We start from the raw sequence: 45,299 nt of genomic DNA, 5'->3' as shown, positions 1-45,299 counted from the left end.
TCCGGGGCTGGCGGTCCTCGCGCCGCTGACGCGGTGCCTTCTCTTCATTCGTCTGCCTTACGGACCGGTGCCGATGGAACATCCATGTTCCAGCGCCACCTTTCGCCCGCGTCCTGCGGGCTCTCCTGGCAGACTCACTCCGTTCAGCGCTGCGGATTGCCAGCCCCGGTACGCCCCCAGCCTGCTTTTCAGCCTATGTGCCCTTTTTAGGCTGAGGCTTTGAGGCCGCCACATCCGTTTCGGCTTACCAGCGCGGCACTGCAAACCACTTCACCAGCCAATCGGTTAACGCGCTGATTTTCGCCGACTGTAACTGGCTGGAGGGTTTCACCAGCCACACGCCATCCTCACCTGCGGGCTGCCAGTCTGTCATCACTGCGACTAACGAGCCTTCGGCCAGCTCTTTTTGCACCAGCCAATTCGCGGCCATTAATACACCCAAGCCTGCTTTAGCCGCCTCTTTCAGGGTATCGATATCATCACTTTCATAGCGGGTTTTCACGGGTACAGAGACCTGTTGTCCCTCCTTCACCAGCCGCCACTCTGGCCAGCTGTGCATCGGTGTAAAACCGAGGCAATCATGTTCACGCAGGTCCTGCGGTTTGAGTAAAGGCGGATGCTGCGCCAGATAATCGGGGGCAACGCACAGCACCCGACAGGTATCAGCCAGTTTACGCGCGATGAGGCGGCTATCGGCCATCACGCCAATGCGGATCGCCATATCAAAGTTATCACCCAGCAAATCGACATAGTGATCGCTGCAGTTTAACCACAGGCGAATATCCGGATAGGTTTGCAGAAATTCCGGTAACGCGGGAGAGACCCAGCAGCGGCCAAAAGCGGCGGGCATGGCAACACGGATCGTGCCTGCTGGCCGCACGGCCAGCCGACGCGCTTCTTCCTCGGCTTCGCGCAACAACTCATCGGCCAGTTCAATTTTTTGTCGATAGCGTTGCCCCTCTTCCGTGGGACGAATGCGTCGCGTGGTGCGCTCAATCAAGCGTATGCCCAGCCGTTTTTCCAGTGCCGCAATACGGCGTGAAACCACTGAAACATCGCGCCCCAACGCGCGCGCACCCGCACTAAAACTGCCTGCACGTACCACGGCCAGAAAGGCTTCGCGTTGGCGAAAATCGTCATCCTGCATTATTGCTTCCTGTGCAACGTTGATTTGGTTTTGGCAACGATTATAGCGCCTTTTTAACGCCACACTGGATGGACTTATTACACAGGAGATCACTATGCGAGCCATTCAACTTACTGCCCCATCCATCGACGCCCTGAATCTGACCGAACTGCCCTGCCCGCAGCCAGGCTATGGTGAAGTGCTGATCCGCCAGCATGCCGTAAGCCTCAACTATCTTGATTTAGCGCTGGCCACCGGACAGTTTGGCGATATCGCCAAGCCCATTATTCCCGGCGCAGACAGCGCGGGAGAGATCGTCGAATTAGGCGCAGGCGTGAGTGGTTGGCAAGTCGGACAACGCGTCGTGCCGGGCATGATGTACCGTTGGCATGCTGGGGCGATTCGCGCTGAACATCATCACGCGTTACGAGGCGTGACCAATCATGGCGGGCTGGCAGAATACGCCGTTGTTCCAGCCGATTCTTTGGTCGCTATCCCCGATTTCCTTAGTTGGCAGCAGGCCGCCACCTTACCGATCGCCGCCACCACGGCATGGAACGCGATCACTCGCGGTAAAGTCCAGCCTGGCAGCACTGTGCTGCTGCTCGGCACCGGCGGCGTCAGCCTGTTTGCCCTGCAATACGCGAAAGCGGCAGGTGCACGCGTGATTATGCTCTCCTCTTCCAATGAGAAACTGGCAAGAGTGAAAGCGCTGGGCGCCGATGAGAGGATTAACTACCGCGAAGAACCAGAATGGGATAAGCGCGTGCTGGCTTTAACACATGGCCATGGCGCAGATCTGGTGCTGGAATCGGTGGGCGCGGCAACCTTTGCAAAATCGATCGCCGCCGCAGCTTATAACGCCACGATATTTGTGATTGGCTTTGTGGGCGGCGCGGAATTAACCGTTCCTGTGCTGCCGATTATGCAGAAGATGTTGAATATCATCGGGAATAATACCGGATCGACCGCGGATCTGAGGACAGCAGTCAGAGCGGTTGAAACCGCCAGGATTGTACCTGAGATTGACCGTGTATTTGCGTTGGATAAGACGCAGGCAGCCTACCGCTACCTGCAATCTGCCGGCCATGTGGGGAAAGTGGTGATTGATTTGGATGTGAATGCTCATTAAACCTACGTTATGTTGAGCTACGCACTTCCTGTACCACTGGCGCAGCGCCTGCTGTTGGCTGCGCTGTTGGGGCGGGTTCTACGCCATATTTGCGCTGCAACCAATGCTGCACTTCATCCAGTAATTTCCCGTCTAACGTGTAGTAACGCAGATAGACAAAAACGGTGATGGCAAAGAACAGCAGCGGCGCTCCCACCATAATGACTTGCATGCCGAACAGCGTATTCGCAGTCTGGACCGCATTAGGAACATAACCCACCAGACCCAACATCGCGCCAATAAACAATCCAGCAAAGGCCGCACCCGCTTTTACCACCATGGTTTGTACCGAATAAGCGATACTTTCAATACGCACGCCCAACGCGTAATCGCCGTAATCTACGGTATCCGCCACCATAATCACCAACATCACCCAGAACAGCGCGTTGCCAATGTTCACCAACACACCAGAAAGGGAAATCAACACCGCGCTCTGTGGTGACCACAAGGCAATGGCCACCAGCATCATACAGCTCAGTACCGGCAACACCGACGCACTGAGCCACAGCACACGACGCGAGAAGATGCGTACTAAACGCGGGAACAGCACAATCGTCACCAGATTGGCGACCCCCGCAAACGCCATATACCACGGGAATAGATCTTCGCGATCAAACACATATTTGAAGTAATAAACGGCAAACGCATTAATGATGCTGTAAGCCAGATTCCACGCCAGCGCCATAATCAACAGCACAAACAGCGGCCGGTTGCGCGTAATCATGCGCAGCACCGCGCCAAGGCTGTGCTTCTCATCGTGAGCCGCTGCATTAGCGGATGAATAGCGCTCATGCACATTGAGCAGCGTTACCAGGGTGCAGACCAAGAAGAAGAACACGATGATGTAGGTGAAAAAGAGGAAGCCATCACCCTGATTGCCATTACCGAGCCAGCGAATGGCTGGCAGCCCAATCACGCCGGTTAAATAGCCTGCGCAGCTGGCGAAAAATCGTGGCCACGGGATAAGGGCTTCTCTTTCACGTTTATCCAGCGTGATGCACGGCACCAGCGACCAGAACGGCACATCCATAATGGTGTAGGTGAATCCCCACAGCAGATAAGTCAGCCATATCCACAGGATCTGTTCGGTACCGTGAAAGTGATGTGCACTAAACACCGCGATCAGCATCACTGAATTGACCAGGGTACCAACCAAAATCCACGGTTTGAATTTCCCCCAGCGCGTGCGGGTGCGCTCGACAATCCAACCCATGATGGGATCGGCCAACGCATCCAGGAAACGTGCGACCAGAAACAGGGTCGCCACCATGCCCATCGAAATACCGGCCACGTCGGTGTAGTAAAACATCAGGTACATATAAATGATGCCAATCGCAAAATCCTTGCCGAAGGCACCTATGCCATAGCTGATTTTCGTTTTCAGAGACACACTCATTGTTCACTCTCCTGCGGCGCGTGGCTGCAACCGACAGCCATGAAGCAGTTGTCAGCCAGCGCGAGTAATTTACCTGAAACACACTGGAAATCAGCTATATGACGGCAACCAATCGCCATGTGCAGCGATAAGCTCGTCACAAAGTCGAACCGTGTCGTCAATCGACAATTCAGCGGAAGTGTGCGGATCGAGCAGCGCGGCGTGATAGATATGCTCTTTTTTGCGCGTCACGGCGGCTTCAATGGTGAGTAACTGGGTGTTGATATTGGTGCGATTGAGCGCCGCGCATTGCGGCGGCAAATCGCCGACGTAGCACGGTGTAATGCCCTGCGCATCGACCAGACAGGGGACTTCCACGCAGGCTTCGCGCGGTAAATTGGTGATCAGACCGTTATTCAATACGTTGCCGCCAATTTTGTACGGCTTATCCAGCATCATGCTTTCAATAATGTATGACGCGTACTCAAGGCTGCGCGTGTGCGTCAGGTTTTCATTATTAGTGAGTTGCTCACGCTGCATATGCCAGCGGTCAATCTGCTCCACACATCGACGGGGATACTCATCCAACGGAATGTTAAAGCGTTCAATCAACTCGGGATAATGACGCTTGATCCAATACGGCATGTACTCTGCATTATGCTCAGAGGATTCTGTGACGTAATAACCAAACTGGTGCATGATCTCATGGCGCACCATGTCATCGTGCCTGGTGTTGAGCGCACGCGAACGACGGCGAATTTCAGGATACAAATCCTCGCCGTTACGGCGAATATCCAGCAGCCACGCCATGTGATTGATGCCTGCGATGTTAAACACGACATTATCGGTCGGCATATCAACGCTTTTCAGTAACGTTTCTGCGCAAACCTGCACGCTATGGCACAGACCGACGGTTTTCACACCAGTGTGTTGCAGCATCGCGCCTGTTAACGACGCCATCGGATTGGTGTAATTCAGCAGCCAGGCATTTGGACAGACCTGTTGCATGTCACGCGCCACATCAAACATCACTGGCAAGGTGCGCAGCGCCCGGAAGAGTCCGCCGATGCCAAGCGTGTCAGCAATGGTTTGGCGTAAACCAAACTTCTTAGGTATATCAAAATCAATCAACGTGCTCGGTTTGTAACCACCAACCTGAATGGCATTAATGACAAAGTCCGCCTTATTTAAGGCCGCACGACGTTGTTCCACACCGACATACTTTTCAATGCGCGCACGACCTGCGTTAATATTGACATTAATATTCGTCAGCATTTTGTAAGATTCATCAAGCCGCTGCGCGTCAATATCGTACAGTGCAATTTCGGTGTCAGAGATACTCCGCGTTGCTAATACATCGCCCAGCACATTTTTGGCAAAAACAGTGCTTCCCGCTCCAATGAACGTTATTTTCATCTCATCACCTTTATTAAGTCATTCTCGACTGAGTGACTTAAACATAATTGCGCTTAGCAGGAAGTGATATGTATAAATGTGACATCGCTATGGCAGAAAAAAACGACGCATAACAAAGTGTGATGTGCTTCTCACTATGCTTTCCCTTTGCTTTAAAGCCGCATCTGCCGTCTGGCTTGTGTGCTACAAAGGCATGTAAAACGTCAAGTTAACGGGTGCGATATGGAGAAATACTTACTGCCGGAACACATGCTGCATTTTGGACTTAATATTTATCAGTTCGGTCATGAAGCCTGCACCTCCTCACACCGTTTTGGTCCAGCGGTGCGGCAACATTATTTGCTGCATTATATTGTCAAAGGAAAAGGCAGCCTGACCTCGGAACAAGGCAGCTGGAACGTCACGGCGGGCGAAGCTTTTTTAATTTATCCACATCAAATTACCACTTACATCGCGGATAAAAAAACACCATGGGAATATATGTGGCTGGAAGTGGATGGTCTCATTGCCCAACGTACCTTTGAATTGTGTGGATTACGCCGCGAACACCCGCTATGGACCGCAAAAAATCCGCAGGACAGTGGCGAAATAAAACAAACCCTCGACTCATTAATTGCCGAAGACACCACGCGCCCGATTAAACTGGCTGGACTAACCTGCCTGTTATTTGATGCTTTAATCAGCCATGGCAAAGGCAATGTTGTTGCTTCGAATGGCGACAACAAGCATCTCGACCAGGCCACGACCTTTATCGAACGCAACTACCAAAATCCGATCAGCATCGGCGACATTGCCAACCATTGTCGTCTTGATCGCAGCTATCTCAGCCGACTGTTTCAGAAGGCATTCAGCATTGGCCCCAAACAATATTTGCTCAATGTGCGCATGAGTATGGCGAAGAACCTGCTGCAGGATGCGTCGTTACCCATCAAAGTCATCGCCTGTTCGGTCGGCTACAATGACCAACTGCACTTCTTTCGCGCCTTCAAACAGCACTTTGATCTGGCGCCGACAGAATGGCGTAAGCGCCATCCACCGAATAGTGAGTGTATTGAACTTTAAAACACAATTCTTAGCGGTGATGAGATCGGTGCAATTAAAACGACCAGCGCACGCCCGCGTTGTAGCGCCAGCCTTTCGCGCCGTTGCCGTCGATCTCTTTGCGGTAATCCGCTTCGGCGTACAGCGCCACATCCTTATTCACCGTTGCGGTGCCGCCCACGCCGACATCCCACATTTTGCCGAACTTGCCGCTGTCGAAGGTTTCACCGCCGCCAACATCCGCCGCGCCGATCTTCGCTTTTGCGGTGCCGCCCCAACCCTGCGTGTAATTTACGCGCAGATACGGCGTGTACTGATTCGCGCTGCCGTCCTGCCAGGTTTTATCCACGCGCGCGCCGACGCGGCCAATCGTCTGTCTGTAATCGTCGTAGGAAACGCGGGTGTTATCGCGGTCGGTGAAGCTGTCCATCTTCATTTGCAGCCAGGTGATCTGTGCCTGCGGTTCGATGCGCACGCCGCCGCCCAGTTCCAGCGGATAACCCGTCTCAACCGAAGCCGTCCAGCCGTTGCCTTTTGGTTTGGCGACATCTTTCTGCCGTGCAATGTCAGTCGCGCCGCGATGCCAGCCCCAGCTCAGCGAGCCATCCACGTAAAATCCGCTGTCGCGAAGCCATGTGCCGTACAGCGAAAGCGTGTCGCTGTCGAAGCTGGTCGAGCTGTAGCCATCTGCTGCGTGCGGGAGAATACGCGTGTTGCCGCGCGTATAGGCCACGCCGCCGCGCAGGCTGCTGTCCGCGCCATCCACGCGAATGACGTTGCCGCCGAGCTGCACCGCGCTGTAGTCGAGATCGAAGTCGTACCCGTAATGGCTGACGCTTTGACTGGTCTGGTATTTCAGGTTGGAGCCGATGTAGCGGATAAACATCTCGCCGCCAACCGCATCCGGATTTGCCTGCTGCTGGCGCAGTTCACCGAGGCGTTTATGCAGATCGTCGGTGATTGCCAGCGAGTAATAAGCCAGGCCAACCGGCGCAGAGATGTAGGACGGCACCTGCGGCGTGACCGCCAGACGCGCAACGCTTTGTGCGCTGCCTGCTGTCGGCTGGCACAGGCTGCTGTCTTCGCACACGAAGACGTTCGCCAGTCGATAATCCCACACGCTGCGGGCTGCGCCATTGCTGCCTGGTGCGAAGCTGTATAAACCGTATTGCCACGGCCCGGATGCGACATAGCCGCTTTTCAGCGCAAAGCTGTTGGCATTCGCGCTACCGGAAACCTGCGCCAGCGAGACGCCTTCGTTCGCAGTGATCGCGCCATCGCCGTTGCTGTCGAACAGCGGTGCTCCCGCGAGTTTTGCTTCAATCTGCGTCACGCCCGATGCCGCGCCATTCACCAGCACCACATCGCTGCTGGCCGCTGTGGCGTTCAGCTTGACGCTGCCGCCCACCGATACCAGTTCGCCGTCAATCGTCAGCGTATTCGCCGCCGTGTTGCCGCCGTTGGTGAGATCCAGGGTGCCCGCATTATTCACCACCAGTGAATCGCGGGTTCCGCCCTGCAACAGCGGATGCACGTTGTCACCCGCGTAGAGCGTACTTCCCGCATCCACGTTAATCGTGCTGTGCGCCAGTTTGAGGTTGTCGGTTAACGTCCATTGTGTGTTGTGGAAGTTCAGCGTGCTCCAGCCCGAACCCAGATTGGTCCCTTTTGCCGCATCATCGCTGGCGAACGAACCGCCGCGAGCCTTGAGTTCGCTGAGATTGAGCGTGCTGCCCGCGCCATTTTCCGTGGTGATGTGACGCGTATCAGCCAGACTCACCTTCTGCACCGTGGCCTGATTAGCTGCGCCGCTGCCCATCGTCAAACTGCCTTTGATGGTGCCGCCGGTGACAATCAGTTCATCGCGTCCGTTGCCGGTGTTCACATCGCCGACCACCGCACCATCCAACAGCGCAATGACGTCATCGGTCGCGCCGCCTGCCACGACAACCTGATCAGGGAACGGCGCATTAATGATGCCTTCATTGATAAACACCGTTTGCCCGCTGCGCAGATCGATCAGCGGCGCAACGCGACTTTGTGAGCTGATGGTGCCCAGGTTAATCACCTGGCTGGCGGTTTTGGTGACAATCGCCGAGCCGCCGTTCGCCGCCTGAATATCAATTAGGCCCTGAGAAATCACGTTGCCGCGGGTGTTGGCGATCACGCCATTGCCGGTTCCTGTTACCACAATCGAATATTCCGGCCCAATCACCAGATCGTTGCTGGTGGTTGAGCCATTGGCGTTTTCAAAGCGATAACCGGTGCCCGAACCGCTAACGTTAATTTGTGCACTGCCAGCGGAATTGAATGAGGTGGCCGAGCGAATGCCGTTACCGTTTGCGACCTCTAAACGCACGTTATCCAAATTGATGTTCGGTGTTTCGGCGCGGTTGTTGATCGCGCTGCCGCTGCCGTACGCGCCGATAGTGATGTTGTCAGCTTCGAACCCATCCGCGCCGACATCCAGCAACAAGCCGTCGGCGCTGCCGTTGGCCTGCATCTCGCTGTAGCCTTGGCCGTCGCCGTAGATTTTCATCCATGCGCCGCTGCCGACGCGCATTGCCGCAATGCCATCATCGACACGCAACGAGCTATCTACCGGCACATATTGACCGTAACCGCTGCTGACATCGATGCCGATGCCTGACGCAATGTGCATGCTGCCGCGATTAATGAAGTTACCGCCGTCATGCACGCGCGCGCCGATGCTGTTCGATCCGCTGAGATCCACCACGCCTTGATACTGGTTAAACTGGCGCGCACCCCCGCTGACATCAAACGCCGTCGCGTTTACGCCGTTGCCGCTGATGGTGGAGGCTGCGTAGATTTCCGTTTCGTCGCCGCTGGCAATCGCGGCAGTGGTATTTTCACCGCTGAGCGTAATGCCGCTGCTGATCACGCCCTCGGCGCGGTTGCTGGCATTCATTACGCTGGCACCTTTGCCGCTCGCGACATAATTGTCGGTGCTGGACACTTGCGTGCCTTCACCACTCAGCACAATGCCGCGACTATTTTCACCGCTGAGCATCACGTTGCCGGGTGCTTGCGTGTACAACCACGCGCCATTACTGATGTCATACAACGTGGAATTCGCGGTGCGCACATCCACATTGTTGCCGTTGCTGATTAATTGCGTGCCCTCATCGGCAGCGCGATAACCGGTTTGATTCGGGTCGTTGAAGGTGATGCGGCTGTCCGCGCCAAAGGTGATTCGACCGCCTAAGAATGCGTTGGCGCCCATCGCCTCTTCGCCATACAGATTGATGGTGCCGTTTTGGTAGATGCGCGCCAGGTAGTTGCTGGCCACCAGACCAACGGTGGTGTTCAACTCAAAACTGTCGCGGTTGTAGATGTTGATGGTGCCGCTGTTGGAGATTTCGGTCAGCGGGGCGCTATCGAGGCGACGCTGCAAACCATAGGCATACAGCGCTTGCCCGCGCAGCGTCATGTTGATGGTGCCGCTGTTGGTCACCTTCGCACCGTCCTCCGCGTAAATACCCGCGCTGTCCTCGCCGGTAAAAGTGATGTCGCCAGTGTTGGTGAGCTGACCTAAATTGCGGGCGATTAAGCCGATTTGGAATCTGCCGCTACCGTATATCTCAGCATGGTTGGTGAGATGCGTATCGGTATTGAATCCGTGTTCGAAATCAATGGCCACGCCTTGCAACGTGTAGGCTAAGCCATCAACTTCTGCTGCCAACACGCTAGAACCATCAAGGTTTAAGCGTGTCGCGGCATCAATCGTCCCTTGCGCGCCATGCGCAATTTTTAGCCCGGTGCCCCCGATGCCGCCGTTTTCCCCATTGCCAATATTTAGCGTTGCGCCGTTAGTATTAACCTGGGTTCCCACGCCGCTGCCATACACGCCCGTTGTCCCCCTTTCGTTCATGGAAAGGGTTAAACCGCGACCATCAAATTCCGCGCCATCCTCCACGCGGAAAATCGTGCCGTCGACAACCGATGTCGAGAAGCTGCCGTTTTTCGGCAGGTTGATTTTGGCGTTTTGGCCTTTGGTGTAGAAACTGATTTGCCGTTCCAACCCCCAGATATCGCGCGGTCCGGCAACCGGAATCGCGCTGGCGCTGACGTTCACCGTGGCGTTGCCTTCGGCGCGAATACCGATCGCACCGTTACCGCCAAGCTGAATCGGTCCGCTAACGTTGGCGACGGCCTTACCGCCCTCTTCGCCGATGACCCAAACGGCAGTGTTGTTATCGGTTGTGCCATATTGGCCAGTATCACTGAGGATGTTGATGGCACCGCGAGAATAAGCTTCAGCGCTTTCGCCCCCGTGGGCGATGACTTTGAGGCCGGTGCTGTTGTAGCCGTTGAGGTTGATGGTGCCCGCTTTGCCATTGCCGACATTGCCGCCGCTGCCGGAATCAACCACCAGCATGCCGATATTCTCGCGCGGTTGCCCTTCAACCGTGCCGTTCACATCGATGACACCGTTATTGCGCGCGATGGCACTTGAACCGTATTGAGCCAACATGCCAACGGCATTTTGCACCAGCGAGCCGATCACGATACGGCCATTGTTGACCACGCTGGAACCGAAAAACGCACTGATGCCAGTGACGCCACCACTGAGATTTACCGCCACATCGCTGGATGTATCTGTTTTGCGATTTTGCGGCGTGCGCCCGATGTAAATCGTGCCGTTTTTGGCATTCGTAAAATCGCCGGTGACACTCACGCCATCGGTGCCCCAACTGCCTACAGTTTCAGTGACACCGATATTAATGTTGCCGTGATTAGTCGCGCGCGCATCGTAGATCGAAATCGCCTGACCGGGGCCATCGCCGGGTTGGAAGTTGATTACGCCATAATTGCTAAAGCGGCTGCCGTCGCTGACAAGCACGCCGCTTTCCCCACTGCCGATAGTGCTGCTATCCACACCTTTGCCGTTAGCGTTGTTGAGGAACCCGGCATTGATCACACCGTTGTTACGGCCACGCGCGTTATTTATTAACTCTAAACCTGTGCCAGTACTGGCGAGCTTGCCATTAATCAACGCTTTCGCGCCACTGCTGGCGCGCATCACTGCGCTGTGGCTATCCAACACTTCCAGAGTTTTACCACGATTGATTTTGACGCTGGCATTCGGGCCATCGGCGCTCAACACCACCTGATCATAAATCTGTTGCGTCACTTCATCGTCAACGTTTTTAGCCCCCATGCGATACACCAACTGTGCGTCACGCAGGCTGAAGGCTTTGTGGAATTCGGCGTTGTAGTTATAGGTGCTGAGATTGGCGAGGGTAACCTGCTCGATAAGCCAGGCATTGTAGTTTCGTAAATCATTGATATTGTTGATTGTGAAAGACGTGATGCCACCATCCAGGGTGATAACGCTAATTTCACCGGCATAATCCACCACGCTTTCGGCAGTGTACACCAACTGATCGTCGCTAAAAGGGGGCGTAGCCGCGGTAAAAGTGATGCGATTATTCGCGTTCCAGTCGAGATGACCTTTATTGGTAGCGGTAAACAGTTGGCTTTGTTTGGCCGCCATCGACCAGCTATTAGTAGCGGAATTAGCCGCTGCGCCATGTACACCAATATCGATATTTAGCGTGCCATTGCTGACGGAACCGATGCGCGCATTAATATATTGTTTGTCGTTTACATCATAATAATCTGGCACTACGGTATCGAGGCCGACACTCGGTAAATCCACTAAATCAGCGGTGTTATAAACGTCGTACGTTGTATATGTCCAATCCTCGTAATTCGGTATTTGAATGGTGTAATTCTGCTGGCCTATTTGCAGACGCTGCTCGCCAATTAGGTTGTCATGAATTATTCGACCAATATTTTGTAATTCCTCAAACGTCACCGTGGTTGCGCCGCTTTCACCGGGCGCGAATTGTGGTAATCCGCGCAGCGTTTGCGTCGAACCATTACATAAGCAATAAGCCCCGACTTTATTGTCATTAATTTCAGGCGTATAAGGCTTTAACTCCGCCGCCCACGACAGTGAGATAGGGAACATCAAACCTTGCGCCGCCACAAGGCTCAGTAACACCGGATTTAATTTGTACACAAAGTATTCCTCAACAGAGAAAGACAACGCGCGCAACGGCGCTCCGCTGCGCTAGAAGTTAAGTCGCTGATATAATTTGTTTCAGAAATTTAATGTTTGGCATCTGGTGTAATGAGTATCTACGTAGTGCGCGGAAAACGTCTAGTTTGAGTTAAGGAATTGTGAGACCGAAAAAGAGATTTAGGAATTTGGCCAGGAAAAGTAAATATATAAATGGACCTCATTATAGAAATTGAGCTACTCCCTGATAATTCATACAGAAAGCTGTTAGCAATGTTCGCTCCTCGCTTATAGTTGCCTTCTAAACCCTACCTTTTGCCAGCTTTCCGCCAGGAGAACACCATCCCCCTTCTCTTCATTACCGAACGAAACAGATGACGGCCAGTCATGATGTTGAGTAAGGTAAGTGCAGATTTTAAAACCGACAAGCACATTGAAATCATTTAAATTAACCCCCTCTATATCCTGCTTACGAGTGTCGCATGCTGACCGGACTTAACCACATCACCCTTGCAGTCAGTGACCTGACAAATAGCCTGAATTTTTACACTGAGACGCTTGGCTTCGCCCCCAAGGCAAAATGGGATCATGGTGCTTATCTCGCACTGGGCGATCTCTGGTTGTGCCTGTCCGTCGATAGCGTAGCGGTAGGGGGTGACTACACCCACTATGCCTTCAGTATTTCAGGGGAAGCATTTGACGGATTTGCCGCGCGATTAAGAGCATCTGGTGTCAAGGAATGGAAGACCAACAAGAGCGAGGGAAAGTCTATATACCTTTTAGATCCCGATGGTCATAAGCTTGAGATTCACGATGGCGATCTTGAAAGCCGTTTGAGTGCCTGTCGAATTAAGCCGTATCAAGGCATGGTGTTCTTCGATTAGTCAGCTACACCGACCCGCTTTTGCGTTGAGGATGAATACATGAGCCCGTTTTATCAGCTTGATGCCACTCGCCTGCGTGGGCAGTTCATCTCCATGGCCGATTATGCGGGCAGTCCGTTCAGGCGTTTTGCACCGATAACCACCCCAGAGAAAATGGAAGCCGCTATCCTTGCTGCGCTGTAAGAGACTTCATCAGCCTTGTCCTCTGCTCCAGTACGCCATGAAACTGACGTTCTCACTGGCAACATGTCGCTCACTGACCAGATATCGCCGGATATGTTTTACAGCAGATGATTCCGCGGCTATCCAGCCATAAAACCGGCTGCCTTCCGCCTCAGCGCCATGCCATAAAACATCTTCTTCAACTTCCCTCCCCTCCTTCTGATCTGCACTCAGGGCGTAATCAGGGATATGCACATGCGCCTTAACCGCGTGCAATAATGCCGCGCCGTGGGACGTTTTTGTGGTGTCTCGCGGCAGCCAATACACTTCAGCAAACGCATATTCACGCCAGTCGAGGCAATCCTCTGTCAGCGGGACTTCCTGGAAAATCTGTAGCAAAGGCGGCACAGACATTTTTGCCGTCTGTTCAAGAATCCCTTTCACCGCTGGCAGAGCGGTCTCGTCCGCCACCACCAAGGCGCGCTCCACTCTGGAACCGGGTCTCCACTCATACCCGCCGCTGTCAGCAGTATGTTGTTTATTGGGAGCGACAATCTGTAGGGCATCTCCGGGCTTGGCGCTAATAACCCAAGCCGAAGCAGGCCCTTCTGTACCATGGACAACGAACTCAACCTCCATAAGACATTTGGCAGCATTGACGTGGCGAAGCGTGTAGGTCCGCATTGTCGGCCTTTGCTCGTGCGGAAGCGCTTTAATTTGCTCCCACCAGTCGCCGGTTGCCGTCAATGCAGAGGCTACGCCCTTGACCGACGGAAAGAGTATTTTGATCCGCTGATCGGGCCCATCCATCTTCATCCTGCCCACCTCTTCGCCGGTGAACACGCAACTCACCAGCGAAGGAGAAAGCCATCTCTTCTGTGAAAGAACAACATTGAATACCTGGTAACTGGGAATGGTCGCCATCTCTTTTCCTGATGCTTATCGCGCTCAACGCGAGTGATTGTCACCTGAGATCACCCAAGAATATTAAATTTTCATAATCATTGAAAACTGCGCCAGATGCCAAGGTCGTTGATGATCGTTATCCATGCATCTACTCCCCCGGAAATTCAGGCGTTTTAAGACGCACAAATTGTTATGAATCCGTCTGCTTTGTGCACCTGAGTGTGTGTAAATATTACAATTTTGGTTGTAAGTGTAAATGAAATGATTATCATCGCGATAATCATTCTCATAAATATGATGAGGATAGCTTACTTATCATAAGGTTTTAATATTCACCGAATCGGGTGGCTGTGACTGCGCTGTACCCATACCAGATAGCCCGAAGGTGAACACCGACTCTGTCTTGAACACTTCATCGGAAGAAAATAAAAAAATGAAACAGCCGTATCTCTGGTTATTAAAACCTTGCCTGCTCGCCATGCTCTCTTCAGGCGCCTGGGCTGAAGAGTCTAAAGACGATCAGATGGTGGTCTCCGCCAGCCGCACACACCGTAGCGTGGCGGAAATGGCGCAAACCACCTGGATTATTGAGCAGCAGGAAATCGAACAGCAGGTGCAGGGCGGTAAGGAGCTGAAGGAAGTCCTCGCACAGCTCATACCCGGCATGGACGTGAGCAGTCAGGGGCGTACCAACTACGGCATGAATATGAGGGGGCGCTCAATGATGGTGATGGTCGATGGCGTCCGCCTCAACTCATCACGCAGCGACAGCCGCCAGCTGGACGCTATCGATCCCTTCAACATTGAGCGCATTGAAGTCATTTCAGGGGCAACCTCACTCTACGGCGGCGGCAGTACCGGCGGTTTAATTAATATCGTCACCAAAAAAGGCCAGGCGGGCACCGAGGCTGAATTGCAGACTGGCCTCAAAAGCGGTTTTAACAGCCATAACGATCACGACGAAAATATCGCCGCTGCTGTCAGCGGCGGTAATGATAACGCCTCCGGACGTCTGTCGGTTGCTTATCAGCGTTATGGCGGCTGGTATGACGGTAAAGGCAATGAGGTGATCATTGATAATACCCAGACCGGACTGCAGTACTCCGACCGTCTGGATATCATGGGCACCGGGACGGTAAATATTGATGAGCATCAGCAACTGCAGCTCACCACGCAGTACTTCAAAAGCGAATCAGACGGTAAGCACGGGTTGTATCTGGGTGAGAATTTCTCGGCCGTAACCGGTTCTGCGACGGCTTACAACGCAGGCAATCTCAACTCTGACCGCCTGCCTGGCACCGAACGCCATCTGATTAATCTGCAGTATTCCAATACCGATTTTATCGGCCAGGACCTGGTGGCACAGATTTACTATCGTGACGAAAATCTCACCTTCTACCCCTTCCCTACCCTCAGCGGCAATCGCGTCACCAGCATTGGCGCTTCGCAGCAGAAAACGGATTTTTACGGCGGCAAGCTGACCATCAACAGTAAACCGACCGACGCCCTGACACTGACTTACGGCGTGGACGCTGAACACGAAACTTTTGATGCCAATCAGCAGTTCTTTGACCTGAACACCGCGGCACAAAGCGGCGGGATGACGCTGGAGAACGCCTATAATGTCGGTCGTTATCCTGGCTACAGCATCACCAACCTGGCACCGTTCCTGCAATCCAGTTACGACTTTGATGCCATCACATTAAACGGTGGCGTTCGTTATCAATACACCAAAAATAAGGTCGACGATTTTGTTGGCTATGCGCAGCAGCAGGCGATAGCGACAGGTCGCGCAACTTCTGCTGACGCGGTGCCCGGCGGTTCAACTGATTACAATAATCTGCTGTTTAATGCTGGGATTCTGGGCCGCATCACCGAACGTCAGCAGGTCTGGTTCAATTTCTCACAGGGCTTTGAAATCCCTGATCTGGCCAAATATTACGGTTCCGGCACTTATCAGTTGGCGAACGGGCATTACAACCTGACCAACAGCGTCAACGTTAATGATTCGAAGCTGGATGGGATTAAAGTTGATGCTTACGAGCTGGGCTGGCGCTTTACCGGTGATAATCTGCGCGCGCAGCTGGCGGCCTACTATTCGCTCTCGGATAAGACCATCAGCATCAACAAAACCGACATGACCATTAATCTGGAAGACGATAAGCGTCGGATTTATGGCGTAGAAGGTCAGGTCGATTACTTCTTCAGTGACAGCGAATGGAGCACGGGCTCAAACTTCAACATCATCAAATCAGAAACGCGCGTAGACGGTAAATGGGAAAAACTGACCATCGACAGCGCCAGTCCATCCAAAGTCAGCGCCTGGCTGAACTGGGCGCCAGGCGACTGGAACCTGCGCGTTCAGAGCACACAAACATTCGATGTCTCCGATGCAGATGGCAAGAAAATCGAGGGTTATAACACCGTCGATGTGCTGGGCAGCTACAGCCTGCCTGTGGGTAAACTCAGCTTCAGCGTAGAGAACCTGCTGGATAAGGATTACACCACGGTGTGGGGCCAGCGAGCGCCGGGCCTCTACAGCCCAACCTATGGCGATGCAGGACTCTACACCTACAAAGGCCGGGGTCGCACATTTGGTCTGAATTATTCGGTTGTGTTCTGAGGTTAGACAGGCGCCGACAGAGGAACCTGCTGCGGCCCTTCTACCCAACATAAATTCACTCAGGTTAAATTATCGGCATCTATAGCACTGGCTATCAAACTTAGCCATAGCTATAACATGTTGAATTTTAAGGTTTTTTATTCTTTTTTTTGTGGCAGGATAGCGACCTCTTAAAAAATTCACGCTTTCCCCCTTTGAAAGCGCACCCTGAGATTCGTTATGAGCTTCTACGCTGTCATCATTCTGGCCTTTGGCATGTCAATGGATGCCTTTGCCGCCGCCATCGGTAAAGGCGCCTCGCTGCACCGCCCACCTTTCAAAGAGGTGCTGCGCACCGGTCTGATTTTTGGCGTTATCGAAGCCATCACACCGGTTATCGGTTGGGGCATTGGTCTTGCCGCAAGCCAGTTCATCATGAACTGGGATCACTGGGTGGCATTTACGTTGCTGTTCGTGCTCGGCGCCCGAATGATTGTGGAAGGGATTCGTAAAGAAGCAGAAGAGCCCGCAGAGGCACCTCGTCGTCACGGCTTCTGGTTGCTGGTGACCACCGCAATTGCCACCAGCCTTGACGCGATGGCGGTGGGCGTGGGCCTGGCCTTCCTGCAGGTGAATATCGTGGTGACGGCACTGGCAATCGGTGCGGCAACTACCGTGATGGCTGCCAGCGGCATGCTGTTGGGCCGTTTTCTCGGCGCGAAAATTGGCAAGTGGGCTGAAATCCTCGGCGGCGTGGTGCTAATCGGCATCGGTAGTTCGATCCTCGTCGAGCACCTGGGTCTGCTTAACTAAGTACATTAATCCAGAACCTCTTAGCATTCCTTTGAAGGGCGCGGTTTTTCCGCGCCTTTTCTATGAGACGTTGGCCAACATCCCCCATAAGGGCCGACTGTAAGTTATCTCAATAACGTTATAAACAAGCTCACATCCCGCCACGGCAAGCAAAAAGAGCGATGACGTCATTGCTATTTTCCTGTTATGCCTGGCTGGCATCCATTTTTTCACGGTCAGGATGTAGACCGTCAGTATGGCAAAGTCGAAAATCATCCAGACCAGACTCAGCGTCAGAATACTGGTGGTGAAATCCTGCGTTACGGCAATGAACTGAGGAAAGAAAGAAACAAAAAAGAGGATGTCTTTCGGGTTAGACACTCCCGTAACAAAGCCGCGAAGAAAACTTCCCCGGCTCTGCGCACCTGTCCCGGTATCCGTTGTTCCTGCCTCGGGAGTGCTGAACAGACTGTGCAGTGCCGCATATCCGATATAAACACAACCCGCCAGTCCGAGAAAACTCAGCCAGGCCGGAGACAGAGAAATCACCCCCTTCAGCATCAGTGTGGCCACAGCGATAAGCATGAGGGAAGCCCCGTTTGTGCCAACAGCAGTGGCAAATGCGCTCCGGTATCCATAACGGGCAGCGGTGCCGGAGATGAGCGCCACAACCGGGCCGGGCGTGAGCAGCAACATCATTACTGAAATAATATAGGCGCTCAGGAGTGGCACATTCATTACGGTGTTTTTTCCTTAGGTATGTTGACGATCTAGACGGCACGCTTGCCCAGATTTAACCATTAACTTTTTCGGACAGGATTATTCACTCACGTAGAGCGGTTGAAAAACGGATAAAACTCACGCTTAATGTGAGTAAAACTCACATTGGAGTTTCTGATGTCATTACCCCCTCTTTATGCCCTGCGCGCTTTTGAAGCTGCCGCACGGCTGAATTCCTTCAGTAAAGCTGCAGATTTACTCAATATAACGCCGGGTGCGGTCAGCAGGCACATACGCACGCTTGAAGCGTGGTTTGACTGCGAGCTTTTCATGCGAAACGGGCCACGCGTTAAAGTGAGTGAGGCTGGACGTACTCTTGCGGGACAGCTTACCGAGGGGTTTATGAGCATAGAGCAGGCCTGTAATGCCTTTAAAAGTCATAGCCAGTTTCTGCGTCTCAAAGCCCCCTCAACGCTGACCATGCGATGGCTTCTTGACGTGCTCAACGATTTTCGCAAAAACCATCCGACCCCACAGATCGAGATAACCAGCGTCTGGATGGACACGGATGAGGTAGATTTCAGCCGCGAGCCCTACGACTGTGCAATTCTGCTCGGTAACGGTCATTTTGGTGAAGGGACAGAGAGCAGGCTGCTTTTCAGCGAGTGGCTGATACCCGTCTGTTCTCCTGCGATGCTTGTCAGCGCCCAAGAGTCTCTTCCTGACTGCGAGCTTATTCATCCGTCTCCGGACCGTCGTGACTGGCGGAGGTGGCTCAAGAAGACGGGGCGTTTTGCGGGACTGAACATCAGTGGAGGGAAGGTATTCGACACGCTGGAGCAGGGAAATCTTGCCGCCCTGAGCGGACACGGCGTTTCGGTCGGCGACCTGCTCCTGAGCACTGACGCGATAAGAAGTGGTTTGCTTTGCCTGCCTTTCCCGGAGGCAGTGGCAACCGGAGACGGATATTATCTGGTGTGGCCAGAAAATTCCGCCATAAAGCAAAACGTTGAAATGCTACTGAACTGGCTAACTCGTCATACTCCACTGTTTCAGGAGGAGAGCCTGATTTACCTTCAAGCCGGCGAAAAATAAATTTCATGAGCGAGGCTGGCTCAATGAACATTATTTGTTGTGGCGGTATTTCAGTTTTGACCTGTTCGAGGTTGAGCAATAAGCCATTTTCCATTTGTAGCAAGAAAACTGCAGACGTCCGCTTCGCTCATGGCTGCCCCACCCTAACGTCTTGATGGGCAGTTTCGTGCCAAGAGCGGACGTTGCTAACATTTACAAATCTGCGGGGAGCAGGTCTGTTCCCCGCAGATTTGTATCAGTGTTTATTCAGGTCGGGCTGAGAGCCTTCAAAGGACAGCGGCTCTTTTTCCCATCGGTTAATGACCAGTGGAGCTACAACGTTTCCCAACACGTTAAGGGTCGTCGTACCACTGTCGATAATACGGAATATTCCGGCTATCAGGGCAACAGCATCAAGGGGCAACCCCGCAGATGCCAAAGTGGCGGAGAGGATCAGAATGGCGAACCCGGGTACACCCGCAGCCCCTTTCGAGGTCAGCACCATCGTCACCACTAAAATGACCTGCTGCATCAGCGTCAGATCGATACCATAAAGCTGAGCGACGAATATGGTTGCCACGCCGAGAAATATCGAAGCGCCGTCAAGATTAAAAGCATAACCGACGGGCACCACAAAGCTGACGATCCGCCCCGGTACGCCATAGCGTTCGAGCTTGTACATCAGCTGGGGCATCACTGCTGCAGAAGCGGCGCTTGAAAATGCCAGCACCAGTTCCTGACGAAAATGCTTTATAAGCTTAAAGACGTTTTCACCAATTAGCGCACAGATTCCGCCCAGCACAATCAGGGCAAATAAAAGTAGTCCCAGATAGACAGTGCCAATTAGCTTAAGCAGCGGCAGAAGAGAGGCAAAACCGAACGTAGACACCGTGGCACCAATCATGCCGAACACGCCAACCGGCGCATAAGCCATGACGATCGACACGACCCTGAACATGCCATCGGATACGCTCTGCAGAACGCCAAGGATCGGTGCCGTTTTGTTTCGCGGGAGGCCATTAAGCGCCAGGCCGAACAGCACGGCAAAGAACAGAACTGACAGCAGTTTACCCTCAGAAAGCGCGACAAACAGGTTATCAGGCACGATATTCTGCAGAATAACCAGAGCACCGCGCGCTGGCTCCATCTTCATGTGCCCGTCGCCGTGCGCCATTCCCTGAATACTGGTGCCTTCGCCGGGGGAAATAAGGTTAGCCAGCACCAGTCCAAAGATGATGGCCACTCCCGTCACGGTAAAAAAATAGCCGAGCGCCTTCACGCCCATTCGACCAAACGACTTGTTGTCACCGCTTCCGGTTATGCCCAGAATCATGCAACAGAAAACAATCGGCACCACGACCATTTTCATCATCTTGATAAAGATGTCACCAAGCGGCTTGAGAATTTCATGGCTGACCCACTGCTGATATTCAGGGTGCGTGTTGAAGTACCATCCCACAATAATTCCAAGTACAAGCCCAATAACGATTTGCCAGACCAGTGTTATTTTTGTCATGACGCCCTCTGATTAAACAGGGCGACCCCTGCCGGAAATCGACGGGAGCCACAATTTGTATATTCGGGTGAAAAGTAGGCATGGCACGGCCTGAGACCGTGCTCGTGTGATTATTTTGCGAAGAGCTGACTCATATCTTTGAACGCTTTGAATTCAAGTGCATTACCGCAGGGATCGAACAGGAACATGGTGGCCTGCTCACCGACCTGCCCTTTAAAGCGAATATAAGGCTCAATGACAAACTTCGTGTTAAACGATTTGAGGCGCTCTGCCAGTGCCTCCCACTCATCCCATTTCAGGATGATGCCAAAATGCGGAACGGGCACGTCATGGCCATCAACAGAGTTTGAATGAACACTTTCCTGTGAGGCCGTTTTAGGATGCTCGTGAATGACCAACTGGTGACCATAGAAATCAAAATCCACCCATTGTTCACTAGATCGTCCCTCATTCAGACCAAAAACTTCACCATAAAAATGGCGCGTCGTTTTTAGATCGTATACAGGGATGGCCAGATGGAAGGGAGAAAGGCTCATGTGTGTATCCTCAAAATAATTATCGCCAACTGGCGAAGCGTGTTCGGGTTTAAGAGGGGCAACGTTTCACGCAGTGCCTGAGGACAGGCTTTCTTAATGTTTAACATTGCCGTCACAAATGAGCTTATGAATAATTTATATTGATTAAAAACAATATTAAAATATGAATAGTACAATTTATTTTTGTGATTAGGATGGGCCCATGATCCGTGAACTCAAAACATTTTTAATGGTGGCGAAAGAGGGAACCTTCGCTGCAGCGGGGGATAAAATCGGGCTGACACAGGCTGCCGTAAGCGCGCAAATGCAGCGGCTTGAGGCTGATTTAGGCTTCCCCCTCTTTGACCGGTCAGGAAGAAATGCCCGGCTGAATCAAAAGGGTCTGCAACTTGTCACTCAGGCGCAGGAGCTGCTGTCTCTTTATGATGGCCTCGGCGAGCGTCTGGATAGGACCGCTCTGGAGAGGACGGTTACGGTAGGGGCTATCGCTTCAGTACAGCGAACACTGCTACCCGACGCGCTGACGTCGTTCTTTAAACTGGGTTCAGCCTGCCGTGTACGCGTCATTCCGGGGCTGTCGATGGAACTGATAAATCTCGTTGATGCCGGCGAAATAGACATGGCAGCAATACTCAAACCGCCTTTTCCCCTGCCGCCGGGACTGAGGTGGAGCGCGCTGGCGCACGAACCGTTCCACCTTATTTTGCCGAAGAATGTTGCCGGCGACGATATCGCTGAGCTGCTGACCAGCCAGCCATTTATTCGTTACGATCGTTCCTCCTTCGGTGGGCGCCGGGTCGACCGTTTTCTGCGGGAAATGAATTTTGTGGTGAAGGAAATTTGTGAAGTAGACGAACTGGAAGCCATTTTCAAGCTGGTGAGCAACGGCGTGGGCGTCGCACTTCTGCCCCAGACCAGCGCCTGGCGCCGGTGGCCTGCAGCGGTGAGGACGTTAAGTCTGGGTAATAACGTTTTTTATCGTGACGTCGGACTGATTCACCGACCGCTGGACAAACTGGATGATGAGGTAAGGCGCATTTCGGAACACATTATTACGCTGGCCAGGCATGATCCGCGTGGCCAGAAGAGGGATTAGTTGTGACGGGTATTTCAGCCCTGCGGAGCGCCGGGTGTGTCTGAAGGGACATCCGGAACCTCGAGTACATCGCCAGTGGTGTAGAAATGTCCGCCGGCAATATAGTGTAGGCTTCGCCAGTCAGAAGTCGCGTGCTCAAACTGCCAGTGTCCATCCCTGAAAATGCGCGTATCAGCCCACGCAGCCTTTATCTCGCCAATGAACAAATCATAGGCCTGCTGGTTATGCTCTTCGGGTATAAGCTCACAGTAAAGCCATGCGGCGCACCCTTTAACCAGTGGCGCATCCACGTCGGGCAGGTTAAAAAGCGTCGCGCCTGAACGGACAAGTTTTTCCTTATCGCTGAACATGGATTGTGAGCCCAGTTGATGCACCAGCGAAGCCTGTGATGCGATCGGTACCTGAATCACAAAGTGACGGCTCTGTTCAATCAGTTTTCGCGTGAAGGTCGCCTTATCAAGGACAACGGTTAACCGGGCTGGCCCATAATCCAGCGCACACACCCATGACGCAGCCATTACATTTTTCGTTCCGTCATGCTGTGCCGAAACCAGCGTTGTCGGGCCATGATTGATCAGGCGATATGCCTTTGCAGGTTCAACAGGCTGGATGTAATCATTCATGTTCAGGCGGTCCTCTCAGGCTTCACTGTTGCTGCAGATAATCGGCCAGGCTTTTGTGACCTGACATGATGAGATCCATAACGACCTCTTCTATCTTCTGCGTTTCGTGGCGTGAACGGGCTTCAAAACTGGCCTGCCACACAATGACTGTTTCATTTTTTCCCGTCAGCGGGATCAGGCTTACCGTAGCAACATAATTGTCCACCTCCAGCGGAGATTCAATAAACCGGTATGAAAACGACAGGTTGTCTTCATCAAGCATAAGCAACTGTTCACGCAGAACATCGCCATTGCTCAGTACCAGACGGCGCTTACAGCCCGGAAGGCCATCGGGCTGGTTTTCTTCTATTTCACTACTGCTAATGGCCGGATGCCATTCACTGATGCGCCCGAACTGGCTGAGGGTTTGCCATACCCGGTGAGTATCTGTTTTAACAACAGCATTAAATTTTACTACTGACATCACTTTTTCCTTTTTAATAAATTCAGCGTTTACCCGTCATTTCTCCGGCAGTAACGATCTTCACGCCCTGCGGAGCGGAGAGGGTGGCCTCCAGCAGATGTTTAGCTATTTCAGCCGCAGGGTTGAGCTGCCATCGGCGCGGTAAAATGGGTGCGAAAAGGGTTAACGCCAGTTTCAGCGCCGTTTCAGCCGGGCGAACTTCCGTTCTTGCACCACCAATAACTCCCGGCCGGACGAGCGTCAGAGAAGTGAATTGCTCGCGTACCAGAGCCTCCTCGAGATCGCCTTTTACCCGGTTATAGAAAAAACGGGAGGACGGATCGGCTCCGGTTGCAGACGTCAGTGCAAATACAGTCGCGCCGTGCGTTCTGGCAAGCCTGGCTAACGTCAGCGGGTACTCGTAATCGACCTGACGGAAGGCCTCGTGGCTGCCGGCCTGTTTGATGGTGGTTCCGAGCGCGCATATAACGGCGTCCACATGCCACAACGGGTCATCCCGGTCAGGTGCATCAAAATCAATCAGCATATTGACCAGCTTTGACCGATTGGCTAAATACAGCGGCAGCGGTTTTCTTGTCGGAGCGATAACCTTACCCACGCCAGAGCTGGCCAGAGCCAGCTCCAGCACATGGCTTCCGACGAGTCCGGTTGCACCCAGCAGCAGCAGTTTTATTCCGGGATGAGATGATGGGCCACTCATGAAATATCAGCCTTCAAACTGATGATAAACTTTGGCAATTACCTGCCAGCGCCCATCGATTTTTATCAGGGTCAGATAGTCGTTGTAATCCGCCCCAATAGCATCCTGTTCCATATCGACCCTCACAACGGCTGTGGTCGGGGTAATAGCGAGCACATCCAGCCGGGTCATGATCTCAGGCGCGCTGCCATTTTCACGAACAAAATCGTAGAGGTTTTCAACCGGGCCGCCCAGCAGTTTGCCGTTGGTAAAACCATACATTACGGCGTCTTTATGGAAGGCTTCCGCCACCGTTTCAGCGTTACCGATCCGCAGCCCTTCAATATATTTGCCTGCAGTTTCAATGACGGCTTTATAATCTGCGGTGGGCACAGCTTTAATATTTTTGTTCATCTTCATTTCCTCTTTTACCAGCCCGCAGATATTGCTTGCGGGCTGTATCAGTGAGCTGACGGAATGGATATCAGGATGTGACGTGGGTATGGTAAATCTTGCTGACCACGGTCCACTGGCCGTTCACCTTCAGGAGGTTGAAAAAGTCGGTGAAGCGAAAGCCTGAAATGTCATCGGTATCAATGCGCGCGCTGGCTGCTGTCCCGACGATATCCACGCGAACGATAGCGGCCTTCGCCTCGGGGGAGGGGCGGAAGTCGCGATCAATAACGTCATACAGCCCCTGAATGGGGCCGCCAGTGAGGTTACCGTCGCCGTCAACGCCAAAAATGGTGGCCTGTTCATCAAAAGCGGGCTTCATGACCTCGCTTTTAGCCTGTTTACCGCCCTCGTTGTACTGATTAAGCACTGCAACAATGTCGTTATAATCCTGCACATAAGTTGTGTCGTTCATAGGTTTTTCTCCGTGTAAATACAGCGGGTATCCGTTCAGATACCCATCTTTTTTCTGATGCACCGTTGCAGCAGATAAAGGAGCACCATGCCCAGTGCCGCGAGAGCCGCGCCGGTTTGCACACTGGTGTCCTGCATAAATTCAAGCGGGGAAAAATCACCCCGGAATAATGCATTCACGTCTGATACGGCAGCTCCCGCGCCGGCATAGATAAAGGTTCCCGGAACGAGGCCAGGCACCGTTGCCGCCATATATTTTTTAAACGATATGCCGCTGGCACCAAGACCGTAATTAAGCGGCGCAAACGGCACGACCGAACTCAGGCGGAGCAGCAGAACCAGCACGGTGCCGTTGTGCTGCGCCAGTGTCTGGCCTCTCTTCAGGTAGCGACTCTTCGCAGCCGCCCGTGATGCGAACGGAAAGAGGCGACTTCTGGCCAGCCCAAAAGCCAGCGCTGAAGAGGTAATGCCTCCCAGCAGCGCCATCAGCGTTCCGCCCGTCACGCCAAACAGCAATCCTGATAGTGCCGTCAGAAGCGCAGCTGGAAGGAAAAGCAGCGTTCCAGTGACAAAAGCGATGAAAAAAATTCCGATACCCAGCGCGCCCGCGGACTGCAGGTAAAGACTGAGGCTTGCAACAGATTCAATCACACGTCCGCTCTCTTTTTGTAGTGCTCACTAAGTAATTCTATTATTGTATAGTGATCACTATGTAAAGTGTCAAGCGATCCATTGAGAGACCCGAAATGAAAACGTCAGGCGAAAATACAGCCATCAAAAAACCCAAGGGCAGACCGAGGAGTTTTAATCGTGATAAAGCGCTGATTAGCGCACTGGATATTTTCTGGCGAAAAGGCTACGAACCAGCATCTGTCACCGAGTTATGTCAAGCGATGGAAATTAATCCGCCCAGCCTTTATTCCGCCTTCGGTAACAAAGCAAAACTGTTTCTGGAAGCCGTGAGTTATTACGAAAAGGTTTACTGGAAAGCAACCTGGGAAAGGCTGGAAGAGGTCGAAGATATTCATCAGGCCATTGATAACTTCTTCAGTGAATCAGCTGATATCCTGCTGTCCCCCTCTGCGCCGTGCGGTTGCATGGTAGTGCTTGCTGCTATCAATGTTTCGCAGGAGTCCGCCGATGTGGTCCAGGCCGTCAGCGCGCTCAGGCAGGAAGGAAAAGACCTCTTCGATAAACGTTTACGCAGGGCTGTACGGGAAAAGCAGTTACCGCCAAACACGAATACCGTCGCGATGGCAACCGTTCTGAATACATTGCTGGAAGGGATGTCGATAGAAGCCAAAGACGGCGCCACGCTACAGAGCCTTAAAATGATTGGACAGCACGCCCCCCGATTACTGCCAGTGAACAAAAACTGATCGCACAAAATGCAACTCAGATAACTAGACGACTGGTCAGTTTTTAATTTACAGTATCTGCATTATGAAAAAACAAGCGACTAACGTGCGTCAGCACATCATCGATGTGGCAAGAACGCTGATTACCCACAAAGGCTACAGCGCCGTCGGACTGGCAGAAATTGTCAAAGCCGCCGGGATCCCAAAGGGATCGTTTTATTACTACTTTCAGTCAAAAGAAGAGTTCGCTGAGGCCTTACTGGAGCACTACTTTAGCAATTACCTTATTCAGGTAGATGAACAACTGCGCGGAGCAGAACCCGCCCGCGAGCGACTGCTGCGTTATTTCTCATTCTGGAAAACGACACAGGGTGCCGATCTCCCTGAAAGTAAGTGTCTTGTCGTCAAGCTTGGTGCGGAAGTGTGTGATCAGTACGACAGCATGCGAAGCGTTTTGGCGACAGGCACGCGTGAAATCGTGAGTAGGATCTCCGCCTGCATCCTTCAGGGGCAGCATGACGGCTCATTGTCCGGTGATGTTGATGCAGACGAACTCGCTGAAGAGCTGTACCAGTTGTGGCTGGGAGCCTCACTGATGGCGAAAATTCATGACCCTGATATGTCATTTGATAAAGCATTGAATGCCACTAAGCGGCTGCTCGTGTAGCCGCATTTTTTTTCACTAATTTACTAGCCGACCGGTCAACTATTTGGAGTGACTATGACTGATAACATTACCCGTACCGATTTATTTTCCCCAGTTACCATGGGGAAACTTCAGCTGGCCAACCGTATTGTTATGGCGCCTGTAACACGCAGCCGTTTCAGCGAAGAAGGTATTCCAGATGAACTACATGCGACTTACTATGCGCAACGCGCCAGCGCCGGCCTGATTATTTCAGAAGCAACCAACATCTCTGCTCAGGGCCGTGGCTATGCTGCAACACCTGGTATCTGGAGTGAAGAACAGGTTGCCGGCTGGAAAAAAGTCACCGATGCCGTCCATGCTGAAGGTGGAAAAATTGTCTGCCAGCTGTGGCATGTGGGCCGCTTCTCCAGCGTTGAACTGCAGCCCAACGGCGAGCGTCCTGTCGCGCCCTCTGCAATCAAGGCCGAAGGCCAGACCTATACCGTTAATGGCTTCGTACCGGTATCAACGCCGCGCGCGCTCGAAACCGACGAAATCCCGGGCATTATTGAGCAATACAAGCATGCCGCAGAAAATGCCCTGCGTGCAGGCTTTGACGGCGTGGAAGTGCACTCTGCAAACAGCTATTTGCTCGATCAGTTCCTGCGTGACTCAACCAATCAGCGTACCGATGCCTACGGCGGCTCTATTGAAAACCGTGCACGTCTGACGCTGGAAGTCACTGAAGCGGTCGTTAATATCTGGGGTAATGACCGCGTCGGCATCCGCCTGTCACCAGTGACCCCTGATGCGGGTAATACCCCACCGGACAGCAATGTGATGGCGATGTATGGCTATCTGATCCAGCAGCTGAACCGCTTTAACCTGGCGTATCTGCACTTTGTTGAAGGTGCAACGGCAACCTCACGTGAAGTGCCTGCTGATGTAGATATGGATGCGCTGAGCGCACAGTTCGACGGTCCTTTCATCGGTAACAACAACTATGACCTGGAGATGGCTGTCAGTCGTCGCAATGCCGGGATCATCGATGCCGTCGCCTTTGGCCGCCTGTTTATTTCCAACCCGGATTTAGTTAAACGCCTGCGCTATGGCGCCGAACTGACCATCGCGCCGAAAGAAGCCTACTACGGTGGTGGCGCGAAGGGCTACACCGACTGGCCAGAAGCGAATTACTAAATGTTGATGGCGGGATATCGTCCCGCCCCAGTTAAAGGAAGGAAAGATAAAATGAATTATCTGCAAAACAAAACTGCAGTTATTACCGGTGCGTCGTCCGGAATCGGTGCGGCCACAGCGCTGGAATTGGCGCGTCATGGCGTGAATATTGTTGCGGCAGCGCTGGATCAGAGCGGTCTTGATAAACTGGTCAGCGATATTGAAGCCGAAGGCGGCCGCGCTTGCGGTATGGTCACGGATGTCACCCGTCCGGAAGATACCCATGCGCTGGTTAAACATGCCGCTGAAACTTACGGTTCAGTAGATATCCTGATTAATAACGCCGGGCTTATGCTGTTTTCTGGCTGGAGCGACGTTGCCTGGGACGACTGGAATAAGATGGTCGACGTCAACATCAAAGGTTATCTGAACGCCATCGCGGCTGTGCTGCCGGGTATGCTTAGCAAAAATGACGGTCAGATCCTGAATATGGCATCCGTGGCAGGGCACCAGGTTGACGCAGGTGCCGGTGTTTACAGCGCCACCAAATTTTTCGTACATGCCATGACGGAATCTATGCGCAAAGATTTAGGCGTTAATAGGGGGATCAGAGTCAGCACCATCAGTCCCGGCGTGATTAATACTGGATGGGCGGACAAGGTAGTTGATCCTGAAGGCCGTAAAGTGGCTCAGGAACTTAATAAATTAGCCATCAGCCCGCAGGATGTGGCGAATGCGGTTGTTTATGCGCTTAATCAACCACAGAACGTCATCATTAATGATCTGATCGTTTCGCCTACCAGGCAAAACTGGTAATTATTCTGGTGTAGGCATCGCTTTTACAATGCCCCGTTGTACATAAGGTTCATTCTTAATCATGCTCGGGTCTTACCGCATTTCTCGGAAGACCCGAATTTTCAGTAAGTGCGCGCCCCCGTCTACCCTTCCCGTATTAACCCCAGCCATTCTGAATGGCCGTAGTTATTTCATCAACGAACACCCGGGTTTTAGTGGGTACAAGCTGCCCCGGTGGCATAACCGCATAAACTTCACCCGCGTCAGCTCCCTGCCATTCCTTCATCACGACCTCCAGTTTACCCTCCCGGATGGCAGGACTGACGAGCCAGTCTGGTAATAAAGCGATGCCGGCAGAATGGACGGCAGCGATCAGCAGCGACTCTGAATTGTCTGCGGACAACTGTCCACGAGGAGTGACCGTCGCTTTGTCATTTTGCTTTTTCAGTGACCAGTCAGATGACGAATAGGTTCGCACGAAGGCCAGACAGGAGTGCCCCTCAAGCTCAGCTGGAGTTTCGGGTGTACCGCGCATGGCAAGATATTCCGGAGAGGCGACGAGGATATTTTTGAAAGAGGCTATCTTTCGCGCGCGAAGCGAGCTGTCACTCAGTTTTCCCACACGAATTGCCATATCGAAACCCTCTGCCACAACATCCACAAATCGATCGATATATCTCGCGTCGAAACTCATTTGTGGGTATGCGGCCATGATGGACGGAAGCAAAGGAGCAACCCAAAGGCGACCAAAAGCAATGGGCACAGATATCCGAAGCAATCCCTGGGCACTGGCGGCAAAATTGCTTGCTTCTCTGCTGGCGCTGTCCAGCTCATCCAGTAAAGCCCTCACCCTTCGTGAATAAATCACACCAACTTCAGTTAATGAAACGCGTCGCGTTGTTCTGGAAAGCAGCTGAACACCCAGCTGGCTCTCAAGATGACTGACTCTGCGTGAAAGAATGGTCGCATCACGTCCAATCCGCTGCGCCGCATTTCTGAAACTGCCGGTCTCGGCAACGGCAATAAACGCCGACAAATCATCAAAACTCATCCTGCTAAGTGATTCGTGCATATTTCACATCTCTGAATTGCTTTTTAGGTCAATTGTCTTCCTATGGTGCACTAATTAAAATTTCCGTGTCAAAAATATCAGAGGAAACAAAGATGAAAAACTTCCTGAGTATCGGTACCGGGCCCGGAATGGGTTATGAAACAGCCGCACGCTTTGCACGTGAAGGTTTCCGTATCATCCTCAGCGCGCGTAACGTTGGAAAGAGTGAAGAACTGGCGCGCAGGCTGAAAGATAAAGGCTTTAGCGTTGAGTGTCGCAGTGTCGATGCCAGCAGCGCAGAAAGTATTGCTGATCTGATGTCAGGCGTGCAGAAAGAGTTTGGCGGCATTGACGTCATTCATTACAACGCCGCCGCCATGCGTCAGAACACCATTGACGCTCAACCGGCTAAAAGTTTTAACGAAGATTTAGCCGTAAATATTGGCGGAGCGCTCGCTGCAACTAAAGCAGCGGCAGCTGAGATGATCAAGCGTAAAAACGGAACAATCCTTCTAACCGGTGGCGGATTTGCGCTGGCACCACATCCAGAATTTTTATCGCTGAGCATCGGCAAAGCCGGTATACGCGCGCTGGTGATGGGACTGTTTGAACCACTAAAACAAGAGAACGTGCATATTGCTACTGTTACGGTATCAGCGTCAGTCTCTCCGGATTCTAAAGAAGCCCGGGATGTAGGTGAACTGTTCTGGCAACTTCATCAACAGCCAGTGGACGAGTGGACATTTGAAACTAACTACTCAGCCTAATTATTAAGCCAAGTAATTTTGCTCATTTTTTTAATGGGTAATTAATTTACCGGAAGTAATGGAAATAATATGAACGTTATTAAAGCTTATGCGGCACAGTCTCATGATGCTCCTTTGCGTCCTTTTTCAATCCCTGCCAAAGAGGTTGGAATAAGCGATGTCGCTATCGAGATTCTGTTCTGTGGTGTTTGCCACTCTGACTTACACGCCGCTCGTGGTGAATGGCCAGGCATTCGTTTTCCAATCGTGCCTGGGCATGAGATTGTTGGACGCGTAAAAGCGGTTGGTGATGGCGTAACTAAACATAAAGTCGGTGATATCGTCGGTGTCGGCTGCATGGTTGGAAGTTGTCGACATTGTGATTCATGTGATGATGGCCTTGAGCAGTACTGTGAAGGCCCTCATGGCTGGCAGCAGACCTACAATGGCTGGCTTGATGGCTCCGGTGAAAATACCTACGGAGGCTATGCGGCAGCTATCACCGTTGATGAGCATTTTGTACTAAAGATCTCCCATACTGAGAACCAGCTTGCAGCCGTAGCGCCTCTGCTCTGTGCAGGTGTCACGACCTGGTCCCCGCTACGTCACTGGAACGTCGGCCCCGGTAAAAAAGTGGGTATCGTTGGTATCGGCGGGCTCGGTCATATGGGGATTAAGCTGGCTAAAGCGCTAGGCGCACACGTGGTTGCCTTCACCACCTCTGAATCAAAAGTTCAGGCGGCAAAAGATTTGGGCGCAGATGAAGTGGTTATTTCCCGTAATCCGGAGGAGATGAGCGCTCACAATAAGTCTTTCGACTTTATTCTGAATACGGTAGCGGCTCCTCATAATCTCGATGCCTTCATGACTTTGCTTAAACGAGATGGCGCGATGACTATGGTCGGTATTCCCGACAGCCCGCATCCATCACCTTCCGTCGGTAATCTGGTATTCCAGCGCCGTTCGCTGGGTGGATCTTTGATCGGAGGCATCGCTGAAACTCAGGAGATGCTCGACTTCTGTGCAGAAAACGGCATCACGTCTGATATTGAAATGATCCAGATGGACGAAATTGAAGTTGCTTTTGAACGCATGAAGAAAAGTGACGTTAAATATCGCTTCGTTATTGATATGGCTACTATTTAACGACCGTTACGGTTAGCTTAAATTTTATTGAATACTGTACCCTTCAAGCGCGGCTGTCTGGTCGCGCTTGTTATAATTCTCAGTAAGTATATTCAAAAAAAGAATAATCTCTTCGCTATAATTCAAAGGTGCCTTGTGAATAATATTAAAGAGTCAGTCGTGTATTCTCTGGCAAGTACTGGTGTGGTTAAAAAGGATATTGTTGATATCTGGGCAGTAATAAAACGATTTAACAGCTTATCGGAATGGCATCCGGCGATAGATGCAAGCTTTATCGAGGACGGAAAATCGGAGTTGGAAGTAGGCTGTATTCGTAACGTAACCCTTGTAGGCGGCGCTACAGGACGGGAGAAGCTTGTAAGCAGAGACGATGGAAAATTTCAGCTTGTTTACTCATTTGTGAGCCCACCTTTACCCGTTGATGGATATATTTCTACGATTCAGTTACTTCCAACACACCTCCAAGGTCACACACAAGTTATCTGGTCCTCATCGTTTAAATGTGAACCTGATTCTGTAGAAGATATGAAAAACATCTTGGAAAATGATGTTTATATTGCAGGTATAAGCGCATTGAAAATGCGCTCCATCATTGTATGAATAATGCCATGTGATTAGTAAAGCCCTGAATGGATTAATGTTGCTGCAATGATCTCACATTATCTACTGATAGGGCTTTAATTTTACAGATTACACTCCCTGTAATAAAGCACATCAAAATTAAAGCATTACAAATAACATTCCCGTTCCATTCATCAAACAATAATCCTTTTCATCCGTAAAAAAAATATTATTGATTTTGACATTCAGTTAAATAAAGCCAGCACCTTAGATGCTGTAAGCAAAACATCCGCTTTACGCTCATAGCGGAGCACCTGAATTAAATAAGTTGTTAGTCATTTCGTAAACGGGTTATTGACAGGGCATTACATAGCACACCATAATGTTACGTTATAACATAACATTATGGTGTGCTATGCAATCTTTTCTTAAGCTACTTGTGCCTGCGATCCTGATCTTCAATTGCTCGCCAGCAATGGCGACTGACTTTCCGTTGAAAGTTCGTAACTGTGGGTCCATCGAAACATTCCAGCAACCGCCAAAGAGAGTAGTGACGATCGGTCAACACGAAACTGAACTCATGCTGTCGCTCGGGCTGGGTAACAAAATTGCTGGCACGGCAGTTTGGTTCGGTCAACTACCGCCTGAGCTGGAGTCGTCCGGTAAAAAACTCATGCGCATCGCTGACAACTCCCCCGGTTTTGAAGCGGTGGTAGCCCGGAATCCAGAACTGGTCATGGCGCAGTACAGTTGGCACGTTGGACCTCAGGGCGAGGTTGCGTCGCGCCATCAGTTTGAGCAACTGGGTATTAAAACATGGATTTCACCGGCAGATTGCGAAGGTAAATCCGTGACAGCAATGTCAAATGGTGACGGCGCGCGCACGACACCATACTCCCTCAACGCAATTAATGACGAAATCACTCAGGTCGCCCAGATCTTCGACGTTACACAGCGCGGTGAAGAGCTAAAGAATACTCTTGCTCAGCGCGTTGCTCAGGCACAAAAGCAAGCTGCAAGACTCAATACCAAACCACTTAAAATTGTGTACTGGTTCTCCAGTACACGTCTGCAAGGCGATCCATGGATTGCCGGTAACCTTGGTGCGCCTGGCTGGATCACCCGTAGCCTCGGCATGAAAAATATCATTGATTCGCCAGATGAATGGCCATCTGTCACATGGGAGCACATCGTAAAATCACAACCTGACATCATCGTCATTGCCAGCATGGACAGAAGGTTGTATCCCGCTGATGATGCTGCAGTGAAAAAAGCTTTCCTTGAACGGGACCCTGTCACTCGCGAAATGAATGCAGTAAAGCAAGGGCATATCGTGGTGGTACCCGCCATGTCATTAAACCCCTCACTGCGCAATGTTGATGCGCTTGAGCAAATCAGCCAACAAGTGGCTGCTTTCAAATAACATGGACATGACGAACTACAAATCCTTATTAAAATTGAGCTGTTTACTGCTTGCAGGCTTATTAAGCCTGCCACTTATGATTCTCTTATCTGCATCCCTCGGCGATATACCGATTTCAATATCCACCACTTCACGCGCCATTATGAATGGCATGGGATTAGCAAATTACAACCTTAATCTCGTTGAAGCAGGGATCGTCTGGCAATATCGCATGAGCCGTGCTCTGATGGCGGCGTGCAGCGGCGGAGGACTGGCTATTTGCGGTCTGATTTTGCAGTCTCTGCTAAAAAACCCGCTTGCTGAGCCTTATTTACTGGGGGTATCTGCGGGTGCATCCACAGGCGCGGTTCTGGTTATGCTGTTAGGGATGGGCGGCGGAATTATTACCGTCGGAGGTGGCGCATTTATTGGTGCCTGCCTCGCCTTTGGCATCATCCTGTTACTCTCTGGCGGAATGCATAGCAAGACGGGGCGTATCATTCTGGCAGGTGTCGCTGGCACTCAACTCTTTAATGCATTGACCTCCTACATAGTCAGTACATCAGCCAATGCAGAGCAATCGCGCGGAGTCATGTTCTGGTTGCTGGGTAGCCTGAGCGGAGTACGCTGGGCTGATGCCATCATGTGCTCTGTGGTCGTGCTGGCCGGTTTGCTGATGACGTTATGTTACGCACGTGCGCTGGATACATTTGCCTTCGGTACCGAGGTTTCTGCCACCCTTGGCACACGCATTCAGCATGTGCGTTTTATCCTGCTGCTGATAACAGCACTGATCACTGCCGCAATCGTCAGTGCAATCGGGGCCGTAGGATTTGTGGGGCTGGTTATTCCACACGTTACGCGGATGCTGGTCGGGCACCGGCACCTCATCACCATACCAGTGGTATTTTTGGCTGGTTGTCACTTCATGATGCTCGCCGAAATTATCTCAAGAACGCTAATCACACATCAGGTATTACCTATTGGTGTTGTAACCGCCCTGGTCGGCGCCCCTGCTTTTGCTCTCATCCTTTACCGTCACAGAGGAAACTAAGCGTGGCTATTTCCGTCGATAACCTCAACGTCCAGCTCCAGTCCCGCAGTATACTGTCCGGAATTCGCTTCCAGGCCGCGCAGTCTCAGACTGTCGGCCTACTGGGACCTAACGGCTCTGGTAAATCAACGCTGATGAGAGCCTTAGCCGGACTTACTCCTGCAACCGGCTCCATTATACGCATCAGTGGCGAACTGCTGAGCCAGTTGCCTCGCAAGAAACTTGCCCGCAAACTCGCGTTCGTTCCTCAACATGCTGAAGCTGAAGCTGAGTTGAACGTGAGAGACATCATTGCCCTGGGCCGCACTCCTCACCGGGGCATGTTCGACGTTTGGACAGCAGAAGACAGCGCAGCAGTGAATGACGGCATTGCATTCATGCAGCTGGAGAATCTGCTCGACAGGCAATGGCATCGTTTATCGGGTGGTGAACGACAGCGGTGTCAAATCGCCCGCGCACTGGCTCAAAAGCCGGATGTGCTTCTGCTGGATGAGCCGGTCAATCATCTGGATATTCAGTTTCAACTCGAGCTCATGCGTTTAATTACCGCCCTCCCGATTACCGTCGTCATCGCCTTACACGACTTGAACTTGGCGGCAAAATACTGCCAGCATCTGGTAATACTTAAGGAGGGGAAAGTAATCGCCACCGGCGCGCCAAACACCGTACTTACACCCGAACTCATCCATAACACATGGCGAGTTAAGGCGCATATTAATCCAACCTCCACTGGAACACTTAATATTCAGTACGCGTAAAGCCCTATTGGATTACGAACCGACAATATTCTCCGCAAAAAGGTGTTGTGTATTACAGCGCTATGCCTGGTTACTATGTCAGCTTTTCGCTCTAAGGCGCCGTTCTGTTGCCTCTCAAAAAGGACCAGCAACCCCCTGACTCAAGCTACAATCGGATAGATCATCGAATTCATCTGTTAATCCTACCCAATGACTCGCCTCGGGTGAGCATATTGCAGGTGCATTAGTCTCCAATAAAAAACAAAGGCCGCTTTGGGCGGCCCTTAATCTCTTGTCAGTGCTTATTTAGTCAATTCTGCAGAAATATAGGCGCCGTTATTGAAGCGGGCTCCGGTAATTTTGTATGAAGCACCGACCTGATGTGCCTGAGCAGCAATCTGCGCTTCTGCAGCATCCAGGGTTGAGGCTGAAGCGGTGACGCTCTGAGCAAAGCTGGCAAATGAAACAACTGAAAGTGCGATAACTGCAACGAAAGTTTTGATGTTTTTCATGGTCTGTTCCTCAATGATTTATTTAGTTTTTAAGGCTATCTGCCTCGATGAATTAATCATGCGCTTACAAGCCTGGGTTTAAAAGCAAAGAGATTTATCGAAAACATTCAAAAAATATGAACGAATTGTAGATGCGTGTTTGCCGTATTAATCCATAAAAAAACCCGCCATTTAGGCGGGTAAGAGTGAGCCAGAATTTCAATCATGCAGAGGCGTAGTGACGGGATTGACAACACCGGTTAGGTATCAGCGCGCCTGAACCTGGACGACGTTCCCCTGCTGGCTGCCGTCGCTTTTGGCAATCACAAGGTAGCGACGTTCATCCGCGTGTCGGGCATCTACGATCTGCCGTATCGGGCCAACCGCGTTAACAATGGCCGCACCAGCAGGGTTAGTCATAAAGCGCGTCAAGGGTTCCAGTTCACCGCTGCCGTCGGCTCGCGATGACAATGCCAGCAGGTAAGGTTGTTTGGGTTCTAAACCTGTCGCCGATGCCTGAAGAACCTGAGTTATCCCTTGTTCAAACAGTGAAACTGTTGTCGTCGGCTGCGTGTTTTTGGTGGCACCCACGCTTTTCAGCTGGAGATGCACTGCCTGGCCGGCAATCCCCAGTGGCTGCAAGCCCTGCATGCCATCCCCTTGCAGCACAGCACCGGGCACATAGGCAACCGCTTGCGGCGCCTGCCCAATCGGGATGGTAGCCACCACCTTGTAAGTCGCCGTATCAATGGCTGCGAGCGCATCGGCATTCTCCAGACCGACGTAAATACGCTTCCCGTCACCGGATGGCCACAGGCCGTGCGGGAGATTTCCGACCGGGATGGAGGCCACCTGCGAGAAGTCATCAGTTCGGTAGACGTTGACTCGGTTCAGACCACCGACCGTGACCCAGGCAAAACTGCCTTTCGCGTTTTCGACGATGTTGACGTGATTGGTGATGGGGCCGGTATCCAGCGTTTTAATAATGTTGAATGGCGGTCTTGCGTTAAAGACCTGCACTTTCCCCGTGTCCTTGAGGGTAAACCACACCTGTTTACCATCTGGCGATGCCGCGATGTTAGGACAGAACGGGCTTGCCTGTTTCACCGAGCCGACAATTTTGTGCGTCCTGACGTCAACCACCACGGTCTCCGGGTTAAACGAAGAGCAGACGTAACCGTACCGCCCGTCAGGCGAAAAGATCTGCATGCCCGGACCGCCAGGCACTTTAATGCGTGTCTTCTCTTCACCGCTGCTGGCATCAAGTACCGAAACGTAGTCCTCGCCACGGACCGTCACCCACACTTCTTTTCCATCCGGCGTAAAGAACGCTTCGTGCGGAGAACGTCCCACGTAGGTGATATGCCTGACGGTGTTCGTCGCAGTATCGATAAAACTCACCGAATTTGAGCCAATCGAGACCACAACCAGCGTTTTACGATCCGGTGAAAATCCCATACCGTGTACCAACACCTGGCCTTTGTACAGAGGGCTGAGGTTTGCCGGCTGGGGATCGCCCAACCGGATAACGCCGAGCAACTTATTACTGGCTGGATCGGTGACGGAGACCGTATTCGAGAACTGTTCCGCGGCATACACACGGTCATGGTGGCTGAGGGGGATCTCGGCGGCTGCAGCACTAAAGGGAGCCTGGCCTGCCATCGCGGGCAAAGCAGAGAGCGCGACAGCGGCGGCAAGTCCGGTCCTTAATAACGTTTTCATTGCATCATCCTGTTCAGTGGGGGTCTGTCAAAAGGAGAATTGGTGAGATTTATCAGGGCGTTGCACCCTTTACTGGCGCAATCTGGTCGGGAGCCGCCAGCGCGGGTGGCAGCGGTTTGTTCAGTGCCTGATACATAGCTGTGATCTCCTGCTGCTGGGTGACAATGATTTCCTGTGCGATACGGCGAAGCTGCGGATTAGTGCCGTAGCGGAGTTCTGCGATGGCCATGTCTATCGCCCCCTGATGGTGCGGAGCCATCATCGCCACAAAATCATCATCGATGTTGCCAGATGGCTTGACCTCCATGGCTGTCATCATTCGGTCCATCGCTGTTTGATTGTCCTGGATGAATGCGGATTCAGCAGCGCCAGACTGAGCAGCCTGATGTGCGTGATCCTGAGCTTCAACATCCGCCATAAATAACAGCACCATCAGGAAAGGAATTAATTGATATAACTTCATACGCATGCGTGCCTTTATTCCAAAAAATGAAAAGGAAAATGCGGCGAGAGAGTAAAAACACATTAAATAGCGTGACCACCTCATAATTAAATGAGGTGGCTGGCTCGGATGACCTACGACTGAATAAATTCCAGCAAATCCTGGTTAAGTTGATCCTGATGGGTTGCCGCCAGACCGTGAGAAGCGCCGGGATAAATTTTCAGTTCGGCATGCGGGATAATCTCAGCAGATAACAGCCCAGAGTGACCGATCGGGACGATCTGATCATCATCACCATGAATGACCAGTGCTGGCACGGTGATTTTTCTCAGATCTTCGGTGTAATCCACTTCTGAGAACTCTTTAATACAGGCGTACTGACCGACAATTGAACCGGCCATGCCCTGATTCCAGAAGCTCAGGCGCAGGCCTTCATTGATCTCTACGCCTTCGCGATTCATCCCGTAGAAAGGGATAGCGAGGTTGAGATAAAAGTCCGAACGGTTATCAAAGACACCTTTGCGAATGCCATTGAACACCGCCATATCGGTGCCTTCAGGCCACTCAGCTGATGAAATCATAATGGGCGGAACCGCGCCAACCAGCACCACTTTTGCTACGCGAGCTTCGCCATGGCGCCCGATGTAATGCGCGACTTCACCACCACCGGTCGAGTGTCCAACCAGCACCGCATTTTTTACATCCAGCTCATTCAGCAGCACGGCAAGGTCGTCGGCATAGGTGTCCATGTCATTGCCGTAAGATGGCTGGTCGGAGCGACCATGACCGCGACGGTCAAGCGCGATCACACGATATCCTTGCTGCAACAGGAAAAGCATCTGCCCATCCCAGGCATCTGAACTCAATGGCCAGCCGTGTGAGAAAATAACCGGCTGCGCATTTTTGTCACCCCAGTCTTTATAAAAAAGACGGGTTGTGTCAGGTGTGGTAATAAAGCTCATTTTTGGATTCTCCGTTGATGATGTGCAGGTTATTCCTGGCCTGACGTCATACCAGAATAAATAAATATCGTCTTATATAACGACATTTATTCATCTTTCTGATATGCATGGCGCAAGGCTGTCCACCGACAAAATAAATAATCATGTCGTCGTGGTTATTAATAATTGAGAAGGTCTGTCTGGTAGTGAATTAAATCTGCGCTAAGCCGCCGTCTACATATATTTCCGCTGCGTTAATAAAGCTCGCATCATCAGACGCCAGGAATGCCACGGTTTTACCGATCTCTTCCGGTTCACCCAAACGACCTAAGGGTACGCCGGCGGCGAGTGCATCAAACAAACCCTGGCGGTGCTCTTCCGGTACAAGACCGCCCAGACCTGGGGTACGGACAGGACCCGGGCTAATCACATTGACGCGGATGGCACGATCCTTCAGATCAAGCGCCCAGGAGCGTGCCAGATTACGCACGGCGGCCTTGCTGGCGCTGTAGACACTGAAGCTGGCGGTACCTTTTGCCGCAGCGGTCGAACCGGTAAGGATGACGGAGGCACCGTTGGTCAACAGCGGAAGCGCCTTCTGTACGGTGAACAGCACGCCACGCACGTTAGTGCCAAAAATTCGGTCAAAATGCTCTTCAGTGATGGCGCCGAGCGGCATCATGTCACCGCCACCGGCATTCGCGAACAGTACGTCAAGCTTTCCTGAAGCGCTGGCAATCGTAGAGAACACCGTATCGAGATCGCTCAGCACTGAGGCATCCGCCCGGATCCCGGTGGCTGATGGTCCAATCAAGGCCACGGCGGCATCAAGCTCCTCCTGACGGCGGCCGGTGATGTAGACTTTTGCACCCTGCTCCGCCAGCTCCTGCGCTGAGGCGAGGCCAATACCTGAGCTACCGCCCGTCACTAACGCAATCTTGCCTGCAAGTTTTTTATTCATGGTGAAACTCCTTTCTAAGTTTAAATTGGCTTTTAAAGTCATCGGGTTACCGCGCAGTTCACGCTGCTGAGTTCGGTAAGCACTGTAACGTCATTAATGAGTGCGAAAAAATGCACGAATCCGGAAAACACTTTCCACACAGGTGGATAATAAAAAATCGGGCAAATTCGTCGCGTTATTTATTGAGGAAAACACGCGCGCTGGTTAAGCGGCCCGCGCTGACCGTGAACACATCCTCACCCCGCACCAGAGTCGGATTGTCTTTTGGGCCATAACCCCAGGTCACACGGGCAAGACCGTGATTCCACTCGACAGATGCCGGGGTAAAGATAAATCCCGGATGCTGTGCCTGAATTTTACTGATGGCAGCATTCACGCGGTCCGCCCCTGTGTTCAGTCCGGCATAATCGGCAACGAAAAAGTCTGCGGAGTACACCGCGGCAAACGCTTTCTCTCGTTCAACGGCATCGGTGTTATTCCAGATAGCAAAGTGGCGATCGATCAGCTGCTGCAGGCCTTCGGGTGCGATTTGAGCCGTCGTGATGTTCATGGTTGTGTTCTCCGCTAATACGTTATGTGACCCGGCCAGCAGTACCGCCAGCAGCAGGGATTGGGTGAATACCTTTTTCATGTTTGTGTCCTCTGTCAGTTTGCTGCTTTCGCTTTGCCTACCAGCTCAATCTGCGAGCCCCATGGCGTCAGGAAATAAAACCACTGAGTGCCGTCGGCGTTGGTCACTGGCTCATTCAGGGTTTTCAGTCCGGCTTTTTGGATCGCCTTAAAACTGGCGGGCACATCCTGCGTTCTCAGGGCGATATGCGTTGCCGCATCATCATCCTGATGAGGACGTGTATGGCCGATTTGCGCACCGCTGTACTGGAACAGTTCGACTCCGGTGCCATCAGCCAGACGCATCATGACAAAACGCTTGAGGTCACTGGACTGGTGCCAGTTAAACGCGGCTTTCCATGCATCCGGGATAGCGCCGGGGGTGATGTCCGATTCAATCTTGGCGCCAAAGGTGGTCTGGAAAAACGCGATGGCCTTAGCCAGGTCAGGTACGTTGATACCGGCGTGGTCAACGCCTGAGATGGTGACCAGCGGTGCAGCGTCAGCGCTGAAAGCCGGAGCAGAGAGGCTGGCAGAGCCCAGCAGCAGAGAAGAAGCAAACAGCGTTGAAGCGATACGTTGAGTTTTCATGTCTTATATTCCTGTGATAAGTGATTCAGCTCATTGACGACAGCGGTTGTTGTCGCGATGGAATAAGCATATCGACGTGCGACGACTTTCAAAATAGAATGATTTGAAACTCATCATTGCAGATTTGAAATGAACAGATTCCCCGATTTCGAAGGACTCGCGATGTTTGCGAAAGTGGCAGAGGAAGGTTCTTTTGCGGCGGCAGCCAGAGTGATGGGGGTTTCCGTACCCACCGTGTCACGTGCCGTTGCTCGCCTGGAAGAGCGGCTGGGCGGCCGGCTGTTTAACCGGACCTCTCGCCAGTTGGCGTTAACGGAGTTTGGTCAAAGCATGGCGGCAAAGGCGTCAGAGATGTATCGCCAGGCAGAAGAGGTGGAAAGCGAAGCCCATGAACTGTCAGTGCAGCCTCGTGGTCAGGTGCGCTTAGCGGTGCCCATGTCGTTTGGCTTACGCTGGGTCGCCCCTTTGATGCCAGAACTTATCCGCCAGTTCCCGGATCTGAGTGTCGATCTGCATCTGTCCGATGCCTCAGTCGATCTGATTGCCGAAGGCTTTGATGCCGCGTTACGTATTGCCGCATTACCGGACTCTTCGCTGGTGGCGCGCAGGCTGTGTGCCGTGACGCAATATTTGGTGGCCTCACCGGCTTATCTCGCTGAGCAGGGTGTACCGCAGCATCCGCGTGAACTCACTTCCCGGCAGTGCTTCAGTTATGCCTATCGTGCCAGAAGCCAGGTATGGCGCTTCACGCATGATTCCGGCGCGCAGGAAGATATTGTCCCGAGCGGACCGTTGCGCGTGACCAACTCTGACGCCCTGCTGCCGCCCCTGCTGGCGGGCTTAGGGATTGCGGAACTGCCAGAATTTATGGCCGCGGAGTATCTGAAAGATGGTCGCCTGTTACATCTGCTGGATGAGTGGTCAATGACACAAGGCGGGCTCTATTTTGTCACACCCACTTCCCGCAGCCGGCCGTTGAAGGTCAAGGTGCTGTCAGACTTCTTTGCCAGACATCTCAGTGAACCTGAATGGCGCTGGCCTAAGTGATAAGCGCTACCATTTCATTTATGAAATGATGACTTTCATTCTTTGCTGTTTTGATTACTCCTGAGTTTCATTATTGTTGCTTCACGCCGCCGACACTCGTCCGGCACTGAAAACAGGAGCACTCTTATCATGAAAACTGCCGTTCAATTACTCCAGAACTACCTGGACAGTATCCAGGATCCTAAAGCCGCCGCGACCCTTTTTGCCGCAGATGGCTTGTTGGAACTGCCTTATCTGCAAACGCTCGGCCTGCCGCACAGAGTGCAGGGGCCGGCTGAAATCGAACACTTTATCGCCGGATTGCTGGTTAAAATTCCTGATTTCCGCTTCCGCAATATCCAGTTCTTTATCGATACCCCAGCACAGGCTTTTGGCGAATACAGCGTGGAAGCCGAACTGGTGGGCACCGATCGGGTATACAAGCAGACTTATGCCGGGAGGTTGGTTGCTGAAGGGGGCAAAATCAAACTGCTGCGGGAGTCGCTGGATACCCTCGCCGCATGGCGTGCATTCAGTGGCGAGCAGTCCGCCTGAAGCGGTTTTTGCATTCGATTAAAAATAACTGGAGATAAAAAATGAGTATTAATACAGCTGACACACGCATTTCTTCTGCGGGCGATCATGACAAAACCCAACCGACTGAAATCATCGTCAGCGCTTACTATCGCGTACACCCTGATGACCGCCAAACCTTCATTGATGCTGTAAAGCCTGAAATGCAGGCAGCACAGCAGCTGCCTGGCTGTGTGTTTTATGCCTTCTCTCAAGACCTGGTGAATCCAGATGCTTTTCATCTGTCAGAGGGCTGGGCGGACATTGAAGCCTATGAGCGACACGAACACTCAGAGACATTCCTGAAAGCGCTGGCGACCGTGGTGAAACATGTCCGCATCCTTAATCGTGAGGGTATTCGTTACGACGTGGCGAAACAGCACATTGATGATCCGCGGGGTAAGGTTTCAGCCTGATTGCCAGGACTGAGTTTGACGGTGAGAAATTGCTCAGCATCAATGAGAACAAGTGCGAATGTCTGCTGATCGCTCATAGCTGCCGGTCAACTCGGTAGAAAACTGTCTCTGTTTTCTGATGGAGATGACCAAGAAAAGAGCAAACAGGCAGTCAAGTAAAATCCTAATTGGTAGTCAAGTGAATGCAGATAACCAGTGACGTTATTAGCCGCCAAAGCAGTCGTGCTGGTTAAAGTCTGTATTGATAACAGTTTACTCATCCTCCGGTGCAACAGACTTGCGGATTTGCGTGTGATTTTTTCTCTGGGTATGAGCCTGACAGCAGGAATACCTCCTTTTGCGCGATTTGAATCTGCACCAGATTTTTATGTTTATTCAGATAAACTGGTCAGCATTAACATTAACGTTATGTTTTATATTATTATTTTGACAGACAGGAACCATTCGAGGCGAGGATCTTTTCGCAGATTTCAGGGGCGCTTTCTGCTATAAAAGGTTCATACATTTCAAGGTTGAATGATGGAAACACTATGAATGTAAGTGAAGCAGCACTTCTGAAGTCCGGGTTTAGTCAGGCAGACCTGCAAAAGCTGAAGAACAATGTAGCTAACTATGGGGGAACGCTGGATTCAGCAACTCATGATCTTGCAAACCGCTTCAACGCCTCAAAGTGGATTACTGTCACCGCTTTAATCATATTGATTCTCACCCTGGTAATTGCATCAAAAAGCACCAGTATCACTCTGGGGATAACGTTAGCGATTGTATTACCTTTTATATGGTACATAACTCCACTTAAAATGGGATATAAATCCTGGCGTTACAGAAGATCGCTGGTTACTTCTGAACCGAACCAGAAGCAGAGATAAGGTCGAATATGACTTTAGCCTTAACGCCATAGCCCACGATTTGCATGGTGAGTTCTGGCTGGCTCATACTGCTGACTTTCCTGTAATAATCCGCTGGCAGATACCGGAATAAACGCCAGGCACCAGGGCGCCTCAGCAGGCCGAATACGCTGTAAGCACTGGCAGCAAGCGATACTGATTTATAGACTCCCAACCCGCTGTTTCGGCTGAATCCCATGAATTGTGCTGAAGACATCGCGGCGTCGGCCACCAGACCTTCAGAGGTTTTATCGTCCATGGCATAATGTGCCACCTCTTTGCTTATGCTGTTCGCTGCATCGGTAACCAGAACGGCTCCGATCAGAACCCCCACAGGGGTCATGGAACCAATCAGGGTCAGGCCAGCAGATAATTCAAACCCAGACAGCACAACATTTACAGCAGAAATAGCGTACCCGACTATCTTGTTATTTTCGCGGATAAAATCTACCTTGGCGTAAAGCCTTGCTGTCTTCATGCGCAACATCCGCGCCTGTTCTTCAAGACTGACCGTCTCTGCCCTGAGATTCTGGATGCACGCCAGACACTCATCGTCAGATTTTGCCCGACGTGCGGCGGCGAACTGTTGCTCGACCACCTCTTTAATTTCCTGCACAAACTTCATCCGGGTCATACCATCCCGAAGATGGAAAGATGACAGCTTGTTGGCCGTATGAATCAGCTTTCTGGCTTCCAGATTGACCATTGTGTCAGCCCAGGCTTTATTTCTTCCACCTGAGTGCATCCTGTCCAGCAGTGCGGTATCCATCAATTTCTCCCTGTATACGCTGCAATCGATAATACCCCGTTAATTTGAGCTGTAAACCGTCGGCTTATCATGAATTATGCGGGTTATGACACGCCAGTTATTATCATCCGTGACAATCG

The 45,299-nt window shown here is 51.9% G+C and carries 44 protein-coding genes and 2 pseudogenes; 23 read left to right on the top strand and 23 right to left on the bottom strand.

The features are described from left to right. Positions 1-244 precede the first annotated feature (244 nt). Positions 245-1,147 (bottom strand): LysR family transcriptional regulator, encoded by a 903-nt coding sequence (locus PSSD_RS15455; protein WP_058972833.1) that lies wholly within the window; start codon positions 1,145-1,147, stop codon positions 245-247. Positions 1,148-1,241: 94 nt separating this feature from the next. On the opposite strand from PSSD_RS15455, the gene PSSD_RS15450 reads away from it, so the two are divergent. Continuing rightward, entirely contained in the window at positions 1,242-2,258 is a 1,017-nt protein-coding gene (locus PSSD_RS15450) for a zinc-dependent alcohol dehydrogenase family protein (protein ID WP_058972832.1), read from the top strand. 7 nt (positions 2,259-2,265) lie between these two features. On the opposite strand, the gene melB is transcribed toward PSSD_RS15450, so the two are convergent. Beyond that, positions 2,266-3,693, bottom strand: coding sequence for a melibiose:sodium transporter MelB (melB, locus tag PSSD_RS15445; RefSeq protein ID WP_058972831.1), 1,428 nt, complete (start codon positions 3,691-3,693; stop codon positions 2,266-2,268). Positions 3,694-3,783: 90 nt separating this feature from the next. Then, the gene (locus tag PSSD_RS15440; RefSeq protein WP_058972830.1) at positions 3,784-5,088 is read right to left on the bottom strand and encodes an alpha-glucosidase/alpha-galactosidase; all 1,305 of its coding nucleotides are present in this window, start codon (positions 5,086-5,088) and stop codon (positions 3,784-3,786) included. A gap of 222 nt (positions 5,089-5,310) precedes the next feature. Between PSSD_RS15440 and PSSD_RS15435 the strand changes: the two genes are divergently transcribed. After that, the gene (locus tag PSSD_RS15435; RefSeq protein ID WP_058972829.1) at positions 5,311-6,150 is read left to right on the top strand and encodes an AraC family transcriptional regulator; all 840 of its coding nucleotides are present in this window, start codon (positions 5,311-5,313) and stop codon (positions 6,148-6,150) included. 34 nt (positions 6,151-6,184) lie between these two features. Here the strand turns inward: PSSD_RS15435 and PSSD_RS15430 are convergent, their stop codons facing one another. Further along, positions 6,185-12,178 carry an autotransporter outer membrane beta-barrel domain-containing protein gene (locus PSSD_RS15430; protein WP_058972828.1) on the bottom strand — a complete coding sequence of 1,998 codons (5,994 nt, stop codon included), beginning with the start codon at positions 12,176-12,178 and terminating at the stop codon, positions 6,185-6,187. A 482-nt stretch (positions 12,179-12,660) separates the two neighbouring features. Here PSSD_RS15430 and fos point away from each other — a divergent pair, with 482 nt between their 5' ends. The 3 genes and pseudogenes from fos to PSSD_RS28445 form a co-directional block, all read left to right on the top strand. Continuing rightward, on the top strand, positions 12,661-13,062 hold the full coding sequence (gene fos, locus PSSD_RS15425; protein WP_058972827.1) for a fosfomycin resistance glutathione transferase: 402 nt from the start codon (positions 12,661-12,663) through the stop codon (positions 13,060-13,062). A 39-nt stretch (positions 13,063-13,101) separates the two neighbouring features. Continuing rightward, positions 13,102-13,173, top strand: a pseudogene (locus tag PSSD_RS28140) (glutathione peroxidase); the annotation flags it as partial. Next, positions 13,171-13,245: pseudogene (locus tag PSSD_RS28445) on the top strand (glutathione peroxidase); the annotation flags it as partial. The pseudogenes PSSD_RS28140 and PSSD_RS28445, both read left to right, overlap by 3 nt. Positions 13,246-13,254: 9 nt before the next feature. On the opposite strand, the gene PSSD_RS15420 reads toward PSSD_RS28445, so the two are convergent. Continuing rightward, positions 13,255-14,148 (bottom strand): siderophore-interacting protein, encoded by an 894-nt coding sequence (locus PSSD_RS15420; RefSeq protein ID WP_058972826.1) that lies wholly within the window; start codon positions 14,146-14,148, stop codon positions 13,255-13,257. Between the two features lie 415 nt (positions 14,149-14,563). Between PSSD_RS15420 and PSSD_RS15415 the strand changes: the two genes are divergently transcribed. Beyond that, a complete protein-coding gene (locus PSSD_RS15415) occupies positions 14,564-16,753 on the top strand; it encodes a TonB-dependent siderophore receptor (protein WP_058972825.1) in 2,190 nt (729 codons plus the stop codon). 219 nt (positions 16,754-16,972) lie between these two features. Next, positions 16,973-17,545 carry a manganese efflux pump MntP gene (gene mntP / locus PSSD_RS15410; RefSeq protein WP_058972824.1) on the top strand — a complete coding sequence of 191 codons (573 nt, stop codon included), beginning with the start codon at positions 16,973-16,975 and terminating at the stop codon, positions 17,543-17,545. 60 nt (positions 17,546-17,605) lie between these two features. Here the strand turns inward: mntP and PSSD_RS15405 are convergent, their stop codons facing one another. Further along, a complete protein-coding gene (locus tag PSSD_RS15405; protein WP_058972823.1) occupies positions 17,606-18,262 on the bottom strand; it encodes a LysE family translocator in 657 nt (218 codons plus the stop codon). Positions 18,263-18,421: 159 nt separating this feature from the next. Between PSSD_RS15405 and PSSD_RS15400 the strand changes: the two genes are divergently transcribed. Further along, positions 18,422-19,339 (top strand): LysR substrate-binding domain-containing protein, encoded by a 918-nt coding sequence (locus PSSD_RS15400; protein WP_058972822.1) that lies wholly within the window; start codon positions 18,422-18,424, stop codon positions 19,337-19,339. A 235-nt stretch (positions 19,340-19,574) separates the two neighbouring features. Here the strand turns inward: PSSD_RS15400 and PSSD_RS15395 are convergent, their stop codons facing one another. Both PSSD_RS15395 and PSSD_RS15390 read right to left on the bottom strand, forming a co-directional pair. After that, complete coding sequence (locus tag PSSD_RS15395; protein ID WP_058972821.1) at positions 19,575-20,834, bottom strand: cation:dicarboxylate symporter family transporter; 1,260 nt, start codon at positions 20,832-20,834, stop codon at positions 19,575-19,577. A gap of 110 nt (positions 20,835-20,944) precedes the next feature. Next, the gene (locus PSSD_RS15390; protein WP_058972820.1) at positions 20,945-21,370 is read right to left on the bottom strand and encodes a VOC family protein; all 426 of its coding nucleotides are present in this window, start codon (positions 21,368-21,370) and stop codon (positions 20,945-20,947) included. A 202-nt stretch (positions 21,371-21,572) separates the two neighbouring features. Between PSSD_RS15390 and PSSD_RS15385 the strand changes: the two genes are divergently transcribed. Then, on the top strand, positions 21,573-22,466 hold the full coding sequence (locus PSSD_RS15385; protein ID WP_058972819.1) for a LysR family transcriptional regulator: 894 nt from the start codon (positions 21,573-21,575) through the stop codon (positions 22,464-22,466). Positions 22,467-22,480: 14 nt separating this feature from the next. On the opposite strand, the gene PSSD_RS15380 is transcribed toward PSSD_RS15385, so the two are convergent. The 6 genes from PSSD_RS15380 to PSSD_RS15355 form a co-directional block, all read right to left on the bottom strand. Next, positions 22,481-23,089, bottom strand: a complete 609-nt coding sequence (locus PSSD_RS15380; RefSeq protein ID WP_058972818.1) for a flavin reductase family protein — start codon at positions 23,087-23,089, stop codon at positions 22,481-22,483. Positions 23,090-23,111: 22 nt separating this feature from the next. Further along, positions 23,112-23,552 (bottom strand): SRPBCC family protein, encoded by a 441-nt coding sequence (locus tag PSSD_RS15375; RefSeq protein WP_058972817.1) that lies wholly within the window; start codon positions 23,550-23,552, stop codon positions 23,112-23,114. Between the two features lie 22 nt (positions 23,553-23,574). After that, entirely contained in the window at positions 23,575-24,252 is a 678-nt protein-coding gene (locus PSSD_RS15370) for an NAD(P)H-binding protein (protein WP_082672322.1), read from the bottom strand. A gap of 6 nt (positions 24,253-24,258) precedes the next feature. Then, positions 24,259-24,645: a nuclear transport factor 2 family protein gene (locus PSSD_RS15365; RefSeq protein WP_058972816.1), complete on the bottom strand. Its 387-nt coding sequence runs from the start codon at positions 24,643-24,645 to the stop codon at positions 24,259-24,261. Between the two features lie 70 nt (positions 24,646-24,715). Beyond that, positions 24,716-25,099: a nuclear transport factor 2 family protein gene (locus tag PSSD_RS15360; protein WP_058972815.1), complete on the bottom strand. Its 384-nt coding sequence runs from the start codon at positions 25,097-25,099 to the stop codon at positions 24,716-24,718. A gap of 35 nt (positions 25,100-25,134) precedes the next feature. Then, the gene (locus PSSD_RS15355; protein WP_058972814.1) at positions 25,135-25,749 is read right to left on the bottom strand and encodes a TVP38/TMEM64 family protein; all 615 of its coding nucleotides are present in this window, start codon (positions 25,747-25,749) and stop codon (positions 25,135-25,137) included. A 95-nt stretch (positions 25,750-25,844) separates the two neighbouring features. Here PSSD_RS15355 and PSSD_RS15350 point away from each other — a divergent pair, with 95 nt between their 5' ends. The 4 genes from PSSD_RS15350 (at position 25,845) to PSSD_RS15335 (ending at position 29,076) form a co-directional block, all read left to right on the top strand. After that, a complete protein-coding gene (locus PSSD_RS15350) occupies positions 25,845-26,477 on the top strand; it encodes a TetR/AcrR family transcriptional regulator (protein WP_058972813.1) in 633 nt (210 codons plus the stop codon). Positions 26,478-26,541: 64 nt separating this feature from the next. Then, complete coding sequence (locus tag PSSD_RS15345) at positions 26,542-27,123, top strand: TetR/AcrR family transcriptional regulator (RefSeq protein ID WP_058972812.1); 582 nt, start codon at positions 26,542-26,544, stop codon at positions 27,121-27,123. A 54-nt stretch (positions 27,124-27,177) separates the two neighbouring features. Beyond that, complete coding sequence (locus PSSD_RS15340; protein WP_058972811.1) at positions 27,178-28,281, top strand: alkene reductase; 1,104 nt, start codon at positions 27,178-27,180, stop codon at positions 28,279-28,281. Between the two features lie 51 nt (positions 28,282-28,332). Then, entirely contained in the window at positions 28,333-29,076 is a 744-nt protein-coding gene (locus tag PSSD_RS15335) for an SDR family oxidoreductase (RefSeq protein ID WP_058972810.1), read from the top strand. A gap of 136 nt (positions 29,077-29,212) precedes the next feature. On the opposite strand, the gene PSSD_RS15330 is transcribed toward PSSD_RS15335, so the two are convergent. Then, positions 29,213-30,106: a LysR family transcriptional regulator gene (locus tag PSSD_RS15330; RefSeq protein WP_201023822.1), complete on the bottom strand. Its 894-nt coding sequence runs from the start codon at positions 30,104-30,106 to the stop codon at positions 29,213-29,215. 8 nt (positions 30,107-30,114) lie between these two features. On the opposite strand from PSSD_RS15330, the gene PSSD_RS15325 reads away from it, so the two are divergent. The 6 genes from PSSD_RS15325 to PSSD_RS15300 all read left to right on the top strand — a co-directional run bounded on the left by PSSD_RS15325 (position 30,115) and on the right by PSSD_RS15300 (position 35,773). After that, complete coding sequence (locus tag PSSD_RS15325) at positions 30,115-30,873, top strand: SDR family NAD(P)-dependent oxidoreductase (RefSeq protein WP_235589238.1); 759 nt, start codon at positions 30,115-30,117, stop codon at positions 30,871-30,873. Between the two features lie 69 nt (positions 30,874-30,942). Beyond that, positions 30,943-31,998: an NAD(P)-dependent alcohol dehydrogenase gene (locus tag PSSD_RS15320; RefSeq protein WP_058972807.1), complete on the top strand. Its 1,056-nt coding sequence runs from the start codon at positions 30,943-30,945 to the stop codon at positions 31,996-31,998. A gap of 135 nt (positions 31,999-32,133) precedes the next feature. Continuing rightward, complete coding sequence (locus PSSD_RS15315; RefSeq protein ID WP_058972806.1) at positions 32,134-32,598, top strand: SRPBCC family protein; 465 nt, start codon at positions 32,134-32,136, stop codon at positions 32,596-32,598. A 376-nt stretch (positions 32,599-32,974) separates the two neighbouring features. Beyond that, a complete protein-coding gene (locus tag PSSD_RS15310; RefSeq protein ID WP_058972805.1) occupies positions 32,975-33,982 on the top strand; it encodes an ABC transporter substrate-binding protein in 1,008 nt (335 codons plus the stop codon). Positions 33,983-33,989: 7 nt separating this feature from the next. Then, positions 33,990-35,015, top strand: a complete 1,026-nt coding sequence (locus PSSD_RS15305; RefSeq protein ID WP_058972835.1) for a FecCD family ABC transporter permease — start codon at positions 33,990-33,992, stop codon at positions 35,013-35,015. A 2-nt stretch (positions 35,016-35,017) separates the two neighbouring features. Then, positions 35,018-35,773: an ABC transporter ATP-binding protein gene (locus PSSD_RS15300; protein ID WP_058972804.1), complete on the top strand. Its 756-nt coding sequence runs from the start codon at positions 35,018-35,020 to the stop codon at positions 35,771-35,773. Positions 35,774-36,054: 281 nt separating this feature from the next. Here the strand turns inward: PSSD_RS15300 and PSSD_RS15295 are convergent, their stop codons facing one another. The 7 genes from PSSD_RS15295 to PSSD_RS15265 form a co-directional block, all read right to left on the bottom strand. Then, a complete protein-coding gene (locus tag PSSD_RS15295) occupies positions 36,055-36,264 on the bottom strand; it encodes a DUF1471 domain-containing protein (protein ID WP_058972803.1) in 210 nt (69 codons plus the stop codon). Positions 36,265-36,510: 246 nt separating this feature from the next. After that, on the bottom strand, positions 36,511-37,965 hold the full coding sequence (locus tag PSSD_RS15290) for a YncE family protein (RefSeq protein ID WP_058972802.1): 1,455 nt from the start codon (positions 37,963-37,965) through the stop codon (positions 36,511-36,513). Between the two features lie 52 nt (positions 37,966-38,017). Then, positions 38,018-38,428, bottom strand: a complete 411-nt coding sequence (locus tag PSSD_RS15285; protein WP_201023821.1) for a DUF305 domain-containing protein — start codon at positions 38,426-38,428, stop codon at positions 38,018-38,020. A 113-nt stretch (positions 38,429-38,541) separates the two neighbouring features. After that, complete coding sequence (locus PSSD_RS15280) at positions 38,542-39,369, bottom strand: alpha/beta fold hydrolase (RefSeq protein ID WP_058972801.1); 828 nt, start codon at positions 39,367-39,369, stop codon at positions 38,542-38,544. Positions 39,370-39,559: 190 nt separating this feature from the next. Further along, a complete protein-coding gene (locus PSSD_RS15275; RefSeq protein WP_058972800.1) occupies positions 39,560-40,309 on the bottom strand; it encodes an SDR family NAD(P)-dependent oxidoreductase in 750 nt (249 codons plus the stop codon). Positions 40,310-40,484: 175 nt separating this feature from the next. Further along, the gene (locus PSSD_RS15270; protein ID WP_153011444.1) at positions 40,485-40,940 is read right to left on the bottom strand and encodes a nuclear transport factor 2 family protein; all 456 of its coding nucleotides are present in this window, start codon (positions 40,938-40,940) and stop codon (positions 40,485-40,487) included. A gap of 14 nt (positions 40,941-40,954) precedes the next feature. Then, a complete protein-coding gene (locus tag PSSD_RS15265) occupies positions 40,955-41,509 on the bottom strand; it encodes a VOC family protein (protein ID WP_058972799.1) in 555 nt (184 codons plus the stop codon). A 162-nt stretch (positions 41,510-41,671) separates the two neighbouring features. Here PSSD_RS15265 and PSSD_RS15260 point away from each other — a divergent pair, with 162 nt between their 5' ends. The 4 genes from PSSD_RS15260 to PSSD_RS26640 all read left to right on the top strand — a co-directional run bounded on the left by PSSD_RS15260 (position 41,672) and on the right by PSSD_RS26640 (position 44,393). Further along, entirely contained in the window at positions 41,672-42,556 is an 885-nt protein-coding gene (locus PSSD_RS15260; protein ID WP_235589237.1) for a LysR family transcriptional regulator, read from the top strand. A 129-nt stretch (positions 42,557-42,685) separates the two neighbouring features. Beyond that, the gene (locus tag PSSD_RS15255) at positions 42,686-43,090 is read left to right on the top strand and encodes a nuclear transport factor 2 family protein (protein WP_058972797.1); all 405 of its coding nucleotides are present in this window, start codon (positions 42,686-42,688) and stop codon (positions 43,088-43,090) included. A gap of 41 nt (positions 43,091-43,131) precedes the next feature. Then, the gene (locus PSSD_RS15250; RefSeq protein WP_058972796.1) at positions 43,132-43,524 is read left to right on the top strand and encodes a putative quinol monooxygenase; all 393 of its coding nucleotides are present in this window, start codon (positions 43,132-43,134) and stop codon (positions 43,522-43,524) included. A 530-nt stretch (positions 43,525-44,054) separates the two neighbouring features. Then, positions 44,055-44,393, top strand: coding sequence for a hypothetical protein (locus PSSD_RS26640; RefSeq protein ID WP_039337500.1), 339 nt, complete (start codon positions 44,055-44,057; stop codon positions 44,391-44,393). Here PSSD_RS26640 and PSSD_RS15245 read toward each other — a convergent pair. Then, positions 44,362-45,180: a DUF4225 domain-containing protein gene (locus tag PSSD_RS15245; RefSeq protein WP_058972795.1), complete on the bottom strand. Its 819-nt coding sequence runs from the start codon at positions 45,178-45,180 to the stop codon at positions 44,362-44,364. The two genes, PSSD_RS26640 and PSSD_RS15245, sit on opposite strands and share 32 nt — an antisense overlap. Positions 45,181-45,299 lie beyond the last annotated feature (119 nt).

Origin of the sequence: Type-D symbiont of Plautia stali (assembly GCF_001485335.1) — a bacterium.
Taxonomy (GTDB): domain Bacteria; phylum Pseudomonadota; class Gammaproteobacteria; order Enterobacterales; family Enterobacteriaceae; genus Pantoea; species Pantoea vagans_C.
This window is presented reverse-complemented; position numbering and strand designations above follow the sequence as displayed.

Excerpts from the sequence above, each read along its gene's own strand:
- PSSD_RS15390 (WP_058972820.1), bottom strand. The coding sequence starts at position 21,370 with ATGAGCCTTTCTCCCTTCCATCTGGCCATCCCTGTATACGATCTAAAA.
- PSSD_RS15405 (WP_058972823.1), bottom strand. The coding sequence starts at position 18,262 with ATGAATGTGCCACTCCTGAGCGCCTATATTATTTCAGTAATGATGTTG.
- PSSD_RS15435 (WP_058972829.1), top strand. The coding sequence starts at position 5,311 with ATGGAGAAATACTTACTGCCGGAACACATGCTGCATTTTGGACTTAAT.
- PSSD_RS15395 (WP_058972821.1), bottom strand. The coding sequence starts at position 20,834 with ATGACAAAAATAACACTGGTCTGGCAAATCGTTATTGGGCTTGTACTT.
- PSSD_RS15450 (WP_058972832.1), top strand. The coding sequence starts at position 1,242 with ATGCGAGCCATTCAACTTACTGCCCCATCCATCGACGCCCTGAATCTG.
- PSSD_RS15375 (WP_058972817.1), bottom strand. The coding sequence starts at position 23,552 with ATGTCAGTAGTAAAATTTAATGCTGTTGTTAAAACAGATACTCACCGG.
- PSSD_RS15255 (WP_058972797.1), top strand. The coding sequence starts at position 42,686 with ATGAAAACTGCCGTTCAATTACTCCAGAACTACCTGGACAGTATCCAG.
- PSSD_RS15440 (WP_058972830.1), bottom strand. The coding sequence starts at position 5,088 with ATGAAAATAACGTTCATTGGAGCGGGAAGCACTGTTTTTGCCAAAAAT.
- PSSD_RS15260 (WP_235589237.1), top strand. The coding sequence starts at position 41,672 with ATGTTTGCGAAAGTGGCAGAGGAAGGTTCTTTTGCGGCGGCAGCCAGA.
- melB (WP_058972831.1), bottom strand. The coding sequence starts at position 3,693 with ATGAGTGTGTCTCTGAAAACGAAAATCAGCTATGGCATAGGTGCCTTC.
- PSSD_RS15290 (WP_058972802.1), bottom strand. The coding sequence starts at position 37,965 with ATGAAAACGTTATTAAGGACCGGACTTGCCGCCGCTGTCGCGCTCTCT.
- PSSD_RS15350 (WP_058972813.1), top strand. The coding sequence starts at position 25,845 with ATGAAAACGTCAGGCGAAAATACAGCCATCAAAAAACCCAAGGGCAGA.
- fos (WP_058972827.1), top strand. The coding sequence starts at position 12,661 with ATGCTGACCGGACTTAACCACATCACCCTTGCAGTCAGTGACCTGACA.
- PSSD_RS15335 (WP_058972810.1), top strand. The coding sequence starts at position 28,333 with ATGAATTATCTGCAAAACAAAACTGCAGTTATTACCGGTGCGTCGTCC.
- PSSD_RS15415 (WP_058972825.1), top strand. The coding sequence starts at position 14,564 with ATGAAACAGCCGTATCTCTGGTTATTAAAACCTTGCCTGCTCGCCATG.
- PSSD_RS15360 (WP_058972815.1), bottom strand. The coding sequence starts at position 25,099 with ATGAACGACACAACTTATGTGCAGGATTATAACGACATTGTTGCAGTG.
- PSSD_RS15370 (WP_082672322.1), bottom strand. The coding sequence starts at position 24,252 with ATGAGTGGCCCATCATCTCATCCCGGAATAAAACTGCTGCTGCTGGGT.
- PSSD_RS15345 (WP_058972812.1), top strand. The coding sequence starts at position 26,542 with ATGAAAAAACAAGCGACTAACGTGCGTCAGCACATCATCGATGTGGCA.
- PSSD_RS15245 (WP_058972795.1), bottom strand. The coding sequence starts at position 45,180 with ATGGATACCGCACTGCTGGACAGGATGCACTCAGGTGGAAGAAATAAA.
- PSSD_RS15455 (WP_058972833.1), bottom strand. The coding sequence starts at position 1,147 with ATGCAGGATGACGATTTTCGCCAACGCGAAGCCTTTCTGGCCGTGGTA.
- PSSD_RS15365 (WP_058972816.1), bottom strand. The coding sequence starts at position 24,645 with ATGAACAAAAATATTAAAGCTGTGCCCACCGCAGATTATAAAGCCGTC.
- PSSD_RS15265 (WP_058972799.1), bottom strand. The coding sequence starts at position 41,509 with ATGAAAACTCAACGTATCGCTTCAACGCTGTTTGCTTCTTCTCTGCTG.
- PSSD_RS15320 (WP_058972807.1), top strand. The coding sequence starts at position 30,943 with ATGAACGTTATTAAAGCTTATGCGGCACAGTCTCATGATGCTCCTTTG.
- PSSD_RS26640 (WP_039337500.1), top strand. The coding sequence starts at position 44,055 with ATGAATGTAAGTGAAGCAGCACTTCTGAAGTCCGGGTTTAGTCAGGCA.
- PSSD_RS15270 (WP_153011444.1), bottom strand. The coding sequence starts at position 40,940 with ATGAAAAAGGTATTCACCCAATCCCTGCTGCTGGCGGTACTGCTGGCC.
- PSSD_RS15295 (WP_058972803.1), bottom strand. The coding sequence starts at position 36,264 with ATGAAAAACATCAAAACTTTCGTTGCAGTTATCGCACTTTCAGTTGTT.
- PSSD_RS15310 (WP_058972805.1), top strand. The coding sequence starts at position 32,975 with ATGCAATCTTTTCTTAAGCTACTTGTGCCTGCGATCCTGATCTTCAAT.
- PSSD_RS15340 (WP_058972811.1), top strand. The coding sequence starts at position 27,178 with ATGACTGATAACATTACCCGTACCGATTTATTTTCCCCAGTTACCATG.
- PSSD_RS15285 (WP_201023821.1), bottom strand. The coding sequence starts at position 38,428 with ATGAAGTTATATCAATTAATTCCTTTCCTGATGGTGCTGTTATTTATG.
- PSSD_RS15385 (WP_058972819.1), top strand. The coding sequence starts at position 21,573 with ATGATCCGTGAACTCAAAACATTTTTAATGGTGGCGAAAGAGGGAACC.
- PSSD_RS15380 (WP_058972818.1), bottom strand. The coding sequence starts at position 23,089 with ATGAATGATTACATCCAGCCTGTTGAACCTGCAAAGGCATATCGCCTG.
- mntP (WP_058972824.1), top strand. The coding sequence starts at position 16,973 with ATGAGCTTCTACGCTGTCATCATTCTGGCCTTTGGCATGTCAATGGAT.
- PSSD_RS15280 (WP_058972801.1), bottom strand. The coding sequence starts at position 39,369 with ATGAGCTTTATTACCACACCTGACACAACCCGTCTTTTTTATAAAGAC.
- PSSD_RS15305 (WP_058972835.1), top strand. The coding sequence starts at position 33,990 with ATGACGAACTACAAATCCTTATTAAAATTGAGCTGTTTACTGCTTGCA.
- PSSD_RS15330 (WP_201023822.1), bottom strand. The coding sequence starts at position 30,106 with ATGAGTTTTGATGATTTGTCGGCGTTTATTGCCGTTGCCGAGACCGGC.
- PSSD_RS15275 (WP_058972800.1), bottom strand. The coding sequence starts at position 40,309 with ATGAATAAAAAACTTGCAGGCAAGATTGCGTTAGTGACGGGCGGTAGC.
- PSSD_RS15420 (WP_058972826.1), bottom strand. The coding sequence starts at position 14,148 with ATGGCGACCATTCCCAGTTACCAGGTATTCAATGTTGTTCTTTCACAG.
- PSSD_RS15250 (WP_058972796.1), top strand. The coding sequence starts at position 43,132 with ATGAGTATTAATACAGCTGACACACGCATTTCTTCTGCGGGCGATCAT.
- PSSD_RS15400 (WP_058972822.1), top strand. The coding sequence starts at position 18,422 with ATGTCATTACCCCCTCTTTATGCCCTGCGCGCTTTTGAAGCTGCCGCA.